The 54,321-nt window shown below is 43.1% G+C and carries 50 protein-coding genes and 6 tRNA genes; 5 read left to right on the forward strand and 51 right to left on the reverse strand.

Features of this window, described 5'->3' with window-relative positions; genetic code table 11:
- From tnpA to C6H66_RS15745, 3 genes are all read right to left on the reverse strand, one after another.
- Positions 1-112 (reverse strand): IS66 family insertion sequence element accessory protein TnpA (gene tnpA, locus C6H66_RS27710; RefSeq protein ID WP_422615617.1); only part of this gene is annotated, 112 nt, incomplete at its 3' end.
- 910 nt (positions 113-1,022) lie between these two features.
- A complete protein-coding gene (gene pssA / locus C6H66_RS15740; RefSeq protein WP_036776794.1) occupies positions 1,023-2,378 on the reverse strand; it encodes a CDP-diacylglycerol--serine O-phosphatidyltransferase in 1,356 nt (451 codons plus the stop codon).
- 163 nt (positions 2,379-2,541) lie between these two features.
- Positions 2,542-5,184 (reverse strand): bifunctional acetate--CoA ligase family protein/GNAT family N-acetyltransferase, encoded by a 2,643-nt coding sequence (locus C6H66_RS15745; RefSeq protein ID WP_105396074.1) that lies wholly within the window; start codon positions 5,182-5,184, stop codon positions 2,542-2,544.
- A 321-nt stretch (positions 5,185-5,505) separates the two neighbouring features.
- On the opposite strand from C6H66_RS15745, the gene C6H66_RS15750 reads away from it, so the two are divergent.
- Positions 5,506-6,522 carry a tRNA/rRNA methyltransferase gene (locus C6H66_RS15750; protein WP_105396075.1) on the forward strand — a complete coding sequence of 339 codons (1,017 nt, stop codon included), beginning with the start codon at positions 5,506-5,508 and terminating at the stop codon, positions 6,520-6,522.
- A 45-nt stretch (positions 6,523-6,567) separates the two neighbouring features.
- Here C6H66_RS15750 and emrB read toward each other — a convergent pair whose 3' ends face one another.
- From emrB to nrdH, 13 genes are all read right to left on the reverse strand, one after another.
- The gene (gene emrB / locus C6H66_RS15755; protein WP_046397033.1) at positions 6,568-8,109 is read right to left on the reverse strand and encodes a multidrug efflux MFS transporter permease subunit EmrB; all 1,542 of its coding nucleotides are present in this window, start codon (positions 8,107-8,109) and stop codon (positions 6,568-6,570) included.
- Positions 8,110-8,123: 14 nt separating this feature from the next.
- Positions 8,124-9,308: a multidrug efflux MFS transporter periplasmic adaptor subunit EmrA gene (gene emrA, locus C6H66_RS15760; RefSeq protein WP_105396076.1), complete on the reverse strand. Its 1,185-nt coding sequence runs from the start codon at positions 9,306-9,308 to the stop codon at positions 8,124-8,126.
- A gap of 234 nt (positions 9,309-9,542) precedes the next feature.
- Positions 9,543-10,070, reverse strand: a complete 528-nt coding sequence (gene mprA / locus C6H66_RS15765) for a transcriptional repressor MprA (protein WP_036776777.1) — start codon at positions 10,068-10,070, stop codon at positions 9,543-9,545.
- Positions 10,071-10,199: 129 nt separating this feature from the next.
- Positions 10,200-10,538: an L-valine transporter subunit YgaH gene (ygaH, locus tag C6H66_RS15770; protein ID WP_036813300.1), complete on the reverse strand. Its 339-nt coding sequence runs from the start codon at positions 10,536-10,538 to the stop codon at positions 10,200-10,202.
- Entirely contained in the window at positions 10,535-11,293 is a 759-nt protein-coding gene (locus C6H66_RS15775) for an AzlC family ABC transporter permease (protein ID WP_036813302.1), read from the reverse strand. The genes ygaH and C6H66_RS15775 overlap by 4 nt, the downstream gene beginning before the upstream one ends.
- A gap of 126 nt (positions 11,294-11,419) precedes the next feature.
- On the reverse strand, positions 11,420-12,610 hold the full coding sequence (locus tag C6H66_RS15780; RefSeq protein WP_105396077.1) for an MFS transporter: 1,191 nt from the start codon (positions 12,608-12,610) through the stop codon (positions 11,420-11,422).
- Between the two features lie 255 nt (positions 12,611-12,865).
- Positions 12,866-13,864, reverse strand: a complete 999-nt coding sequence (proX, locus tag C6H66_RS15785; RefSeq protein ID WP_105396078.1) for a glycine betaine/L-proline ABC transporter substrate-binding protein ProX — start codon at positions 13,862-13,864, stop codon at positions 12,866-12,868.
- 69 nt (positions 13,865-13,933) lie between these two features.
- Entirely contained in the window at positions 13,934-15,019 is a 1,086-nt protein-coding gene (proW, locus tag C6H66_RS15790) for a glycine betaine/L-proline ABC transporter permease ProW (protein WP_105396079.1), read from the reverse strand.
- Positions 15,012-16,211 carry a glycine betaine/L-proline ABC transporter ATP-binding protein ProV gene (gene proV, locus C6H66_RS15795; protein ID WP_105396080.1) on the reverse strand — a complete coding sequence of 400 codons (1,200 nt, stop codon included), beginning with the start codon at positions 16,209-16,211 and terminating at the stop codon, positions 15,012-15,014. The genes proW and proV overlap by 8 nt, the downstream gene beginning before the upstream one ends.
- 596 nt (positions 16,212-16,807) lie before the next feature.
- Entirely contained in the window at positions 16,808-17,767 is a 960-nt protein-coding gene (gene nrdF, locus C6H66_RS15800) for a class 1b ribonucleoside-diphosphate reductase subunit beta (protein WP_105396081.1), read from the reverse strand.
- Between the two features lie 20 nt (positions 17,768-17,787).
- Entirely contained in the window at positions 17,788-19,917 is a 2,130-nt protein-coding gene (gene nrdE, locus C6H66_RS15805; RefSeq protein WP_105396082.1) for a class 1b ribonucleoside-diphosphate reductase subunit alpha, read from the reverse strand.
- A gap of 13 nt (positions 19,918-19,930) precedes the next feature.
- A complete protein-coding gene (gene nrdI / locus C6H66_RS15810) occupies positions 19,931-20,335 on the reverse strand; it encodes a class Ib ribonucleoside-diphosphate reductase assembly flavoprotein NrdI (protein ID WP_040151579.1) in 405 nt (134 codons plus the stop codon).
- Positions 20,336-20,348: 13 nt separating this feature from the next.
- Positions 20,349-20,579, reverse strand: coding sequence for a glutaredoxin-like protein NrdH (gene nrdH, locus C6H66_RS15815; protein WP_036776755.1), 231 nt, complete (start codon positions 20,577-20,579; stop codon positions 20,349-20,351).
- Positions 20,580-20,910: 331 nt separating this feature from the next.
- Between nrdH and C6H66_RS15820 the strand changes: the two genes are divergently transcribed.
- Together C6H66_RS15820 and cspE are read left to right on the forward strand one after the other, a co-directional pair.
- Positions 20,911-21,372 (forward strand): methylated-DNA--[protein]-cysteine S-methyltransferase, encoded by a 462-nt coding sequence (locus C6H66_RS15820; RefSeq protein ID WP_036776753.1) that lies wholly within the window; start codon positions 20,911-20,913, stop codon positions 21,370-21,372.
- A 219-nt stretch (positions 21,373-21,591) separates the two neighbouring features.
- The gene (gene cspE / locus C6H66_RS15825; protein ID WP_021323071.1) at positions 21,592-21,801 is read left to right on the forward strand and encodes a transcription antiterminator/RNA stability regulator CspE; all 210 of its coding nucleotides are present in this window, start codon (positions 21,592-21,594) and stop codon (positions 21,799-21,801) included.
- Positions 21,802-21,877: 76 nt separating this feature from the next.
- Here cspE and crcB read toward each other — a convergent pair whose 3' ends face one another.
- The 24 genes from crcB to miaB all read right to left on the reverse strand — a co-directional run bounded on the left by crcB (position 21,878) and on the right by miaB (position 45,655).
- Positions 21,878-22,252 carry a fluoride efflux transporter CrcB gene (gene crcB / locus C6H66_RS15830; RefSeq protein WP_105396092.1) on the reverse strand — a complete coding sequence of 125 codons (375 nt, stop codon included), beginning with the start codon at positions 22,250-22,252 and terminating at the stop codon, positions 21,878-21,880.
- Between the two features lie 139 nt (positions 22,253-22,391).
- Positions 22,392-23,357, reverse strand: a complete 966-nt coding sequence (gene lipA / locus C6H66_RS15835; protein ID WP_036776751.1) for a lipoyl synthase — start codon at positions 23,355-23,357, stop codon at positions 22,392-22,394.
- Positions 23,358-23,467: 110 nt separating this feature from the next.
- A complete protein-coding gene (gene lipB, locus C6H66_RS15840) occupies positions 23,468-24,109 on the reverse strand; it encodes a lipoyl(octanoyl) transferase LipB (protein ID WP_036776748.1) in 642 nt (213 codons plus the stop codon).
- A 130-nt stretch (positions 24,110-24,239) separates the two neighbouring features.
- Complete coding sequence (ybeD, locus tag C6H66_RS15845) at positions 24,240-24,503, reverse strand: DUF493 family protein YbeD (RefSeq protein ID WP_011145617.1); 264 nt, start codon at positions 24,501-24,503, stop codon at positions 24,240-24,242.
- Between the two features lie 152 nt (positions 24,504-24,655).
- Positions 24,656-25,867 (reverse strand): D-alanyl-D-alanine carboxypeptidase DacA, encoded by a 1,212-nt coding sequence (gene dacA, locus C6H66_RS15850; protein ID WP_036776813.1) that lies wholly within the window; start codon positions 25,865-25,867, stop codon positions 24,656-24,658.
- A gap of 161 nt (positions 25,868-26,028) precedes the next feature.
- Complete coding sequence (gene rlpA / locus C6H66_RS15855; RefSeq protein ID WP_105396083.1) at positions 26,029-27,039, reverse strand: endolytic peptidoglycan transglycosylase RlpA; 1,011 nt, start codon at positions 27,037-27,039, stop codon at positions 26,029-26,031.
- Positions 27,040-27,052: 13 nt separating this feature from the next.
- Entirely contained in the window at positions 27,053-28,165 is a 1,113-nt protein-coding gene (gene mrdB, locus C6H66_RS15860; protein ID WP_036776743.1) for a peptidoglycan glycosyltransferase MrdB, read from the reverse strand.
- Between the two features lie 8 nt (positions 28,166-28,173).
- Positions 28,174-30,069, reverse strand: a complete 1,896-nt coding sequence (gene mrdA, locus C6H66_RS15865; protein ID WP_036813319.1) for a peptidoglycan DD-transpeptidase MrdA — start codon at positions 30,067-30,069, stop codon at positions 28,174-28,176.
- Between the two features lie 39 nt (positions 30,070-30,108).
- Positions 30,109-30,579, reverse strand: coding sequence for a 23S rRNA (pseudouridine(1915)-N(3))-methyltransferase RlmH (gene rlmH / locus C6H66_RS15870; protein WP_040151546.1), 471 nt, complete (start codon positions 30,577-30,579; stop codon positions 30,109-30,111).
- Between the two features lie 2 nt (positions 30,580-30,581).
- Entirely contained in the window at positions 30,582-30,908 is a 327-nt protein-coding gene (rsfS, locus tag C6H66_RS15875) for a ribosome silencing factor (protein ID WP_074525019.1), read from the reverse strand.
- A gap of 98 nt (positions 30,909-31,006) precedes the next feature.
- Positions 31,007-31,684, reverse strand: a complete 678-nt coding sequence (gene nadD, locus C6H66_RS15880; protein ID WP_105396084.1) for a nicotinate-nucleotide adenylyltransferase — start codon at positions 31,682-31,684, stop codon at positions 31,007-31,009.
- On the reverse strand, positions 31,668-32,708 hold the full coding sequence (gene holA / locus C6H66_RS15885) for a DNA polymerase III subunit delta (protein ID WP_046397278.1): 1,041 nt from the start codon (positions 32,706-32,708) through the stop codon (positions 31,668-31,670). The genes nadD and holA overlap by 17 nt, the downstream gene beginning before the upstream one ends.
- A complete protein-coding gene (gene lptE / locus C6H66_RS15890; protein WP_046397277.1) occupies positions 32,705-33,253 on the reverse strand; it encodes an LPS assembly lipoprotein LptE in 549 nt (182 codons plus the stop codon). Before lptE ends, holA begins: the two co-directional genes overlap by 4 nt.
- A gap of 13 nt (positions 33,254-33,266) precedes the next feature.
- Positions 33,267-35,849, reverse strand: a complete 2,583-nt coding sequence (gene leuS, locus C6H66_RS15895; RefSeq protein ID WP_105396085.1) for a leucine--tRNA ligase — start codon at positions 35,847-35,849, stop codon at positions 33,267-33,269.
- A 162-nt stretch (positions 35,850-36,011) separates the two neighbouring features.
- Positions 36,012-36,737: an amino acid ABC transporter ATP-binding protein gene (locus tag C6H66_RS15900; protein WP_036813335.1), complete on the reverse strand. Its 726-nt coding sequence runs from the start codon at positions 36,735-36,737 to the stop codon at positions 36,012-36,014.
- Entirely contained in the window at positions 36,737-37,411 is a 675-nt protein-coding gene (gene gltK, locus C6H66_RS15905) for a glutamate/aspartate ABC transporter permease GltK (RefSeq protein WP_036776721.1), read from the reverse strand. The genes C6H66_RS15900 and gltK overlap by 1 nt, the downstream gene beginning before the upstream one ends.
- The gene (locus C6H66_RS15910; protein ID WP_105396086.1) at positions 37,412-38,152 is read right to left on the reverse strand and encodes an amino acid ABC transporter permease; all 741 of its coding nucleotides are present in this window, start codon (positions 38,150-38,152) and stop codon (positions 37,412-37,414) included.
- Positions 38,153-38,285: 133 nt separating this feature from the next.
- On the reverse strand, positions 38,286-39,179 hold the full coding sequence (locus C6H66_RS15915) for an amino acid ABC transporter substrate-binding protein (protein ID WP_105396087.1): 894 nt from the start codon (positions 39,177-39,179) through the stop codon (positions 38,286-38,288).
- Between the two features lie 441 nt (positions 39,180-39,620).
- Positions 39,621-40,082 (reverse strand): carboxymuconolactone decarboxylase family protein, encoded by a 462-nt coding sequence (locus C6H66_RS15920; RefSeq protein ID WP_036776716.1) that lies wholly within the window; start codon positions 40,080-40,082, stop codon positions 39,621-39,623.
- A 122-nt stretch (positions 40,083-40,204) separates the two neighbouring features.
- Entirely contained in the window at positions 40,205-41,734 is a 1,530-nt protein-coding gene (lnt, locus tag C6H66_RS15925) for an apolipoprotein N-acyltransferase (RefSeq protein ID WP_105396088.1), read from the reverse strand.
- A gap of 7 nt (positions 41,735-41,741) precedes the next feature.
- Positions 41,742-42,623, reverse strand: coding sequence for a CNNM family magnesium/cobalt transport protein CorC (gene corC / locus C6H66_RS15930; RefSeq protein WP_036776710.1), 882 nt, complete (start codon positions 42,621-42,623; stop codon positions 41,742-41,744).
- A 72-nt stretch (positions 42,624-42,695) separates the two neighbouring features.
- A complete protein-coding gene (ybeY, locus tag C6H66_RS15935) occupies positions 42,696-43,163 on the reverse strand; it encodes an rRNA maturation RNase YbeY (protein ID WP_105396089.1) in 468 nt (155 codons plus the stop codon).
- Complete coding sequence (locus tag C6H66_RS15940) at positions 43,160-44,137, reverse strand: PhoH family protein (RefSeq protein WP_181147861.1); 978 nt, start codon at positions 44,135-44,137, stop codon at positions 43,160-43,162. The genes ybeY and C6H66_RS15940 overlap by 4 nt, the downstream gene beginning before the upstream one ends.
- 87 nt (positions 44,138-44,224) lie before the next feature.
- Positions 44,225-45,655, reverse strand: coding sequence for a tRNA (N6-isopentenyl adenosine(37)-C2)-methylthiotransferase MiaB (gene miaB, locus C6H66_RS15945; RefSeq protein WP_036813394.1), 1,431 nt, complete (start codon positions 45,653-45,655; stop codon positions 44,225-44,227).
- 198 nt (positions 45,656-45,853) lie between these two features.
- Here miaB and ubiF point away from each other — a divergent pair, with 198 nt between their 5' ends.
- Positions 45,854-47,035 carry a 3-demethoxyubiquinol 3-hydroxylase gene (ubiF, locus tag C6H66_RS15950; protein WP_181148379.1) on the forward strand — a complete coding sequence of 394 codons (1,182 nt, stop codon included), beginning with the start codon at positions 45,854-45,856 and terminating at the stop codon, positions 47,033-47,035.
- Between the two features lie 168 nt (positions 47,036-47,203).
- Here the strand turns inward: ubiF and C6H66_RS15955 are convergent.
- The 11 genes from C6H66_RS15955 to C6H66_RS16010 all read right to left on the reverse strand — a co-directional run bounded on the left by C6H66_RS15955 (position 47,204) and on the right by C6H66_RS16010 (position 54,033).
- Positions 47,204-47,278: transfer RNA gene (locus C6H66_RS15955), tRNA-Gln, on the reverse strand.
- A gap of 6 nt (positions 47,279-47,284) precedes the next feature.
- Positions 47,285-47,361, reverse strand: a tRNA-Met gene (locus tag C6H66_RS15960).
- Positions 47,362-47,416: 55 nt separating this feature from the next.
- A tRNA-Gln gene (locus C6H66_RS15965) sits at positions 47,417-47,491 on the reverse strand.
- A gap of 53 nt (positions 47,492-47,544) precedes the next feature.
- Positions 47,545-47,619: transfer RNA gene (locus C6H66_RS15970), tRNA-Gln, on the reverse strand.
- A gap of 28 nt (positions 47,620-47,647) precedes the next feature.
- Positions 47,648-47,732 (reverse strand) — tRNA-Leu (locus tag C6H66_RS15975).
- 5 nt (positions 47,733-47,737) lie between these two features.
- Positions 47,738-47,814 (reverse strand) — tRNA-Met (locus tag C6H66_RS15980).
- 150 nt (positions 47,815-47,964) lie between these two features.
- Positions 47,965-49,188: a DNA-binding transcriptional regulator NagC gene (nagC, locus tag C6H66_RS15990; RefSeq protein ID WP_046395532.1), complete on the reverse strand. Its 1,224-nt coding sequence runs from the start codon at positions 49,186-49,188 to the stop codon at positions 47,965-47,967.
- Between the two features lie 15 nt (positions 49,189-49,203).
- Positions 49,204-50,364, reverse strand: a complete 1,161-nt coding sequence (gene nagA / locus C6H66_RS15995) for an N-acetylglucosamine-6-phosphate deacetylase (protein WP_046395531.1) — start codon at positions 50,362-50,364, stop codon at positions 49,204-49,206.
- An 86-nt stretch (positions 50,365-50,450) separates the two neighbouring features.
- Positions 50,451-51,263 carry a glucosamine-6-phosphate deaminase gene (gene nagB / locus C6H66_RS16000; protein WP_046395530.1) on the reverse strand — a complete coding sequence of 271 codons (813 nt, stop codon included), beginning with the start codon at positions 51,261-51,263 and terminating at the stop codon, positions 50,451-50,453.
- Positions 51,264-51,539: 276 nt separating this feature from the next.
- Positions 51,540-53,054, reverse strand: a complete 1,515-nt coding sequence (nagE, locus tag C6H66_RS16005; protein WP_046395529.1) for an N-acetylglucosamine-specific PTS transporter subunit IIBC — start codon at positions 53,052-53,054, stop codon at positions 51,540-51,542.
- Between the two features lie 349 nt (positions 53,055-53,403).
- Positions 53,404-54,033 (reverse strand): glycosyltransferase, encoded by a 630-nt coding sequence (locus tag C6H66_RS16010; protein ID WP_181150221.1) that lies wholly within the window; start codon positions 54,031-54,033, stop codon positions 53,404-53,406.
- Between the two features lie 136 nt (positions 54,034-54,169).
- On the opposite strand from C6H66_RS16010, the gene C6H66_RS16015 reads away from it, so the two are divergent.
- The coding region (locus C6H66_RS16015; protein WP_146111059.1) for a transposase family protein at positions 54,170-54,321 on the forward strand (152 nt) is incomplete at its 3' end.

Raw genomic sequence — 54,321 nt, forward strand, 5'->3', positions numbered from 1 at the left:
AGGAAAAACTCAGCTGATGCTGTTCGCAATACTGTTTTCGGGTCAGGTTACTGTGGCGCCATTGGGCCACATGGTGTTGTTTTTGTTCCGGGGTATATCGGCTACGGCTCATGGTGTCAGTCTCCAGGTGAAGATAAGGAAGCAGTAGCGTGCAGGGGCCGGAGAGGAAGAACAAGGTGAGATGACCGGAGTATTACGTTGTTTCCCCCTGAATAGAATTTGCCTTGAGACAAAGTTTTTTTCATGCTTCTTAGATGATATAAGTTGTTGTTCTTCCCATAATCGTTGAGATTTTTTTGGGATTTTGTCTCATACGCCGTAAAAACTCTGCTTAAATAACCTGTAGTGAGTTAATGAGATTTTCCATGTTTCTGGTTAATGTCTTCAACATTCTGACGATGAGTATCCATAAGATCAAAGTCGAAGCATATAAGCAAGTAAAGTAATATTTCAGAAATATATTTATTAACTGAATGGTGATATTTAATTTTAGCTGTTCGTTATAGTCTTTTAGGAATAAATAACATCCCAAAATGGGATTGCATCGATGTTTTTTTATAAATATATCTGCTCCTCTGCATTTGTTGGTTGAAAGGCTATATTACTTGGGATCTAATATTTAATAGAAAGTAAAGCATCATTATGAAAAGCCATTTGTTTTTTGAGTTAGCATCGGATATTTAAGTGTTGAAAATAAATTTCATTATTTGAGTTTTATTTTTATCAGATATTGGGAATAAAGCTGAAAAGAGGGAGTGCTATGTTCTCTTAATTTGTTAAAAACCACTATCCTTATTGTATAATATATGAGGCTTTAAAATAGTATATGATTAATAAGGCATATGTGACCTGCTATATTAATATTTCTAAAGAAAACATTAGAGAATTATGATTCGATAAAATTTTGTTATAAATGAGAGTTGAAATTTATCAAATTAAAAATCGATGATAAAAAATCTCCCGAAATATATTCAATATCAGGAGATTTAATTTAGAAAAGATAATTCGCTTTATCGATTCAATTACAGAATACGACTAATCAGTCTGTCTACCCGGATACGGCGTAAACGGCGGATAAGTTTACGTACTTTGACTGGGTAAAGCTGGATGCTGTCCAATTCCTGATAATTACTGACAACCGTAGTATAAGTACGGATACAGTGCAGTTCTTCTGTACGTTGCTCCTGCATTTCTTTATGAGGATCGTGGATAAGAATAGCATTTTCTAAATCTAGTCCCCAGGCACGAGGATTGAGATTATTTCCTGTAATCAATTGCCATTGATTGTCCACCCACACACCTTTTAGGTGGTAGCTATTATCACCATCTTTCCATAACCTGATCGTCAGTTGATTGTTGTCAACATAACGCTGTAGTCTGCTGATGAAACGGCGCAGATTGATTTCATATAAATAGGGTAATGCGCCGATAATTTTAAATGGCTCTTCCGGTGGAATATAAAAATCGTTAGCAGTTTTATCGCCAACAATAATTTCCACGTGTTTACCTTTACGGAGTAGATTAACAATCCGCCGAACAATGATAGCTGGAAGATTAAAATACGGAGTACAAATAATCAGTTTTTGTTCTGTGCTGGCGATCAGATGGCTAATGGTTTTATTTAGTAGATTTTTCTTTCCCAGACCGGCAAGTGGAGTGACAGATAGTTCATCATTCGTTGCCTGATTATTGATTTTATAGGTCGTGTGTCGCAAAGAAAAACGTAATTGACGGATCAGGTTTTTAATTTCAGGAATACGAGGACGATCCTTACAATCCAGTTTCTGTACCGCTCCTGTAGCGATAATGTAATTATCAACAAAGTGTTTCATTGCTTCTGCAAGTTCTGCATTGTGAAGCAAATGGTAGCGATCATAACGATATTTATCATGTTGGTGGAGATAAACGTCATTAATGCTTGCTCCGCTATAAATCACAGTATCGTCAAAGATAAAACCTTTTAAGTGTAAAACACCCAGTGCTTCGCGGGTATTTACAGGCACACCTAGTACTGGAATTTTCACATCGGGATAAGCTTCTGCCATAGAACAATACCAATCGGCATTCGTTACCATTGCAGCGGCGCCAATTCGTCCACGTTGTGCCCGATGCCAGTCAACGAGCACTTTAATGTCCAAGTCCGGACGTTGTTGTTTAGCTGTATAAAGTGCATTCAGGATATCTCTCCCTGCATCATCATTTTCCAGATAGAGGGAGATGATATAAATATGTTTTTCAGCGTTAGCAATTTTTTCCAGCAGGGTGCTGCGGAACACTTCAGGTTGATAAAGTGTTTTAACATCAGCAACTGACTGAGGTAGCTTAGGCAGTTGTGCAAGGTGTTGTTGATGTTTAGCTTGTTTGAATTTAGACAACATCACAGTGCGTTTTTTCTCTTATGTTGGATGGCTAAAAGACTACTATGTAAAGCAATGAATCAAATGATCTGGCGATAATACCATTAGTCTGGCTAATTGTGAGCATGATTTAACGCTCTAATGCCTAATGATTCAAGTCTGTGCGATTCATCACGAAGTTGGTTTAAAGTTCGAGGGATAAGTTTACAATGCTATCCTCAAATTGAACATCTATGGTAAATCCCAGTTTTTTAGCTAGTTTTATCATAGTACGGTTTTCTGGCATGGTGATAGCATTTAGGCGGTTTATGCCATGTTCTCGCGTATAGTTAATCAGTTTTATCATAAGCTGATATCCAAGGGTAATCCCTTTTAAGTCAGAACGCACTAGCACAGCGAATTCTGCTTCGACATTATCAGGATCAGCTATGGCACGAGTAACCCCGATAATTTCCGGAGTCGTTTTAGGATGTCGTACGGCAACAAATGCCATTTCGCGGTCGTAATCAATCTGAGTCATATTTGCCAGATCATCATGTGTGAATTCACTGATTTCACTAAAGTAACGGTAATAGAGATCTTCTTTAGTAACCTGACCGATAAAATCTTTCAGCAACGGTTCATCTTCTGGCAGAATCGGTCGTAGTAGGCATTCTGCATCCCCTCTGAGTTTTATCGTTTCTTCTAGTTCGCTTGGATATGGACGGATAGCTAATCTGGTTCGTGGATCACCTTCTATCGAAGATAATTCCATTGAAACATCTAATAATGTGAATTCGTCTCCAGAAGCCAGTAACGGATGAATATCTAGTCGTACAATTTGCGGGCAATCAAGTGACAGATTAGATACCTGAACTAACAGTCGGCTGAGTGCTAGTATGTCTAATGATTGGGGAGCGCCCTTGAGCTTAATTTTTCTACTTTTAATCGCCTGAATAACCAGATATCGCGCTAATGCCATATTGAGTGGCGGCAACGCGACAGCTACTTGTGTTTCCTGCGACCACTCAATACCGCCTTCACCTAACATAATCAGTGGGCCAAATACCTCATCTTGTTCTACTGCAATACGTAGCTCTTGTGCGCCGGCACGGTTTGCCATGCTTTGAACTAACAGTCCTTGAATTCTTGCGTGTGGGAAATTTTGATTGACACGTTCGATAATCGCTTGAGCAGAAGCTTTGACCTCATTTGCATTCCGCAAATAGAGCATAACCCCCTGAACTTCTGATTTATGTGGGATATCTGGCGAGCGTAATTTCAGAGCGACAGGATAACCGATCTGTTGGGCAATATTGACTGCTTCATCACTGTTATAAGCAATCCATGTTGGCAATGTATTGAGGCCATAGGCTGCCAGAATAGGTTGAACTTCATGGGTATCTAGACGAGAGTTTCCTTGTTCCAGCGCTTGTTGTATGCATTGATGGGCACGTGCAGTATTAGCGGTGATGTTTGCTGGTAGAGCGGGTGTTTCTGTTAATTGTTTTTGATTGCGGCGATATTCCACCATGTGCATGAAAGCAGTAATTGCCCCTTCAGGGGTGCGATAAGTTGGAATACCTGCTTCACTGAATAGGCGGCGGGCTTCTTGAGAAGAGTATTCACCGCACCAATTGGTAAAAATAGTTAGCCATTTTCCCCTTGGGTGTTTACGGATTGTTTCAATGACTTTGGTGGCGGTTTGAATACCGGGGGCAATTGCGCTAGGAGAATGGATGAGCAACAGGGCATCATGGTCGTGGCTGTCTAGTAACGGTTTTAACGCAGCGATATAACGTTCCACCGTGGAGTCATCTCTTAAATCCAGCGGATTATGTAGGGAGATAGTTTCTGGTAATTGTGTTTTTAATGCCTTAGTTGTCTCTTCACCTAATATTGCGAGTTTACCGTTACGGCGGAATAACTCATCCAGCGCCATTGCGGTTGGAGCGGCACCATTGCTGACGATAAATAGTCGTTCCCCCCGTAAAGGCGACATATGGCTTAGGGTTTCTACAGCAGAAAACATTTCATGCGTATCTTGCACGCGTAATAATCCGGCTCGCTGAATTGCCGCATCATAAGCTGCATCCAGATTTTGTTGTTCACCAAGCAATTTCTGTGCTCGCTTGGTACGGCCGCTTTTGACCACCAAAATAGGTTTATTGCGGGAAGCACTTCTGGATGCTGAAAGAAAGCGACGAGCGTCATGGATATGTTCTACATAGAGCAAGATAGCACTGGTTTTACTATCACGAGCCAGAAAATCGAGCAGATGATCAATATCGATATCTACACTGTCACCTAACGCGATAAAGTAGGAAAATCCGACGCCCCGATGTTGCGCCCAGTCAAGAATCGTATTTGAGACTGCCGCAGATTGAGAAATAAAGGCTAATTTCCCTTTGAGAATTGGAATCGGAGAAAAGCTGGCGTTCAGCCCTTGCCAGGGGGCTAATAGTCCCAAACTGTTTGGTCCTAGTAGTCGGATGCTATAGCGCTGGCAACACTGTTTTAGTTCAGGAAATTGAGGCTTTGGTGAAGAAAGAATAATCACTGTCTTGCAACCCAATTGCCCCAGTTGTTCCAGGCATGGCAAATTGCGGTGGTGATGAGTACAGATAATGGCTAAATCTGGTGTGATTGGTAATTTATCTATTGAAGGGTAAGCGAAAACCCCTTGAACAGAACGACTATTGGGAGTTACCGGTAATATTGGCCCGGCAAAGCCTCCTGCGAGCAGGTTGCGCATCATAACTGAACCCGCTCGTTCTGGTTTTTCTGAGGCACCAATTACAGCAATGGATTTAGGGCGTAATAAAGCTTCAAGTCCGCGCTGGCTCATCAGGAGGCTCCTTATTTGTGGTTAATTGATAACTGTAGCTGATTTCGCAAATCATTGCTGTGACTTACGTTATCGGATGTGGTTGCTGGGAAGCAATTAAATTGCCAGCTTGTTCCAAAATGGTCCCAGGCTGTAGCTTGAATATCTTCGGTGGGTGTCTGTTTTAACAGGTAGCCTGACTGTGCTCTTCGTGGCAAGTACGGCATGCCTCGCCGAAGGCAGGAAAATTAAGGGCGCATTTTATTGGATTATGGTTGTCAGAGGTAGCTTAAGATGCGCACATCAGGTAATCTTCGCGCCATAAAGCAGTTGGAGAAACGAATGAACGATTCATACAGTGGTAAAAATGGCAAAGTCAAAGTGATGTATGTCCGCAGTGAGGGCGATCATGACAGCCGCAGCAATAATAAACGTCCGTCAGGCAAAGGGCGCGATCAAGGTCAGCGTCGTCGGGACGGTGAGCGCACATCCCGTTCTCCGCGTGTCAATGAGCGTGAAAGATCGCCTTGGAAAACAGTGTCACGCCCTGAGAGTGATTCTTTACCATCAGAGCATGGTGGTATCAGTGGGAAAAGCCAGATTGATCCTGAACAGCTTCGTCGTCAGCGCATGGAAGAAACCCGGATTTATGGTGAAAATGCTTGTCAGGCGATGTTTAAAAACCGTTCTGAAGCGATAGTGCGTGCCTGGTTTGTTGAGTCAGTGACACCGCGTTTCCGCAATGCGCTGAAATGGATGGCTGCTAACCGTAAAGCCTATCATGTTGTGGATGAAGCTGAACTGACAAAAGTGTCAGGTACTGAACATCATGGTGGTGTTTGTTTTCTGATTAAGAAACGTAACGGCTTGGATGCAGAGACTTATCTGAAAGATGCTCCAGTAAAAGATTGTGTTTTGGCTCTTGAAGATGTGGGTAATCCTCACAACCTTGGCGCTATTATGCGAAGCTGTGCGCATTTCGGTGTGCAAGGGGTGATTTTGCACGATGTGGCCTTGCTGGAGTCGGGGGCGGCTATCCGTACAGCAGAAGGTGGCGCTGAGCATATTAAAGGTATCGATGCTGATAGCTTGCTCGCCACATTGAATAAATTTCGTCAATCGGGTTACACCATTGTAACGACATCCAGCCATAAAGGTAGTACCGATTTAGCTAAAGCTGAATTACCGGAAAAAATGGTTCTGGTTCTTGGTCAGGAACGTGATGGTTTGAGTGACAGTGCTTGGAAACATGGTGATATGAGCTTGTTTGTTGGTGGCACGGGTTTAGTCGAAAGTCTGAACGTTTCTGTTGCAACTGGCATTATGCTGGCTGAATGGTGGCGACAGAATAAAGTTTGATAGGAAAAGCGGGGAATGTAATGTTCCCCGCTTTGCTATTAAGATTTAGTGCGCTCCGCCAATATTCTCTTTACTTCCTTGTGTGAATGGTGGTTTCGCAAACCACACGAGTACGATTAATATCAGGAATACGCTGGCGGAGAGCCAGAAAATTTCATTCGCTGAAATTATGAGCCCTTGATGGGTAATCTCTTTTGCCAGATAAGCGGGAATTTGTTGGTTACTCATTCCCGATTCCGATAATTGTTGATAAATCTGTTGAGTGTCGGGGCTATAAGGGTTGATGTGTTCGGTAAAATGGGAATGATGCATTGATTCCCGTTGGGTCCACATGGTTGTTGTTAGTGATGTTCCTACTGAACCTGCCAATGTTCGGATAAAATTCGATAGACTGGATGCGGATGCCACTCGCCCTGCCGGTAAGCCAGAAAGGGTAATGGTTGTGAGTGGCATAAAGAAACAGGCAATAGCAAACCCCTGGATAAACTGAGGCCATGCGACTGCGGCAAAATCCATGCCTGGTTCGAATGTATATGCACGCCAGTAATAGCAGATGGCATAAACAACAAAGCTGAACGTCACTATGTAGCGCATATCTGCTCTATTGCTGAATTTACCAATCAGTGGAGAAATGATGAGTGGCAACAATCCTACCGGTGCTGATGCAAGACCTGACCAGGTTGCTGTATAACCGAACACCTCCTGTAGTAACTGAGGTAATAACACAATTGTGCCGAAATAGAGCATATAAGCTAAGCTCAAACAGAAGCAGCCAATTGTAAAATTACGTTCTTTGAACAGTGATAGGTCGATAATCGGGTTATCGTCGGTCAATTCCCACACCACCAAAAATGCTAATGAGATGATTGCGATAACCGCCAAAATGATAATTTCTGTAGAATTAAACCAGTCTAGCTCTTTACCCTGATCTAGCATGATTTGTAAACAACCAACGCCGACAACCAACAACATCAGTCCTATTGTGTCGATAGGTTTGATCTCTGTTTGAGTTTCACGCCCTTTCAGCGTTTGCATAGCAATCAGAATAATCGCTATACCAACAGGAACGTTGATAAAGAAAATCCATCCCCAATGGTAGTTATCACTGATGTAACCACCCAGAATAGGTCCAAAAATCGGCGCGACAATAATCGTGAGTGACCATAACGCCAATGCCATATTTCCTTTGGCTGGTGGATAATTGTTCAGAAGTAGGCTTTGTGAAAGAGGGATAAGAGGACCTGCAACTAATCCTTGAATAACCCGAAAGAAGATTAGCATGTTAAGACTGTTGGAAATACCGCATAGCCAGGAAGCGATGGAGAATAGTGCGGTTGACCAGATGAATAATTTAACTTCGCCGATGCGTTTTGCCAGCCATCCAGTAATCGGGATGGATATCGCATTGGCAACGCCGAAAGAAGTAATTACCCAGATCCCTTGAGAATTTGATGATCCCAGATTACCTGAAATAGTGGGTATCGCTACGTTAGCAATGGTGGAATCTAACACTTGCATGAACGTTGCCAAGGATAACGCAATGGTCATCCATGCAAGTTTGGCACCTGTAAGCGGCTGTCTTGTCACCTTGGCCTCCGGTATTATTTTCCAGCATTACTATTAATAATGTCATTAACTATCTTATTGGCAGGAGACATATCTATTGCCAGAGCCGTGGTGTGATAAGCCGATTTCGTGCGTGTTCTATCAGACAGAACGGGTCCATCAGGATTTGTAGTATCTACTCTGACTTTAGTCGAGAGGCCGATGCGTAATGGGTATTTTTCTAATTGCCCAGGATCAAACTCAATGCGGATGGGTAAACGTTGTACAACCTTAATCCAATTGCCACTGGCGTTCTGAGCGGGTAATAAAGAGAAGGCGCTGCCGGTACCCATATCAAGGCCAGTAATTTTGCCGCTAAATACTTTGCTCCCACCATAGAAATCGCTGGTGATTTCCACGGGTTGACCAATGCGCATACCAGAAATTTGCGTCTCTTTGAAGTTAGCTTCGATCCACATATCGTTTGCCGAAACTATCGCCATTAGTGGAGTATTTTTATTAATTTGAGCACCAACTTGTACACTACGGCGTGAGACATAGCCATCGATTGGGCTGACTATTTTTGTGCGTTGTAGCGCCAGCCAGGCATTACGGACTTCTGTTGCAGCTTGTTCAACGGCAGGTTGTTTCTCTAGAGGCGTATTCAGAACAATTGCTTGATTAGCGTTATATTGTTCGATAGCCATATCCAGCGCGGCTCGGGCGCTGGCGACGGCTTCCTGTGCATGTTGCAACTCTTCTTTGCCAATGACTTTTTGAACGCTAAGTATTTCACGACGGCTAAGATCATTTCGAACTTTGGTTAATTCGGATCTGCGTAGAGCGATGTTAGCCTGATACTGTTTACTGTTAACTATCTGTTGATGTGTTTGGCGAACACTGTTGGCTAATGCTGTTTTTGCTTTTTCTAATGCTAATTCTGCATCACGGGGATCGAGTTGTACTAATACACTACCGCTTTTCACAAAGTCAGTATTATCAAAGTTAACGGTGATTACACTGCCAGCAACTTGCGACATGATTTGAACTTGATTACCTGTAACGTAGGCGTTATCTGTTTCTTGGTGGTGGCGTAAAATGAGAAACCAATAGAAAAAGTAGGCAACACCGAGCAGGGCGAAGACAAGGGTTAGTAACATTAAGGCACGACTGCGTTGCCTTTTTTTGCTACTGTTTGGATCTTGTGCCGCTTGTACTTCTATTTCCTCATTTGCGCTCATAGTAAATCCCCATGCTTGTTATTTATCTTCTAGTAATACTATTTTTTTCAGATCACCTTCCAGTAGCGCTATATCATCGCTACTGGAAAGGTGAACGACACAGGATCCAATGTTATCGAAGAATAATAGTTAGCTTTTTGCAGAAAAGATCATCTTAGCTAACAGGAAAATTTTTTCGAACAATTTGACCAAGAAAGTATTGTTTGATCAAAAATCGATCGATTAAACAACAAGCTATTTTTTGATACAATCGCCCATTGTATCAAGTCTGACCAGTAATTTTCTCATTAACTTTTCTAACTGTTTTTGTTCCTCCTGGTCAAGACATGACCAAAGTCTTCTCAGGCAATCATGTTGAGGTGGAAGCAAACTATTTAAAAATTTTGTACCTTGTTCTGTCAGATGAAGATGAAGGCAACGACGGTCGTTATGACTTTCCTTTCTTTCAATCCATTCCTGTTTCTCTAATTCATCAGCAATACGAGTGGCATTAGTACGGGAAGAACCCAATGCGGCACTTAATTCTGATGGCTGAATGCTGTGGCTTTCCTTAGTATCAAGGATCATCAGGGCCATGAACAAAGTTTCATTGATTCCTTGAGCTTTCAGCATGTTATTACGGTTTTCAAGCAATTTACTTTGGACGTGCATTGATAACCTAGTCAACAGGATCTCTTGATAAGGGATATCTTTATTTAATTTGGCTTGCTGTGCTGCACGAATATTCAGTAATTCTTCGGTAGGCGTAAACGAACTTTCCATTATTTAGATACCTTATTAGTTTCAACTGGTAAGATAACTTTTGTTATCAAACATCCAAATGGTATATTAAAAGATAAATTTAGCAATTGTAGTTATTTGTTATCATCATATTTCTTTTGATATTGATACCTAATTCATAAATATTTTGAATGTTAGTCCAAAAAGCAGTGCGCCGAATAACGTTGCGAGTATAATTTTCCTTGTTTTGTAAAAGATTAAGCAGATGGCCAGACAGCCGATGAGGGTCGGAAATAGTTTTTGACTCTCTCTCATCACATCAGGTACACCCGATACGATGAGTAAAGAACAAATGGATGCAATACCAATACTGTCAAGAATAATGCTTGTTTTTCCACCTTTCCTGCCGGCAGATTGGCGTGCTTTCCCAAACCGCAGTGGCAGATAGCGAAACGAAAAGTTAGCTAACCCAACAAATAGCCCAATAAGCAAAATCTTGCTGTCAATCATGGTGTTTCCTTTTGTTCACAAGAATCATCGCAACTATTTTGCGGTTGTAACAGTGCTGCGATACAGCCACCGACAATACCTGCCAGAATAGCAACTGGAATTGAGAAAAATGTAATTCCCAACAGTGCCCCGGTTAGCGCGGTTGCAACACAATAACTATTTTGCTTTCTGCAAGAAGCAAGAAGAAAACTGAGAAACAGTGCTGGCAACATGAAAATCATGGCAGCTTCTACGGCAGGGTAGGACTCCAAATAACCGTTACCAAGAAATGCCCCGGCTGCGGTACCTACGACCCAAGCCAGCCAGGAACAGATCGCAATAGCAACCATCCAGTTTTCACTCCAGCTCCGTTGGTTCTTAATAAGTTTTGCAGTAGCGGCGGCAAAAACTTCATCTGTCAGACCAAAAGCCCAGATAACGGTTTTTTTCTCCGTTAACTTATCTTTGATACGGTGCCTTAAAGATGGGCCATAAAGAACATGGCGAACATCCATTGCTATGATTGTTAGGGCAGAGATCCATAGTGATGTGCCTGCGCTTAATAAAGCTGTGATGACAAATTGACTTGCACCGGCGTAGATGATGCATGAAAAGAAGATGGCTTCTATTGGGTTGAAGCCAAGTTTTACAGCATTGAGACCAAAAGCAAAGGCTACGGGAATGTAACCGATGACAATAGGTAAACTGTCTATTATTCCTTCAGTAAAAGAAGATTTTTTACTGGTTAAGGGGGATGATGTATCAGAAACAGGCATAAAATCCATCTGGTTATATAAATGTTATGTAACATTAACAAAAGGAAATCAAATAGAAAATATCATCCTTAATAAATGTTTCATAAATGTTTTTATTTAAGCGTTTTTATGTCATAGCTTGTTTTTTTACGACGTCTTTGGTTCGTACTTTTTGCCGAAAAACCAAACGATTAGGTTGATTGTACAGATAGCCATGCCAGCGGCTGCGACGCCATACCAACCTGAGTGTTTGTAAGCATAGCCTGAAACCAGAGAGCCAAAGGCTCCACCGATAAAATAGATGGTCATGTAAGCGGCAGTGAGTCGGTTTCTGGCTTCCGGCATAATGCGGTATATCGTGCTTTGATTCGTAACGTGAACGCCTTGAATTGCGATATCAAGAAGCAAAATACCTATCATAAAGCCAATTAATGATTCTTTGGCTAAGCCGATCGGTATCCATGAAAGTAGTAATAGCACCAGAGAAATGGTGGTGGTCAGAGAGTCTTTTCCTTTATCAACGAGTTGCCCAGTTTTGGTTGCCATCAGTGCTCCGGCGGCGCCGACTAACCCAAATAAGCCGATTACGCCTTCGGAATAGTTAAAAGGAGGCGCTGAGAGCAGGAATGCCATTGATGTCCATAGCATGCTGAAATTGGCAAATGTCAGTGCTCCCAGTATAGAGCGTACTCTTAGAAGAGGGGTTGTAGTAACGAATTTTGCAATAGAGCGTAGTAATTGGAAATAATTGAGATCAGTTACTTGTTTATAACGGGGCAGGTAGCGCCATAATGTTAAAGAAAGGATCACCAATAAGACGCTGGCAATCCAAAAAACGGTTCGCCAGCCACCAAGAGTCGTCATTGTTCCTGATATGGTTCTTGCCAGTAATATTCCAAGCAGTAAACCGCTCATAATCGTACCGACAGCTTTCCCGCGCTGGTGGGGGAGGGCAAGTGTTGCGGCCAGAGGAACCAGTACTTGGGCGACTACCGAAAATAAGCCCGTCAGTGCCGTTCCTAATAGCATTTGCCAGATGTTTTGCGATGTAGCGGTAATCAATAATCCAACGGCGGCTAATATTGTCATGGAGACAATCAGGCCGCGTCGCTCAAATATATCACCTAGTGGTACAAGGAATATCAAGCCGACGGCATAGCTCAATTGAGCTGTGGTCACAATAAATCCCGCTTCATTGGCGGTCAGATTAAATTGTAGTGCGATAGTATCGAGCAGTGGTTGCGCATAGTAGTTGCTGGCGACAACCAGACCTGTGGCGATCGCCATCAGAGCTACTAAAGCAGGGCTTAATGATGTACGGGAAATATTTTCTTCCATAGATAGGTTTTCTTATATTTAAACAGCAGGTTAAGTGAGGGAGATAGATATTTAATTTATTAAAAACAGTAAGTAGTCACGTGATAAATTTTTCACATTGTAATGATTTTTTATTATCAGATTCAATGTTAAAACAGAGGGAATCGAGGGGTTAAACTTAAAAACACTAATTGAGTCGATAAGTTTGGTATAAAAGAAAATGAAAGTGAAAAATAGTGAATTGGTATAGACCAATTCACTGTGATATCCAGAATGTTAATTATTTTCGGCAGCCTTGGCGGCGGTTTCGATCCAACCATCAAACAATTTCTGATGAGCCTTAATCCAACCATTGGCGTGACGTTCAATCTCCGCTTGTGATGCTTCACCATTATGCATCCGCAAATTTTGGGCGTTGATATCAGCGAGGGGCATTTTCATGATAGAAAATAGTTTGGCGGCGGACGGGTTGACTTCTGCCCACTTTTTATTGGCGGCAATGTGCATAATACTTGGCGGGAAACCATAGTTAGCACCATTTGGCAGTTTCGTATCTATCCTTTCATCGTTAGGCATAGCGGAGAAAGGAACTTGCAGCCAGACAACATCTTTGCCCGGTTTCAGCACATCACTGACCCAATAAGGTGTCCATGTGTAATATAAGATGGGTTTGCCTTCTTTATAGCGGGTAATAGTATCTGCCATCATGGCCGCATAGTTCCCTTGATTATGCTCAACGCTATTGTTTAAACCATAAGCTTTAAGATGATGGTTAATGGCGATTTCACAGCCCCAACCGGGATTACAGCCAGTCAAATCGGCTTTGCCATTACCGTTAGTATCGAATAATTTGGCTATTTTCGGATCTTTCAGTTGGGCAATATTCGTGATGTTGTATTTTTCCGCTGTTTTTTTGTCGATTAAGTACCCCTGAGCGGCATTTTCTACATAGTTGCCAACACGGTAGAATTTTGCGTTGCCGCCTGTTACCTGATATTGGGTGTTGTGCAGAGGTTCCCAACTTACAGCCATAAAGGTTGCGTCACCGGAAGCGATAGAGGAATAGGCGACGTTGTAGTCTACTTCTTTGATGGGTTTGACATCATAGCCAAGTTTTTCCAATGCTTTACTGACGATCAACGTCTGGAATGTTTCTTCGCTAAGGGTGCTTTGTACGGGTTGTACGCTGATACCTTTACCTAGTAGTTCGACAGCGAATAATTGAGAGCTTATCAGTGATGACAGGGATATCGCCCAGATAACTATTTTGCGCATGGTTTTTTCTCCTGTTGCGGTCATCATGTGTTTACCAAATTCTTGTGGTTTGATCGGTGTTTTTGAAGGTTATGCTTTTTGGCTGAATAAACGGGTAATTAATCCAATAGGTCCGGTGGCATACCAGCGATTTACTCCTTTCGTTCGGTTATCGCGGCCAAGAGACTGTGTTAGGCGGTCAAGGAGAATCGCCAGAATAACAATCCCGACGCCGCCTACTGCGGCAAGTCCCATATCGAGACGGCCAATACCTCGCAAAACCATTTGGCCTAAACCACCAACTGCAATCATTGATGCAATAACAACCATTGATAGGGCTAGCATCAAGGTTTGGTTGACACCGGCCATAATGGTTGGCATAGCCAGTGGTAATTGAACTTTAAACAGCATCTGGCGAGGGCTGGCGCCAAAAGATTCGGCTGCTTCTATCAGATCTGTCGGAACTTGTTTGATGCCTAAAATTGTCAGACGGACAATCGGGGGGAGAGCAAAGATAATGGTGACGATAACTCCAGGCACGTTACCGATGCCAAACAGCATGACAATCGGAACCAGATAGACGAATGCCGGTGTGGTTTGCATGGCATCAAGCAGCGGTTGGATGATTTTTGCAGATCTCTTGCTGTGTGCCAGCCATATACCAAGTGGTAAGCCAACGATAGTGCAGAACAACAGAGATGTCAGAGCTAGCGATAGCGTAACCATCGCTTCAGACCATGCGCCTATTGCACCAATAATTACCAGAGAAATCAGCGCGGTAATACCCATGCTAATGCCTGATAACTGCCAGGCAATCAAGGCGAAAAATAGGATGGCAATAGGGGCCGGTATTGAAGTCAGACATTGTTCAAAGCCACTGAGAACAAAATCAATGGGGACGCGTATCCCCTGAAATGCAGGACGAAAATTTAGCACAATCCAATCAATGGCATGTGTTACCCATGAATCTAAGGGGATAAGTGGGTGTTGGAATGGGTCCATGATATTGAAATGTTCAGGCTGTACCGTAGTTGTGGGAGCATCCAGCCAGTCAGAACCTGTTGCATTGTCAGCACTGGTTCCGTTGCTCCAGGGATCTGTATTATCCACATTAGAGGAAGGGGTACCCTGTGTATTCTGTCCAGGCTGAGTTTGATGTTCGTTTTGATTACTCATTTGGTGTCTCCTTATCTAATGCCTGCAACAGCATCCCTTTGGAAATAACGCCGATGTATTTGTCGTTATTTCCAACAACCGGAACCGCACAAGGTGATTGTGCTACAACAGCAATCAGCTCATTGAGGGGCATATCTGCGGCAACGGCGGTCGGTTCCGCTAATATGGCGTGTTCGATAGGTTTTTTTTCCCGTAATGCTTTTTCCAATGAATTTGTGGAAACTATACCGGCGAATTTTTGTCCATGTTCGATCAAGTAACCATAGTTTCTGTTTTCGTCATCGAGGACTTTCAATGCAGAAAGAGGACCAAAACCGGGTGCAATATGAAGCAGAGAGTCTGGACGGCGGCGGGCAATGTCTTTAGCACTAAATACATGGCTGATATCTACGCCACGAAAGAAAGTTTTCACATAGTCATTTGCTGGATTATTCAGGATTTCATCAGGCGTGCCGACTTGTACAACAACACCGTCTTGCATAATGGCAATCCGATCGCCGATGCGCATTGCTTCATCTAAATCGTGAGAAATAAAGACGATAGTCCGTGGCTGATTGCCTTGCAGACTTAACAGTTCATCTTGCATTTCTGTACGAATTAATGGGTCGAGGGCAGAAAACGCTTCATCCATTAGCAAAATATCTGGGTTATTAGCTAATGCTCTGGCAAGCCCGACACGTTGGCGCATTCCGCCTGATAGCTCATCTGGATAGGATTGCGCATAATTTTCCAGGTTTACCTGTTTCAGTGCATCCAATGCTTTTTTATCGCGCTCTTGTTTGGCGATCCCGGCAAGTTCCATACCAAAGGCGCTGTTTTCCAGTACGTTTAGATGTGGCATCAGTGCAAATGATTGGAAAACCATACTGATTTTGTTACGGCGAATTTCTCTTAATGCTGTTTCTGGAATCTCAGAAATATCTTCACCGTCAATTAATACCTGGCCGCGAGTTGGTTTTATCAGGCGATTGAGAAGGCGTACCATTGTGGATTTGCCGGAGCCTGATAATCCCATGATGACAAATATTTCGCCTTCTTCAATGGCCAGATTGGCATTTTGTATGCCGACAGTCATACCTGTCTTTTCAAATATCTGATCTTTGCTTAAGCCTGAATTCGATAATTTGAAAGCATATTCTGGATGATCGCCAAATATCTTATAGAGGTTTTTAACTTCAAGTTTAATTGCCATGAAATAGTTACTTCCCTTTCGATGGTTATGTAATGGTGTTATGCATTATTCATCTCTGCATGATTCTTTGAATATATATACCCTAACACACTGAGAGAGCCTGACAACCCTATGTTAATAATAATTAATGTAAAAAATAGTAATATTAAATGACTTAAATTAGATGTATTTGTCGTAATTTCATTGTTATTGGCAAATTATTTCGTATAAATCAATGTGGATATTAAAAGGGTAATATTATTCTATGTTTCTGTTATTGATGCATTTTTTAATTTGATTGCCAAATAAATCATTCATCATATTGTGAATAGAATCGATTATTAGTTTATAATGTTGATTATATCTAATTGGAATGAAATTTAATTTATAATTAATTAGCTATATTAATGTTTTTTGTTGTTAAGGATGATAATAAGAGGCGTGGGTGGTAAAAAAAATATCCGTAGAAATGGTAACAATCATGAAAAAACGCCATAAAGATATAAGGATTTTATGGCGTTTTATCGTTTAAAAAAGAGGCTCAATAATCTGGCCATTAAAATATTAGAGTATTATGGTTATTTTGAATTATCCTATGTAAAATAAAATCATTCTCTTTAGAAATTCCAATCTTCATCCTCGGTATTAACTGCTTTACCGATAATATATGATGAACCTGAACCAGAAAAGAAATCATGGTTTTCATTGGCATTTGGTGATAATGCAGAGAGAATTGCAGGGCTGACATCTGTCATTTCTGGAGGAAATAAGGTTTCGTAGCCAAGGTTCATTAACGCTTTATTAGCATTATAATGCAAGAATTTTTTAACATCTTCACTCCAGCCAACAATATCATAAAGTTCTTCTGTATATTTAATTTCATTTTCGTATAATTCTAATAATAATGAAAAAGTGAATTCTTTAATTTCTTTTTGCTCTAATGTTGAATGTTTATTTAATGATTGTTGAAATTTATATCCAATATAATAACCATGAATGGCTTCATCTCGGATAATAAGTCGGATTAAATCGGCTGTATTTGTTAATATTCCTCGACTTGACCAATACATAGGTAAATAGAAGCCTGAATAGAATAAAAATGATTCTAGAAAAACACTGGCAACCTTTTTCTTTAATGGATGATGATAACTATAATGATTTAATATAATTTTAGCTTTATTCTGTAATGAAATATTCCCTTCACTCCAGCGATAAGCATCATCCACATCAGTTGTTAGGCATAATGTTGAAAAAATCGAACTATAAGAACGCGCGTGAACAGCTTCCATAAAGCTAATATTGGACATAACCGCTTCTTCGTGAGGTGTCAGAGCATCTTCCATTAACGCTGGAGCGCCAACGGTGTTCTGAATTGTGTCCAGTAGCGTCAGCCCGGTGAATACCCGAATAGTCAGCTCTTTTTCTTCTGTCGTCAGTGTATTCCATGAAGGAATATCATTGGATAATGGAATTTTTTCCGGTAACCAAAAATTAGTTGTCAGTCGGTTCCAAACTTCTAGATCTTTGTCATCTTCAATTCGGTTCCAGTTAATTGCGCGTATAGGATTACTAATCATAATAAATTTCCAGAATCATTTTACAGTGAGCATGAAACACAATCTTGTACTTCCGTGCCTTTCAGAGCAGTCTGTTTCAGACGGATGTAATAAAGTGTTTTAATTCCTTTACGCCAGGCATAAATTTGGGCTTTGTTAATATCACGTGTAGTGGCATCTTCTTTGAAGAAGAGTGTCAGTGATAATCCTTGATCGATGTGTTGAGTGGCTATAGCATAAGTATCAATAATTTTTTCCGGTCCTATTTCGTAAGCATCTTGGTAATATTCAAGATTATTATTCGTCATAAATGGCGCTGGGTAATATACCCGTCCTGTTTTACCATCTTTACGGATCTCAATACGGGATACAATCGGGTGAATGCTTGAGGTTGAATTGTTGATATATGAAATAGAACCTGTAGGAGCAATAGCTTGGAGGTTTTGATTGTAAATACCATGAGTCATAATTGAGGCTTTTAATGTAAGCCAGTCTTGTTGATTAGGAATGGTTATTCCTGCTTGTTTAAACAATTGAGAGACTTTTTTTGTCTGAGGTTGCCATGCCTTTTCTATATATTTATTGAAAAATTCACCACTGGCATAACGAGAATCTTTAAAGCCTTTAAAATAGCTATCGCGTTCAATAGCGATTTGATTGGAAGTACGTAGAGCGTGATAAGTTACGATATAGAAATAGATATTGGTGAAATCTATTCCCTCTTCAGAACCATAATGAATTTTTTCCCTTGCCAAATAGCCGTGAAGATTCATTTGCCCCAAACCAATAGCATGAGAATCCTGATTTCCTTTTTCGATAGAAGGAACTGAACGGATATGGCTCATATCTGATACCGAGGTTAAAGCGCGGACAGCCGTTTCAATAGAGAGGGCAAAATCAGGTGAATCCATTGTATGAGCTATATTCATTGATCCCAGATTACAACTAATATCTTTCCCAATATGGCGGTAACTTAAATCATCTTCATATTCGCTGGCGCTGTTAACCTGTAAAATTTCGGAACATAAATTACTCATATTAATCCGACCTTTAATTGGGTTAGCATTATTCACAGTGTCTTCATACATAATATAGGGATAGCCAGATTCGAATTGGATCTCAGCTAACGTCATGAAAAATTCGCGGGCATTTATTTTTGATTTCCGAATTTGTTGGTTATTCACCATTTCAACATATTTTTCTGTAATGCTAATTTCGGACATTGGAACACCATAAACCCGTTGAATATCATAAGGTGAGAATAGATACATATCTTCATTATGTTTAGCCAACTTAAAAGTAATATCAGGAATAACGACGCCAATAGAGAGTGTTTTGATACGAATTTTTTCGTCGGCATTTTCCCGTTTTGTATCCAAAAAACGGAGAATATCGGGGTGATGAGCATGAAGATAAACAGCGCCTGCACCCTGGCGTGCACCGAGTTGATTGGCATATGAGAATGCATCTTCCAGCATTTTCATCACTGGGATAACACCTGATGATTGGTTTTCAATCATTTTTATCGGGGCACCCGTTTCCCGTAGGTTACTGAGTAAACATGCGACACCACCGCCACGTTTTGAAAGCTGTAATGCTGAATTCACCGAACGTCCGATGGATTCCATATTGTCTTCAATGCGCAGCAGGAAACAGGAAACCAATTCTCCTCGCTGTTTCTTACCACAATTAAGAAAGGTTGGCGTTGCTGGTTGAAAACGGCCGCTGATCATCTCGTCCACCAGACGACAAGCCAGCATCTGATCGCCTTGGGCCAGGGTCAGTGCTACCATGCATACCCGATCTTCATAGCGTTCCAGATAGCGTTTATTATCGAAGGTTTTCAGAGTATAGCCGGTGTAATATTTGAATGCGCCCAGAAAGGTTTGAAAGCGGAATTTTTTGCTATAGGCTTGCTGAAAGAGCTTTTTAATAAAAGCAAAATCGTATTGCTCCAGCACGTTTGTTTCGTAATATCCTTCTTGTTGGAGGAAATCCAGCTTCTCTTTTAAGCTATTAAAAAATAGTGTGTTTGGATTTACATGCTGGCGAAAATAGTAATGAGTAGCCAGTTTGTCTTTATCAAATTGCATCTTTCCTTCACTATCGTACAGATTGAGCAAGGCATTTAAAGCATGATAATCCTGTTGTGCATTAATTTGAAAAGTCATAATTACCTATTCTCTAATGAATCAGTTGCCAGAATCTTTGAATACCTTGGCGTACCCGTTGTACATCTTCTTCAGTGCCCAACAGTTCAAAACGGTATAGGAGGGGGATTTGACATTTCTCTGAAATTATCCGTCCAGCTATGCCGTAAGCTTCGCCAAAGTTTGTATTCCCGGCCGCGATGACTCCCCGGATTAGTGCCCGGTTTTCGGCGATATTTAGAAATCGAATCACTTGTAGTGGAACGGCGCCTTTAGCACTACCACCGCCATAACTGGGTGTCAGTAAAATGTAAGGAGAAGTTACATTTAATAGGTTACCCGATTGATTGATCGGAATACGAAGGGCTGGTATCTCCAGTTTCTGAACAAATCTATGGCTATTACTGGACGAACTGGAGAAATAGATCAGCGGATTTATATTCATAATAAACCTACAAATTCTCAGTTAATGCGTTGATTTTATCTGGACGAAATCCTGACCAATGCTGTGTGTCCGTGACAACCACAGGAACTTGCTGATAGCCCATAGCACGGATAGTCGCTAAAGCCTGCGGGTTTTCGGTCAAATCGACAATCTGATAAGGAATGTTTCTTCGGCTTAGCGCTTGATAGGTTGCGTTGCATTGTACACAGTCTGGTTTGCTATAAATGGTAATGCTCATTAACGACTCCTTTGTCAGTTTGTGGGCATGCAATGGCAAAATTTGGTTCATGAGTAATAATTTTACTAAAGGCCAGAACTTGAGCTATACTATATATAGTGAAATTTTATTTCAACCATACTATATATGGTGTTAATTTTACATCGAGTGACTATCATTAAAATTACAATGTGAGTTATTCTCTGTTTGTTGGCCGGCTTTTCGCCTTTAGACAAGTTTAAGTTTTCTAGTCGGTGGTAAGGGAGCAACTGAATTCATCATTGCAATTTGTCGAAAAGACGATTTACTCTAATCCCTATAATGATTGATATTTTTTTCAATGGAGGTGGTTATGTATCATCACTATTTTGATACACCCAAAGGATTCCCTAAACCGTATATTCATATCACTGCGGATGATAAGGGGGTGACCAGTCTATATTTTGTTGATGAAAAAACAGCGCCCGAAGTAAAAAATGATATTACTAAGCAGTGCGTGAAAGAGTTACGGGGATATTTTGCCGGTAAGCGTACTGAGTTTTCTGTTCCACTCAACCCGGCAGGAACTGAATTCCAGCAGCGTGTATGGTTACAGCTATGTAAGATCCCATTTGGAGAAGTGTGGAGTTATAAGCAACTTTCATTAGCATTAGGTTCAGTTAATTATTGCCGCGCGGTAGGAATGGCTAATTCTCGTAATCCGATCTCATTAATTGTGCCTTGCCATCGTGTTATTGGACATGATGGTAAATTGGTGGGATATACCGGAGGCTTGAATATTAAAAGTTGGCTATTGGAACATGAAAAAGCCTAGTCATTTGTTTGTTAGGTAAATTGTGTGATAAAAGACCAGGGAGGGTTATAGATATTTATATATGTGTATTATTTAGTGGTAAAACTAAATTAAAGATAACATCTATCGTATTTTATTATGCTTTTCGTGATCTTGGTTGTAGACAATGAACCAACTTATTTGCTGTACTGTATGCGACACAGATTTTGTGTCTTAATTTTCACGTTAAAGGTAAGTTTGATGTCAAAAATTAAAGGTAACGTTAAGTGGTTTAATGAATCTAAAGGATTCGGGTTTATCACTCCAGAAGATGGTAGCAAAGACGTATTTGTGCATTTCTCTGCTATTCAGAGTAACGGATTTAAAACTTTGGCAGAAGGTCAAAAAGTAGAGTTTGAAATCACTGACGGCGCTAAAGGTCCATCTGCTGTAAACGTTGTCGCTATCTGATTTTAACTCCGTATTTCGAAAACCCGTTATTTCAACGGGTTTTTTTTGGCTTGTGCGATATGCAGGTAATTTTAATTTAAAGTTCACGCATCAATACGAAAGCTAACATGGTCATTAATAATGATCCAAAAAGATTAAGCAAAACTGTTCCCAGTGCCCATCCTAGTTTTCCATCCTGTAACAAATAAACCACTTCAACAGAAAAGGTGGAAAAGGTTGTTAAACCGCCACAAAAACCGGTGGTCAACATCAATTTCCAAGCCGGATCGAGATGGGTAGATTTATTAAAATAGGCTAACCCTAGTCCGATAATTAATGCACCGATACAGTTAACAGTAAGGGTGCCAATCGCGATATTAGAAGAAATATTATTAAGGCGGAGGCTGATAAACCAGCGTAATACGCTGCCTAAACCGCCTCCGATAAATACCGCCAGAATAATATTAGTCATAATATACCCGTCATCTTTCAAGCTGCCTCTTTGTTGGCTGCACTCGCTCACCCCGGTCACATAGTTTGCTATGCTGCCGGGGATTCACTCCCTTGCCGTCGCGATGCAGCTTGAAATCCATAGGGTATAAGAAACTGGGTTATTTGACCTCTTCACCTCTGGCTTGCAAGTCAGCATGATAAGAAGAACGAACAAATGGACCGCAGGCAGCATGGGTGAATCCCATAGCTAACGCTTCTTCTTTCATTTCATCAAATTCCTGTGGGCTGACGTAGCGCTGTACCGGTAAATGATGACGACTAGGCTGTAGATATTGGCCCAAGGTCAGCATGGTGACACCGTGGCGGCGCAGATCGCGCATAACATCAAGAATTTCTTCGTTGGTTTCTCCGAGACCGACCATCAGACCTGACTTGGTTGGAATATCAGGGTGGGCTTCTTTAAACTTTTCAAGTAATTTTAGTGACCACTCATAGTTTGCACCAGGGCGCACTTGACGGTAAACCCGGGGTACGTTTTCCAGGTTATGGTTAAAGACGTCGGGTGGTGTCGCTGTCAGTATTTCAAGTGCGCGATCCATACGTCCACGGAAATCAGGCACTAAGGTTTCAATTTTGATGGATGGATTTTTTTCACGAATAGCAGAGATGCAATCAGCAAAGTGTTGAGCGCCACCGTCACGTAGATCATCACGGTCAACGGAGGTGATGACAACGTAGCGCAGAGCCATATCTTTAATGGTTTGTGCCAGTTTTACCGGTTCGTTGGTGTCAGGCGCCATTGGGCGGCCGTGTGCAACATCACAGAAAGGGCAACGGCGGGTGCAAATTGCGCCAAGGATCATGAAGGTTGCTGTACCGTGATTGAAACATTCAGCCAGGTTAGGGCAGGACGCTTCTTCACAGACGGAATGCAGACCATTTTTGCGCATGGCGGATTTGATGCCCTGAATGCGGCTGGAATCCGCAGGAAGTTTGATTTTCATCCACTCAGGTTTACGCAAGATTTCTGTACGTTCGGTCATCACTGTTTTGACCGGGATCAGCGCCATTTTGTCTGCGTCGCGGTACTTAATGCCACGTTCCATCTGAATTGGTTTACTCATAATCGTGCTGGTTCCAGTGTTAAATTCATCAGGTTGAGATTTATCATTCAGTCTACTGTATGACAAACCATTAAAAAATTTTTGAAAAATGTTAAAAAATTATAGCATCTTTAATTGTTCAATTTAAATCCTAACTGCTGGCAAAATTTCTCCACCAGAATAGGCTGTACTTGCTCAACAGTAATTCCGGGAACTAACTCACTGAGTTGAATCATTTTCATGCCGGCATAGCCACAAGGATTAATACGCAAAAAGGGTTCTAAATCCATTGCGATATTGAGGGCTAACCCGTGGAAAGAACAACCTTTGCGTATCCGTAATCCAAGAGAGCAAATTTTGGCTTCATTGACGTAGACACCGGGGGCATCCGGGCGGGCATAGGCTTCCACACCAAAGTGAGCAAGGGTTTTAATGACAGTATCCTCTATCGCCGTAACCAATTGCCGTACACCAATTTTGGCGCGTTTGATGTCAATCATGACATACATAACCTGTTGACCAGGGCCATGATAGGTGACTTGTCCACCACGATCGGATTGAATAATCGGAATATCACCGAGGGATAGCAAATGTTCAGCTTTACCTGCTTGTCCTTGAGTAAAGACTTTTGGATGCTGTACCAGCCAAATTTCATCAGGTGTATTAATATCTCGCTGCTCAGTGAATAAGTGCATTGCATCAGAAATCGGCCCGTAGGGTTGTATTCCTAATTGACGTAAGAAAATCGTTTTATGTTGCAATTGAAACTTCATTTTATAGCTATAAGATTTGGTCAGTATAACCCTCGGAAGAGGTTCTCTCCAGTTTAGTGCGCTTGAAATAGTGGTATTTCTGATAGATAAAGAATCCCCTGTGAAATTATAGGGGATTTCTCTGCTTCTATTACAGCACGACCCGTACCAATTCAAGGTTACCTAACTCTTCATACAGCGTTTCTACCTGTTCAATATGGGTTGCATTGATGGTAATGGATACTGAGTGGTAGTTGCCTTTGCTGCTTGGTTTCACTTGTGGAGAGTAATCGCCCGGTGCATGGCGTTGAACTACTTCAACGACCTGATTGACTAGCTCAGGCTCCGCCAGGCCCATCACTTTGTAAGTGAATGAACAAGGGAACTCAAGTAGTTCATTTAATTTCGTTTTCATGGGCGCTCCTGTTTTTGCTTTCCGCGATCGTACGGTCAGTTTCTTCTGTAAAATTTGATACTTTCCCCCGCCTTAAAACGCGGGGGACTTACTGCGATTGGGCGGTAGCCCGATTCGCTTTGGTGGGGTTTATCGCTTAATTATCTCAAGAATTAGCCAAACCAATGATGAAATAGTAGCTTGATGTAATCGATAAAGCGGCTAAAGATGCCGCCTTCTTTTACTTCATTCATGACGACTAAAGGCCGCTGTTCAATAGTCTTACCATCAAGTTGAAAGTTGATAGTACCCACGACTTGATCTTTCGCCAGTGGTGCATGTAATTCACTATTATTCATGACATAGCTGGCTTTCAGATCTTTCAGACGGCCACGGGGAATAGTCAGATAAACATCTTTATCAACACCTAACTGAACCCTATCGTTATCGCCAAACCAGACTGGTTCAGAAGCGAACTCTTTGTTTGCTTGCAGAGGAGCAACAGTTTCGAAGAAACGAAAACCCCAGGTCAGTAGTTTCTTACTTTCTGTTTCTCGGCCTTTGTAAGTGTGGCCGCCTAATACCGCAGAAATCAGACGCATATCGCCTTCCGTTGCAGAAGCGACCAGGTTATAACCCGCTGCGCTAGTGTGACCGGTTTTGATACCATCGACATTCAAGCTTTTATCCCACAACAAGCCGTTACGGTTTGTTTGACGGATATTGTTGTAGGTAAACTCTTTTTCTTTATAGATGGCGTACTCTTCGGGAACATCACGGATCAGCGCTTGACCAATCAGCGCCATATCACGGGCAGAGCTATATTGGCCTTCTGCATCCAGACCATGAACGGTTTTGAAATTCGTATTCTTTAATCCGAGAGATTTCACATAACCATTCATTAAATTAACGAAAGACTCTTGGCTACCGGCAACATAATCTGCCATTGCAACACAGGCATCGTTACCGGATTGCAAGTTTATACCGCGGGATAACATGGAAACCGAGACCTGATCGCCTGGCTTGAGGAACATCAGGGAAGAACCTTTAAATACCGGATTACCTGTTGCCCATGCGTCAGTACCGACAGTGACCATATCATTTGGGTGGATTTTGCCTGATTTAATTGCTTGACCAATGACATAACTGGTCATCATTTTTGTCAGACTGGCAGGATCACGGTGTGCATCTGCATTCATTTCGGCTAGCACTTTGCCTGAATTGTAATCGATAAGGATATAAGCTTCCGCGTCGATCTGAGGCACGCCTGGGATCATCGTTTTCAGGTTGATATCATTTCCATCGGCAAAGGCAGAAGCACTTATTGCCAGCGCGACACCCAAGGTGGCGCTTTTTATAAAATGAAAAGTGGTTGTATATTTCATGGTCGGTTGGACAGCATCCGTGAGAAAAGGTTGATATCGAGTCACATCATAGCAAATGAAAAAAATACTGACATTGCCAAATTTTGACAAGACTCGGGTTTACATTTTTTTACTCCTCTTACTGATATCTGAATCAAAGTGAGATATCAGTAAGAGAACGATTAAGGGCTGACGATAAAAGAAGACTGTTGTATCTGGTCAGCCAGTTTTTGTTGTAAATCGGCAGCTTGCTGGCGATTGTTGAATGGCCCCAACTGTACACGATAAACGTTACTATGTTGAGTTACGCGTCCTTGAACATTAAAGCGTTGCGCCAGTGTTTGTTGCCACTCTTTTGCTCGTTGCTCACTGCTAACAGCGCCAACCTGAACCATAAAACCGTTCGCTGAGGCGGCTGTCGGTGCTGTTACTATCGAAGTACTGTTTGTAACAGGTTTAGGGGGTTGCAGCTTCATTGCGGGTAGTTGCTCGGTAGTTTCCGGTTGTGCCATCAATGATTGAGTTTGTTCCACCTGCTGATTTGTTAAAGGCTGGCTGCCGGTCTGATCAGGGACGTTCTCCATTGTTGGTGTTCCTAGTGGGCTGGTTGTCAGCGTGGGTCTACCCGGTAGAGCGTAACTCTGTTTAACTATCTGGCTGCCAATGGTACCGGGGCCAGATACAGAACCGTCTTGGGCCACCTCAATAAAATCAACCTTAACTTTGGTACTTTGAGTCAGGTTTAAACGTTCAGCAGAAGCCTTCGATAAATCGATAATTCGTCCAGGTTTATAAGGACCACGGTCATTGACTCTAACAATCATCATACGGCCATTGCTCAAGTTGGTCACACGGACATAACTTGGAATTGGCAGGGTAGGATGGGCGGCTGTCAGCGCATAAGGATTAAAACGCTCGCCAATTGCGGTCATTTTGCCGCTAGATTCCTCACCGTACCAACTTGCGTAGCCAGTTTCACTGAATTGAGACGGATTTTGCACAATATGATAAGTATGTCCGTTCATCTGATAATCATTATTGGCGCTAGGGTGATAAGGCTCGTAGCGAGGTTCTGCTCCCAGAACATCCTGCGTTGGTACTGCTGGTAACGGGGAAGGTTTTTGTTTGTCAGGAGTAGTACAGCCGGATAGCAGGGCTGCAATCATGCCAAGTATAAGCCAGTGTTGACGCATTGAAACCTCTTTTCTATAAACTTTTAGACAACAATTTTCGGTGTGTGTGAATCGACATGATAATGCCGAAGCCAGCCATTAAGACGATTAACGCTGAGCCGCCATAACTGACAAATGGCAAAGGAACGCCTACTACAGGCAGAATACCACTCACCATGCCGATATTGACGAAGATATAAACAAACAGGATTAACACTAGGCCGCCAACCATAACCCGGCCAAAAGTGTTCTGCGCCTTGGTTGCGATGACCAGTCCACGCAGAATTAATAACATATATAATGTTAATAACAGTAGTACGCCAATTAAACCAAGTTCTTCCGACAGTACGGCAAATATGAAATCTGTATGACGTTCCGGCAGAAATTCCAGTTGAGATTGTGTTCCTAATAGCCAGCCTTTACCTGATAAGCCACCGGAGCCAATCGCGATTTTTGATTGAATAATGTGGTAACCCTTACCTAGCGGATCGCTTTCTGGATCAAGCAGCATCATGACGCGATCGCGCTGATAACCATGCATCAGGAAGAACCACAAAATGGGGATAAAACAGGCTAACAGTAGAGCTGCAATACCGATCAATCGCCAACTCATGCCAGAAAGGAACAAGACAAACAGGCCAGAAGCCGCGATCAGAATTGAAGTCCCTAGGTCTGGTTGAGCGGCGACCAGTAGAGTAGGCAGAAAAATGAGCATCAGAGCAATGGTGGTATTTTTCAGCGAGGGCGGGCATAAATCGCGGTTCATAAAGCGTGCGATCATCAGTGGTACTGCGATTTTGGCGATCTCAGAAGGTTGGAAGCGGATGATGCCTAAATCCAGCCAGCGTTGTGCGCCTTTACTTATTTGCCCAAAAGCATCGACAAAAATCAGTAAAATGACACAAACAATATAGAGATGGGGTGCCCAGCTTTCATAAACTCTTGGCGGAATCTGCGCCATGATGAGCATGACAACCAGTCCGGCGCCAATTTGACCAACTTTGCGCTCCATCATACCCATATCTTGACCGCTGGCACTCCACATAACAAAAGCGCTGTATATCAGCAATGCCAAAATGCACAGGAGTAACGGTAGGTCGATATGTAATCTGGTCCAGAGAGGAACCCTTTTTTGGTTTTCTGTCATGGTGTTAATCAGTCACTTTCTGTTCCGGGGGGAGTCGGGACCGCATTCGGCAATGTTGTGTTGTTATCCCCTAATAGTACATGGTCGAGGATTTGGCGAACAAGGGTTCCTACTGCTGGACCTGCGCCACCATTCTCTAAAATAATGGAAAGAGCTACGGTCGGATTTTCATAAGGCGCGAAAGCAATCATCAGCTTATGATCCCGTAAATGCTCTGCAATTTTACTGGCATTGTAGGTTTCATAACTGTAGACCTGTGCTGTTCCCGATTTGGCCGCTGCTTTATAAGGCGTGCCGGTAAAACTCTTGTGGCCGGTACCGTTTGGCAAGTTGGCAACACCGTACATGCCACTTTTTGCCAATTCCCAATATCCTGAATGGATATCGCCAATCTGGATATTTTCTGTTTGTTGATAAGGGATCATCTCACCTTTCAGCTTCTTGCTTAGCAGCAGATGTGGTGTTTTTACATTACCATCGTTAATTAAAGTTATCAGCGCTTTCACCATTTGAATGGGGGTTGCTGTCCAATATCCTTGGCCGATGCCAACAGGAATGGTATCTCCTTGGTACCAAGGTTTTTTATATTTCCTTTGTTTCCATTCGCGAGTAGGCATGATACCGGTGCGTTCTTCGGCCAGGTCGATGCCAGTGTATTCGCCATAGCCAAACTTGGTCATCCATTCAGATAGACGATCAATTCCCATATCATAGGCAACTTGATAAAAGAAAGTATCCGCTGATTCTACAATGGCTCTATGCGGATTGAGACTACCATGTCCCCAACGTTTCCAGTCACGGTAGCGTTTTTCTGAACCCGGTAATTGCCACCAACCCGGATCAAAAATGGTGGTATTTTTATTGATCACGCCTGTGCTTAGTGCTGCAACAGTAATGAAAGGTTTCACTGTCGAAGCTGGAGGGTAGATCCCTTGAGTAGCACGATTAATAAGCGGTCTATCAGGGTTGTTTAATAATTCCTGGTAGTTCTTATTGGAGATGCCGTTTACGAATAGGTTTGGATCATAGCTTGGGTTAGATACCAGCGCCAGAATTTCCCCATTACGTGGATCACTGACAACGACCGCAGCACGGCTGGTTGTGAGGAGTTTCTCAATGTAGATCTGCAATTCGAGATCGATAGTGAGGTAAATATCTTGTCCGGCCTGCGGTGGTTGTTCATGTAATTGGCGTATTACCCGGCCTCGGTTATTCACTTCGACTTCTTCGTAACCTGTTTTGCCGTGTAAAACAGCTTCATAGTAGCGTTCAATACCCAGTTTGCCGATGTCATGGGTAGCGGCGTAATTAGGTAAAATACCTTCTTTATCCAATCGTTCTACATCTTTATCATTAATTTTAGCCACATAACCGATGATATGTGTCAGTGCTGAGCCATAAGGATAGAAGCGGCGTTGGTAGCCTTTTATTTCGAAACCAGGGAAACGGTATTGGTTAACGGCAAAGCGTGCGACTTGAATATGATCAAGTGATGTTTTCAATGGAATAGAGGTAAAGCGGCGCGAACGCTTACGCTCTTTTTCAAAGTTGGCAATGTCTTCGTCAGTCAGATCGATAACATTACGTAAATCATTTAGCGTTTGCTCAAGGTTTTCTACCTTTTCGGGGATGATTTCCAACTGGTAGATGGTTCGATTAAGCGCCAATGGGGTGCCGTTACGGTCATAGATGATACCGCGGCTTGGCGCAATTGGAACCAGTTTAATACGGTTTTCGTTTGAACGGGTTTGATAGTCTTCGTGGCGAGTAATTTGTAAATGGTAAAGATTGGCAATCAGGATACCAGTCAGTACCAGGATGATAATAAACGCCACCAATGCGCGGCGAGCGAATAGGGCTGATTCAGCCGTATAATCACGAAAAGGGGTACGTTTATTTTTCATCCCATTGCCAGAATTCGCTTTTATCCGTTGATAACCAAATTATTCCCGATGATAGGGATGATTGGTGGTAATGCTCCATGCCCGGTACAGGCTTTCCGCAACCAAAACCCGGACCAGAGGATGGGGTAAGGTCAGCGGTGACAGTGACCAGCTTTGTTCTGCGGCAGCTTTACATGCTGGAGCGAGACCTTCTGGCCCGCCTATCAATAAACTGACATCTCTACCATCTCGTTTCCAATGTTCAAGTTGTTGCGCCAGTTGAGGTGTTTCCCAACGGGAACCCGGAATATCCAGGGTAACAATACGGTTGCCTTTGCCAATAGCGGCCAGCATCTGTTCGCCTTCTTTTTCCAGAATGCGCTTAATATCTGCATTTTTGCCCCGTTTGCCAGCCGGAATTTCTACCAATTCAAATGGCATATCTTTGGGAAAACGGCGCAAATAATCGATAAAGCCGGCCTGTATCCAGTCCGGCATTTTTGTACCTACAGCGATTAATTGCAGCTTCAAACTCAGCTCCAGAGCTTTTCAAGTTCATACATGCGGCGGCTCTCTTCTTGCATGACATGTACGATAACTTCACCGAGGTCTACGACGATCCAGTCAGACACGCCTTGCCCTTCAACGCCAAGTGGGATCAGGCCGCTCGCACGACAGTCATCAACCAGATTGTCTGCGACAGACATCAGGTGGCGATTGGAGGTTCCGGTGCAGATAATCATGCAATCGGTAATACTGGATTTCCCTTGAACATCAAGGGAAACGATATCCTGTGCTTTGGAGTTTTCAAGCTTATCAATAACAAACTGTTGGAGTTCTTTACCTTGCAAAAGGCTCATCCTTATTTTTTATCACAATTGATTAAATAGTGCGGAATAATAGCATGCCAGGTCACTTAAGGGTAAGCCAACTAAGCGACTAATCGAGGCAGATTTCGCTATTGGCGATATAACCCCTGTGAGTCTATATACTTTTGCACTGAAAGGGGGAGTAAATCGTCACAACTTAACCCTTGTTGGTGGCGTTGACGGATGTCTGTTGCTGAGATAGGCAGCAGCGGTGTATCCGCCAGGTAGATATAACCGTTAGGTTGATTGCCAAGCTGGTTTGGATCGCGGATTTGATGTTCTGTAAACCATTGTCGCATTTCAGTTGTGGAAAACTGGGTCTGATAACCAGGACGAGCGCAAACCAGTAAATGGCAGAGATTCAGCAGTTCTTGCCAACGATGCCAAGTATGCAGTGATAATAGAGCATCTTGGCCGATTATGAATGCCAGTGGTTGTTTGTTGCCAAGTTCCTGACGGAATGACTCTAGCGTATCAATTGTGTAGGAGGGGATGGTGCGCTCCAGTTCACGCCTATCGACGGTAAACAGAGGGTTATCTTGTACAGCTAGTTGTACCATTTCAAGCCGCTGTTGTGCGGAGGCTTCTGGTTGTGGGCGGTGTGGCGGGACGTGATTTGGTAGTAAAATCACTTGTTTCAGACCAGTTTGATATGCCAGGGTTTCAACTGGTTGCAAATGCCCATAATGGATGGGATCGAATGTTCCACCAAATAATGCTTGAATAACGGGTTGTTTGGGGCAAGTAGAATTAGTGGTATGAGGCATTAAGAAAACTCTCAGGTAAGGTTTTTCCACATAACAGCATGGAAAGAGTTTCTAAATCTGACCAAATAGACTGGCCGTAATCCTGTTTGATTTGGCGTTCCATCTGTACAAGTAAATGAAGTGCTCGCTGCAAATCATGTTGAGTGAGACGTTGCAGCGCACTTGCCAGTAATGGGCGACGGTTTTGCCATACTCGATGCTGATCTAACAGCGTTTTCATTGGAGTTGTGGTACTTTGGCGTTTCAGCGTGAGTAGCAGCAGCAATTCTCTCTGTACGGTACGTAATAGAATAACAGCTTCGCAATCTTCTTGTTTTAACTGTTTCAGAATATGCCAGGTTCGTTTTGCTTTACCCGCTAATAACGCGTCTACCCAGTGATAAGGTGTAAAGTGAGCCGCATCATTCACTGCATTTTCAACACGATGTAAGGTCAGTTTACCATCTGGGTATAGCAGGGAGAGTCGCTCAAGGGCCTGAGCTAACGCCAATAAATTTCCTTCATAACAGTAACACAGTAGTTGATTGGCCTGTTCTTCCAGCGTCAATTTCATAGCTTTGGCCCGTTGTGCAACCCATTGTGGCAGACGGTGCTGTTCGGGGGGCTGACAACTGACATAAACACCGTTTTTTCCTAGTGCTTTGAACCAGTTACTGTTCTCCTGAGCCTTGGTCAATTTCAGACCACGTAGTATTAACAGTATATCTGGGTGAAGAAGCCCTGCCAGTTTTACCAGTTGTTCAGCCATTGCTGCGTTAGGGCCATTTTCCGGCAGAAGCAAAGTGAGTGTTTGACGGCTAGCAAATAGACTTAATGACTGACAGATACCGAATATCTCATCCCATTCGGTGTGATTATCCAGTGCATAGGTGAAGTGTTCAGTGAAAGCGTGTTTTTCAGCAGCCTTGCGGATGTGATCCTGGCTTTCCTGTAATAGCAGGGGTTCATTACCCCATATCAGATAACAGTTTCGCAGCCCCTCATTGAGCTGCGAAATCAGTTGTTCGGGATAGAGTTTGATCATTGTGCTTGCGCAGCTTGCTGTCCCGCCTGTTTTTCTCTGGCTTTCTGTTTTTCTGCGTTGTGAACAGTCAATAACTGGCGAACTAACCCGCGAGCGGCTTGTTCACGCATTTCCTGACTGATTATCTCGTTTTCAGCATCTTTCGCCAGAGCTTCTAATGGGTTGTCGAAAAAAGATCGGTCAACCCTGGATCGCAGCGGGTATATGCTGCCGTCTGGCATAATGACTTGTGCGTCAACGTACAGTGTCAATTGGCGCTCAGCAGCCTTACCATCTTGGAAAACAGAGACAGTATCTTTATTTTCAGAAGAGCCGATTAACTTCAAAATAGGAGTATCAGCACTGCCATCCTCAAGGATAGTGACGTTATTCAGACGAAGCTGTTGACGAACAGAACGGGCCAGTGGCCCATATGGGTCACTGCTTGTTAATTGCAGCTTTTTGAGTTCCGGTGGCACCTGAGTGGTGCCGCGCAGATGAAAACCGCAGCCAGCAGTGACCAGCACCGCCAACCCCAGCAACAACGTTAAAATACGATGTCGCACATTGCCTCCTTTATCAGCCGACGACCAGATTCAGCAGCTTGCCTGGTACATAAATGACTTTGCGAATAGTGACGCCTTCGAGATATTTCGCCACACCATACTCTTGTGCTGCCAGATCATGAACATATTCTTTAGTCGCATCGGCTGGCACAGTAACACGACCACGCACTTTACCGTTAACTTGAATGACGACTAGCTTGGTATCGTCAACCATTGCCTGTTCATCAGCTTGTGGCCAATCAGTCGTATCAATATCTCCTTCACCACCCAGAGCTTGCCACATTGTAAAGCAAGCATGAGGTGTTATTGGTGACAACATACGGACAACCGCCAACAGAGCCTCTTGCATCAGAGCGCGATCTTGCTCAGTTTCTTGTGGTGCGCGGGTCAGTTTATTCATTAATTCCATTACCGCAGCAATAGCAGTATTGAATGCCTGGCGGCGACCAACATCATCTGTGACTTTAGCGATGGTTTTGTGCAGATCACGGAATAGATCTTTTTGTTCCACTGTCAGGTTTGTGATATCCAGCGGTTGAGTTGCCCCTTTGCTGCTATGTTCATAAACTAGGCGCCACACACGTTTCAGGAAGCGATTTGCCCCTTCAACACTGGATTCTTGCCATTCTAACGTCAGCTCTGGTGGAGCCGCGAACATCATAAACAGGCGAACGGTATCAGCACCATATTTTTCTACCATCAATTGTGGATCAATACCGTTGTTTTTGGATTTAGACATTTTGCTCATGCCGGTATAAACCAGCTCATGGCCTTCTTTATCCGTCGCTTTAACGATACGTCCTTTATCATCACGCTCAACAATAGTATCAGCTGGGGAAACCCAGATTTTTTCACCATTTTTGCCGGTGTAATAAAAAGCATCGGCGAGAACCATGCCCTGACATAACAGGCGTTTAGCGGGTTCATTGGAATTGACCAAGCCAGCGTCACGCATCAGTTTGTGGAAGAAACGGAAATACATCAGATGCATGATGGCATGTTCGATACCACCGATGTATTGGTCAACTGGCAGCCAATAGTTAGCTGCCGCTGGATCGAGCAAGCCTTTGTCATAATCTGGACAGGTATAGCGAGCGTAGTACCAGGAAGATTCCATAAAGGTATCGAAGGTATCTGTTTCACGTAGTGCCGGCTGTCCGTTGATGGTGGTTTTTGCCCATTCAAGATCAGCTTTAATTGGGCTGGTGATGCCATCCATTTTGACATCTTCCGGCAGAATAACAGGCAGTTGATCTGCTGGAACCGGAACAACCGTGCCATCTTCCAGCGTTGCCATTGGAATAGGAGCGCCCCAGTAACGTTGACGGGAAACCCCCCAGTCACGCAGGCGATAGTTGACTTTACGCTTACCTACGCCCATTTCCACCAGTTTATCAGCAATGGCATTAAAACCGGTTTCGTGATTCAGACCGCTAAATTCGCCGGAATTAAACAGAACATTCTTATCTGTTACCGGGGCTTCATGAACATTTGGTTCATTACCTTCACTGTCCAGAATAACGGCTTTCATTGGCAGGTTATATTTTGTCGCAAATTCCCAATCGCGTTGATCGTGGCCGGGAACTGCCATGACAGCACCGGTGCCGTATTCCATCAGGACAAAGTTTGCAACCCAGATTGCCACTTTCTCTTTGGTCAATGGATGAATAGCAAACATACCGGTTGCCATGCCTTTCTTCTCCATTGTTGCCATATCTGCTTCTGCAACTTTGGTATTACGGCACTCATCAATGAAAGCAACCAGTTCAGGGTTATTTTCTGCTGCTTGTTTTGCCAGAGGATGGCCTGCGGCAACCGCAACATAAGTGGCGCCGAGGAACGTATCAGGACGGGTAGTATAGACGGTCAGCTTCTCCTGACTATCAGCCACATCAAAAGTGATTTCTACCCCTTCGGAGCGACCAATCCAGTTGCGCTGCATGGTTTTGACCTGTTCAGGCCACTCTTCCAGCGTATCCAGATCATTTAACAACTCTTCGGCATAATCAGTGATCTTGATAAACCACTGAGGAATTTCTTTACGTTCAACTTTAGTGTCACAACGCCAACAACAGCCATCGACCACTTGTTCATTAGCTAGAACGGTCAGATCGTGAGGACACCAGTTAACTGCGGAGGTCTTTTTATAAACCAGACCCTTTTCATACAATTTAGTGAAGAACCACTGTTCCCAACGGTAATATTCCGGGGTACAGGTTGTGACTTCACGATCCCAGTCGTAACCGAAGCCCAGTGTTTTCAACTGACCTTTCATATATTCGATGTTGGCATAGGTCCACGGAGCCGGAGCGGTATTGTTTTTGACTGCGGCGCCTTCCGCAGGCAGGCCAAACGCATCCCAACCGATAGGTTGCAGGACATTTTTACCCAGCATACGCTGGTAGCGGGAGATAACATCGCCGATAGTGTAGTTGCGTACATGGCCCATGTGTAGTCGGCCAGAAGGGTAAGGTAGCATGGACAGGCAGTAATATTTTTCTTTGCTGTTATCTTCTGTCACTTTAAAAGTTTGCTTCTCTTGCCAATGAAGCTGAACTTGCGGCTCTATATCTTCTGGACGGTATTGTTCTTGCATGGCACCGATAATCCTATGGTGAGTAAAAAGCTACGCTGGTAGCAATCATTTAGTTGGTAAAATATGAGATCGGCATAGCATATCTGATTTGATATATAAGAAACAGTGGTTCTGAGGGAAAATCCGATGGCGACGGGTGTCACCACCGGAGATGAAATGAGGCTAGTGAAGAATTTTAGCGAGAAATTCTTTGGCGCGATCTGATTTTGGATTCGCAAAGAAATCTTCTTTCTTGCTATCTTCAACAATTTTGCCTTCATCCATAAAGATAACTCGGCTGGCTACTTTACGGGCGAAGCCCATTTCGTGAGTAACAACCATCATGGTCATCCCTTCGTCTGCCAGTTTAACCATGACATCAAGCACTTCATTGATCATTTCAGGGTCGAGTGCGGAGGTGGGTTCGTCAAATAGCATGGCAATCGGGTCCATACAAAGGGCACGGGCGATTGCTACACGTTGCTGCTGACCACCGGAAAGTTGCGATGGGAATTTATTCGCCTGACTGGCAAGCCCGACGCGTTCAAGTAATTTCAATCCTTTTTCTTCTGCTGTTTTTTTATCACGATTGAGCACTTTAATCTGTGCCAGAGTTAAATTCTCAATGATGGAGAGATGGGGGAACAGCTCAAAATGCTGGAACACCATGCCGACTTTAGAACGTAGTTGTGCCAGATTGGTGTTTTTGTCATTGACTTTAATGTCATTAACCAGAATTTCACCCTGTTGGATGGATTCCAGACCATTAACCGTTTTTATCAGGGTGGATTTGCCTGAGCCAGATGGGCCACAGACTACAACGACTTCACCTTTTTTAACTTCAGTTGAGCAGTCGGAGAGAACCTGAAATTGGCCATACCACTTGGATACATTTTTCAGGGAGATCATCAAACAGTCCTTTTCTTCAAATAGTTAACCAGCATAGATGCGGCAATACTAATAATAAAATAAACCAAACCAGCAAATAGGATCATTTCGACCTGAGTGCCATCACGCTCACCGATATTTGCCGCAGTACGGAAAAAGTCCGCGAGACTGAGCACATACACCAATGAGGTGTCTTGAAACAGTACGATCCCCTGTGTCAATAACAGCGGAGTCATCGCACGGAATGCTTGAGGCAGGATAACCAGCCTCATACTTTGCATTGGCGTCATACCTAATGCCAGTGCTGCCGAAGATTGCCCGCGGGAGATACTCTGAATTCCTGCCCGGATAATTTCTGAATAGTAAGCTGCTTCGAAAAAGGCGAATGCAACCATAGCTGAAATTAAACGAATATCTGTTTTCGGAGAAATCCCCAGAACATTCTGTACTAGGCTAGGCACAATTAGGTAGAACCATAACAGTACCATAACTAGTGGTACAGAGCGGAACAGATTGACATATAAAGTGGCAAACCAGCTCAGTACTTTTATCGAAGAGAGCCGCATAACGGCCAGCACAGTTCCCCAGAGAATACCGACAACAACAGCAATAATCGTTATTTTTGCTGTAATAACTAAGCCTTGTAGCAGAAACGGAATACTGGGGATAATCGAACTCCAGTCAAACTCGTACATTTATTGACCTCCAATATTACCCGGTAAACGTACCTTTTTCTCAAGCAAGTGCATGGCGAGCATAATCACCAGATTGATTCCGACATAGGCCAACGTAATGGCGGTAAATGTTTCATAAGCATGTGCTGAGTAATCAAGTAACTTACCTGCCTGTGCTGCCATATCTACCAGACCAATAGTGGAGGCGATGGCGGAGTTTTTTACCAGATTCATCATTTCTGACGTCATGGGTGGAATGATCACTCGATAGGCGTTGGGTAATAGGACATAGCGATAAGTTTGTGGCAAGGTTAGCCCCATTGCCAGCCCTGCCGATTTTTGCCCGCGTGGTAGTGATTGTATGGCGGCACGAACCTGCTCACACACACGTGCCGCGGTGAAAAGACCTAAACAGACAGTGGATGAGAGAAAAAATTGAATATTAGGGTCCAGTTCAGTTTTAAACCACAGACTAATTTTTTCTGGCAATAGTTCAGGTACAACCAGATACCAGATAAAAAATTGAACTATCAGCGGTACGTTACGAAAAAGCTCAACATAACAGGTCCCTATCCCAGATAATATTTTATTGGGAACAGTGCGCAAGATGCCGAACAGCGAGCCGACAATGAAAGCGAGAATCCAAGCGCAGATAGACAAGGCAATCGTCACCTGAAATCCAGCTATCAACCAGCCTAGATAAGTTGTATTGCCGAAAGGGGCAGCTTGCAAAAAGATGCCCCAGTTCCAATCGATTGACATAATAATACTCCCTGTGAGGGGGTAGCTTGATCCCCTGAAAGCGATTGATTGGCTGAGAAAAAAAAAGCGAGGTAGGGAACGGCCACCTCGCACCCTGTGATGCCAATCAAATAGTCATTTTTTAATTATATTTCTAGTCAAGCGCCTTATCATTTGGCGATTTAAATAGTGCTTTCATTTCATCAGACAAAGAGAAGTTCAGGTTCAGATTCTTGGGAGGAATCGGGTGTTTGAACCAGCGCTCAAATGATTTCTCTGCCTCTCCTGAGGTTTGCGCCTGAACAATGGTCTCATCGATCAACTTCTTGAATTGAAGATCGTCTTTGCGCGATATACAACCATAAGCTTCTCTAGACTGAGGTGTACCAACAATTTCCCATTGATCAGGTTTTTTCGCTTTAGCGCGTTCACCTGCTAGCAGGGCATCGTCCACCATAAAGGCGATTGCACGGCCGGATTCCAGAGTACGGAATGAGTCACCATGATCTTTTGCACTGATGATGCGCATTTTCATGTTTTTTTCATCGTTGAGTTTATTCAGCAATATTTCAGAAGTCGTACCTGCTGAGACAACGACATTTTTGCCTGCTAAGTCAGGGAAATCTTTTATACCGGAACCTTTTTTAGTCAACAAACGTGTATTAACAATAAAGATAGAGTTTGAGAAAGTGACTTGTTTTTGGCGTTCAAGGTTATTGGAAGTGGAACCGCATTCGAAATCGTAAGTGCCATTTTGTAGCAATGGGATGCGATTTTGAGAAGTTATGGGTATCAATTTTACTTGCAGATTTGGCATGTCCAGTTTCTTTTTCACCGCTTCAACAATCAGATTAGAATAATCCTGAGAGTAGCCGACGACTTTTTGCTGATTATCGTAGTAAGCAAAAGGTACGGAAGACTCACGATGTCCCACAATGATCACGCCATCATCTTTGATCTTTTTCAGTGTTCCCGTTAATTCTTCGGCCTGAACAGCCCCCGCTATGCCAAGTAACATCATGGTTAATACTAGGTTACGCATACGCATATACAACTCCTTTAATGTGGCTATCGTTTGCGATGTTGTGTTTGCAAAAGTCTCTCTGTGATTTGTTTTTAATCGAGGATCATTTGCTGTCATATGTATATATAGTGTTAAAAAATAGTACAAAAGGGTTAGTCAATGAAAATGAATTGTTTCTATTTCGGGAGCTGTCTCGCACTATAAATGAACAATGTTGTTTATCTTGCACAATAAAGGTGCGTGATTATCATTTTTTTAGTGCATTTTCCCATTTTTGGTTATTGAAACAGCTATTTCCCTTTCTATTCATAGATATAGCAGCAATTAGCGTGCCAAAATAGTAAAGGGGGGTAAAATTAGCACCAATAAGTTGTTTAAGTAGGTTATTTGCATAACATAGAGTGATATCAGTTGTTGAGGGTTAGCATAGTTAATTATCGCTAGTAATTAACTATGCTGAATTTCTTAAGATAGGTCAGTGGCCGAATTGGGCAATGTATATTTCATACCAATTGCCAGACGATTCCACAGGTTGATAAGGCCGATTAACAACGTTAAATCGACAATCTCTTTTTCATCAAATTCTGCTAATAACGGGGTGTAATGTTCATCTTCTGCCCCAGTTTCGGCAACCCGAGATAAAGCCTCTGTCCAGCCTAATGCCGCACGTTCCCGTGATGTAAAAATAGTTGCCTCTTTCCAGGCACTCAGGAGATAGAGTTTTTGTTCGCTATTTCCTGCCTTGCGGGCAGCTTTGGAATGCATATTAAGACAAAAGGCACAGCCATTGATTTGGGAAACTCTGACTTTGATGAGTTCGATGAGTGCCTTACCGAGAGTGGATTGGTAAGTTAATTCATCGACTTTTACGACGGCATTATAAAGCTCTGGTGAAATTTCTGATGGTTGCAGACGTTTTGCTTGCATAACTTGTTACTCCTTTGTTTTTCTATCAATTGGATGGAAAATGGATTAAAAGTCAATCTGTTTCTGCATAGTGCAAAGGAATAGTGCAAGGGAGCAATTTCGCTCCCTTTTGGCTATATGGATTAAGATTTACGGCGGTTATATGTTAAGGCAAATAGAGCAAACAATACGGCAATTATCCATACCGGCCAGTTACCCCAGCGAGCATAGGGTGTTATTCCGGTTGCGGGCGTCACTTTAGCTGCCAGAACATTACGGGTAAATTGTGGGAGTGCTGCCTGCACTTCTCCGTCCGGGCTGATAACGGCTGTAATGCCGTTATTAGTACTACGTAATAATGGGCGTCCTAATTCGAGGGAACGCATGCGTGCCATTTGGAAATGTTGCCAAGGGCCAATTGAACCACCAAACCAAGCATCATTGGAAACAGTGAGTAAAAATTCGGTATCCGGTTTGAAATTCGCACGAACCTGTTCGCCCAGTATAATTTCATAACAAATAGCGGTGGTCAAATTATATCCTGCAACAGAAAGCTGTGGTTGAATGTAGTTGCCACGGCTGAATGAAGACATGGGTAAGTTGAAGAATGGCGCCAGAGGACGGAGTAGAGACTCCAGAGGAACAAATTCGCCGAATGGTACCAGATGGTATTTATCGTAGCGAATAGCTGCCGGATATTGATAAGGTATTTTATCGCCGAGGACAATCACGCTGTTATAGATCTTATCGCTGTCGCCAACGGCTCTTTCATCGACAATACCGGTAATAAGGCTGGTGTGTTGATTGCGTAACAGCTCATCTAATTTTGCTAGAAAGTGGCGTTGATAACTTTCCAATGAAGGAATAGCGGACTCCGGCCAGATGATTATCGGTATTTTGCCGATATATGGCAGGCTATTGTCCATGTAGATGTCCATAGTTTCGTTGAGCATATTGGGTGCCCATTTCAGGGATTGTGGAATATTTCCCTGAACCAGCGCGACATCAACAGCTTTTTCAGGCAGTAGGTTGTACCACTGATAATGGCGTATTGGCCACGGTAATAGCAAAATGGCGACAGCGATAACACCAGCGACTATTTTCCGATGTACGATGGCCAGAACGAATAACCCGCTGAGAGCCATTAACAAGAAAGTGATGGCCTCAACACCCAAAATTGGTGCAATGGCTTTCATTGGACCATCTAATTGGCTGTAGCCGAATTGTAGCCAGGGAAAACCGGTTAGAATCCAGCCGCGCAGGAATTCGGTAAGTTGCCATAATGCAGGTGCTGCCACAGCCAGCCTTACCCCGTTCGTTTTTGCGAAGAAGCGGTTGAGTAAGCCAGCGAATAAAGCAGGATAGAGCGAGAGATAGGCGGCAAGTAATATGACCAGCAGAATATTGGCCGCGGTCGGCATGCCACCGAAATTGGCAATGCTGACATACACCCAGTTTGTACCACTGCCAAACAGGCCGAATCCCCAACAAAAAGCAATAAATGCCGCTTGTCGGGGTGTTCTGTTCAAAGTCAGAAGTTGTAGTCCAAACAGGGAGATAATAGCGGCAGGCCAGAAGTCAAAAGGCGAAAAAGCCAGTGTTCCACTGGCTCCGAAAAACAGTGCCAGCAGGGCGCGCAGCCGCTGGCAATTTAATAATGAAGCTTTGTTCATTCAGATTTTATTCTTCTTCAAGGTTAGGTATTGGCGCATCGTCCGGTATCGTAACGTAAACTTGAATAATTCTTCGGCTATCGGCCATAGCGACTTTAAAGAGATAACCGTTGATATCAACAGATTCTCCTCTGGCTGGCAAATGACCGAATGCTTGCATAACCAGACCGCCAATAGTATCCACTTCTTCATCACTGAATTGGGTGCTAAAGGCTTCATTAAAGTCTTCAATCTGAGTTAGCGCTCGTACCGTATAGGTATGACGGCTCAAGGCACGAATATCGACATCTTCTTCTTCATCGTATTCGTCTTCAATTTCACCGACGATCAGTTCAAGAATATCTTCGATAGTGACCAGGCCCGATACACCACCAAACTCATCAATGACGATTGCCATATGATAACGTTGAGAACGGAACTCTTTCAGCATGCGGTCAACCCGTTTACTTTCAGGTACAACGACAGCCTGACGCAGAACCTTATCTATGCTGAATGGCGGCGCATCGGTACGCATAAATGGCAATAGGTCTTTTGCCATTAAAATTCCTTCAATGTGATCTTTGTCTTCACTGATCACAGGGAAGCGAGAATGAGCCGAATCGATAATTACATCCAGACATTCGTCCAGGGTTTGATTACGTTTTAAGGTAACGATTTGAGAACGGGGGATCATGATATCCCGGACACGCTGATCGGAAATATCCATTACCCCTTCGAGCATATCGCGGGTATCAGGATCAATCAGATCGTTTTGTTCAGAGTCACGGATCAGTTCCACCAGTTCATCACGGCTTTTTGGCTCACCGTGAAAAAGTTGGTTAAGAAGAAGAGTGAAAAACCCTTTCTTAGGGCCAGGGTTATCGTTACTTGAAGGATGGTCGTCGCTCATGGCGTTTTAATGAAAATTTCCCATTAAATAAGTTATTGTCGGTATTTTTTAGCATAAAAATGGTACGAATGGTTACTTTTTTTCTGCAAGGTAGGGGTCAGCATAACCTAACGCTTGCATAATTTGTGTTTCCAAAGATTCCATTTCTTCTGCTTCATCATCTTCGATATGGTCATAACCCAGCAAGTGTAGGCAGCCGTGCACAACCATATGCGCCCAATGTTCTTCTACTGTTTTTTGTTGTTCCTCCGCTTCTTTTTCAACAACCTGACGACAGATAATGAGATCGCCAAGCAGGGGTAAATCAACCTCTGGTGGTGCTTCAAATGGGAAAGATAACACATTTGTTGGCTTATCTTTACCACGGTAGGTCAGATTTAAATCGTGGCTTTCTGCCTCATCAACAATGCGGATAGTGACTTCACTTTCAGGTTGAAATTGAGGTAAAACCCCATCCAGCCAGCGCTGGAACAGGGTTTCTTCAGGAAGACCTTGTAAATGCTCACAGGCAATTTGTAAATCAAGTATGACTGAACTCATTGTGCTTCCTGCTTGCGTTGTTCACTGAGTGTCTGTTTGCGTTTTTGCTCGGTTGCTTCCCACTCTTCATAGGCAATGACAACTTTGGCAACCACTGGGTGACGGACAACATCATCACTGTGGAAAAAGTTGAAACTCAGCTCGCCGACGCCTGATAGAACTTCAATGGCATGGCGTAGGCCGGATTTCTGCCCACGAGGCAGGTCGATCTGCGTAACGTCGCCGGTAACAACCGCTTTTGAGTTGAAGCCGATACGGGTCAGAAACATCTTCATCTGCTCGATGGTCGTGTTCTGGCTCTCATCCAGAATAATAAAAGCGTCGTTTAGGGTTCGTCCACGCATATAAGCTAATGGAGCAACTTCAATAACGTTACGCTCGATCAGCTTTTCAACTTTTTCAAAACCTAGCATTTCAAACAAGGCGTCGTAGAGTGGGCGCAGGTACGGATCAACTTTTTGGCTCAGGTCGCCAGGTAGAAAACCCAATTTTTCGCCCGCTTCTACTGCCGGACGGGTTAGCAGGATACGGCGGATTTCTTGTCGTTCCAGTGCATCAACCGCAGCAGCAACGGCCAGGTAAGTTTTTCCCGTACCGGCAGGACCAATCCCAAACGTAATATCATGGCTAAGAATATTAGCAATATATTGTGCCTGATTGGGCGTGCGTGGTTTCACCATGCCGCGTTTGGTGCGAATATTAACAGCTTTACCGTATTCGGGTATGCTCTCGGCGGTTTGCTCCAGAACCCGGCTCTCGGTAATTGCCAGATGGATCTGTTCTGGTTTGATGTCAGGGATCACCCCACGGACAGGGGAAGTTTCCGCATATAAATGGCGTAGGATATTAGTGGCTGCGCTAACGCACAGCGGTTTACCCATCAGTTTAAAGCGGTTATCGCGACGGCTGATTTCAATACCTAACCGGCGTTCAAGCTGCTTCAAATTGTCATCAAACGGACCACACAGGCTCATTAGGCGCTGATTATCGGCTGGTTCGAGGAAAATTTCCTGAGTTGCTATTTGTGAATGAATTTGTTGAATCACTGATTATCTCTATATTTAGGGCTGATAAGTGCCGACCCCGATTTCATCTTCTTTACGGGTACGGGCTATAACGGACTCAGGTGATTCGTGTGTACGAAGATCCATTTGATCTTCGGTACGGATAACTTTACCGCGTAGTGAGTTGGCGTAGACATCAACAATTTCAACATCAACGAATTTGCCAATCATATCAGGCTGGCCTTCAAAGTTGACAACCCGATTGTTTTCAGTACGGCCAGAAAGTTCCATCACATTCTTACGGGAAGTTCCTTCAACCAGAATACGTTGTACACTGCCCAACATAGCACGGCTGTAGCTCATTGCTTGTTGGTTGATACGTTGTTGTAACAGGTAAAGACGCTGTTTCTTCTCTTCTTCGCTGACATCATCAGGCAGATCGGCTGCTGGCGTTCCCGGACGAGCAGAATAGATGAAGCTGTAGCTCATATCGAAATTGACATCAGCGATCAGTTTCATGGTTTTCTCGAAGTCATCTTGGGTTTCACCTGGGAATCCGATAATGAAGTCAGAGCTTATCAAGATATCAGGACGTGCTTTACGCAGTTTGCGGATAATGCTTTTATACTCAAGGGCTGTGTGGGCGCGTTTCATCAACGTTAGAATACGGTCCGAGCCACTTTGCACCGGTAGATGCAGGAAACTAACCAATTCCGGCGTGTCTTCGTAAACAGCAATAATATCGTCTGTAAACTCAATTGGGTGGCTGGTCGTAAAGCGAATACGGTCAATACCATCTATAGCCGCTACCAAACGAATTAACTCAGCGAAAGAGCAGATATCACCATCATAAGTGGCGCCACGATAAGCGTTCACGTTCTGACCGAGAAGGTTGACTTCACGTACGCCTTGCGCGGCAAGTTGCGCGATTTCAAACAGAACATCATCACATGGGCGGCTAACTTCTTCTCCGCGGGTATAAGGGACGACACAGAAAGTACAGTATTTGTTGCAGCCTTCCATAATAGAAACAAAAGCAGACGGACCTTCAGCACGTGGTTCAGGAAGACGGTCAAATTTCTCGATTTCCGGGAAGCTGATATCAACAACCGGGCTGCGGGTGCCTTTCACCTGGTTGATCATCTCAGGTAAACGGTGCAATGTTTGCGGCCCGAAAATAATATCTACACATTGAGCGCGTTGACGGATGAAATCCCCTTCCTGAGAGGCGACACAGCCACCGACTCCAATGATGATATCTGGATTAGTATCTTTTAGGTTTTTCCAGCGGCCTAATTGATGGAAAACCTTTTCCTGTGCTTTTTCGCGGATTGAACAGGTATTTAATAGCAAAATGTCTGCTTCTTCGGCGACATCGGTTAACTGATAACCGTGAGTACTTTCCAGCAGGTCGGCCATTTTAGATGAATCATATTCATTCATCTGACAGCCCCAAGTTTTAATATACAGTTTTTTTATCGTCGACATTTTCTTGTGCATCCGAGCTTTCTACCGCGCTGAAACGGGTTATTACACGGCAAAAGCAATTGTGTATTAGGCATAAAGTTGTCGGGTATTGTAGTCATTTGCAGGAGCAGTGACCAGACTGTTAAACAGGATATTCTCTACCGGAGAATTAAAAATTCGGTACACTGTACTAATCAATGGGTTAATAGCATGACTGAGATGAATAATTCACAACAGATTTTTGATGTAGTGGTGGTTGGTGCTGGCATGATCGGCGCTGCAACAGCATTGGGGCTGGCACAGGAGGGTTGGACAGTTGCTTTATTGGATCATCAACCACCACAATCTTATGATGCACAGAGTCATCCTGATGTACGTGTATCAGCAATCAGTTGTGCTTCTGTCGATTTGTTCAAACAACTTGGCGCATGGGATACGGTATTGCAGATGCGTAGTGCGCCGTATCGTACATTAGAGACCTGGGAACAGAATGATTCTAATTTGGTGTTTGATGCACAAAGCCTAGGGTTGCCTGAGTTGGGCTATATGGTTGAAAACCATATCTTGCAACTGGCTTTGTGGCAACAGTTTGAAAAATATCCCAATTTGACTTTGCTATGCCCGGCAGTATTGCAATCAATGCAGTGGCAGAAAGTGGGGTGGTTAGTGACTCTGGCTGACGGAACAGAAATGACGGCTCGCTTAATTGTCGGGGCTGATGGTGCTCGTTCTCAGGTTCGGCAAATGGCGGGAATTGGCAGCCGTGGCTGGCAGTACAGACAGTCTTGTATGTTGATCACGGTAAAAACAGAACAGCCACAACAGGATATTACCTGGCAGCAGTTTTTTCCTTCTGGCCCGAGAGCGTTTCTTCCACTGTTTGATCAATGGGCTTCGCTGGTGTGGTACGACAAACCGGCACGCATACGACAATTACAGGCAATGTCGATGGCTCAACTTGAGCAGGAAATTTTTCAGGCATTTCCTGTGCGGTTAGGTAAAGTGACTCCCGTTGCCGCCGGTTCATTTCCTTTGGCTCGTCATCATGCTAACAGTTATGTACGTGAAGGATTAGTATTGTTGGGTGATGCAGCTCATACCATTAATCCTCTGGCCGGGCAGGGAGTAAATCTTGGTTATCGGGATGTGAATACTCTGCTTGATGTTTTGGTGAAGGCGAAAGAATTAACAGAGCAGTGGGATTCATTGGAAGTGTTGATGCGTTATCAGCGTCGTAGAATGCCGGATAACCTGATGATGCAAGCTGGAATGGATCTATTTTACACCGTGTTCAGTAATGAGCAGCCAGGGCTGAAAGTTGTTCGTAATCTGGCGCTAATGGCAGCTCAACGGGCTGGTGTAATGAAAAAAACGGTGCTTAAGTATGCGTTAGGATTGTAACCGTATAGATTGGTAGTGAAGATCACAAGCACGTCGTAAATTTGTTTATGGCGTGGATAATTTACTTTTCTTCTATATATGCAATAAATATATGCACTTACGAGCGGAGAAAAGCAGAAGGGACTTGGAAAGCGAAAACCCGCTTGTTGTAAGCGGGCTTCCTGAATATGGCTGGGGTACCAGGATTCGAACCTGGGAATGCCGGAATCAGAATCCGGTGCCTTACCGCTTGGCGATACCCCAATAAAATGGTGGCTACGACGGGAATCGAACCTGTGACCCCAGCATTATGAGTGCTGTGCTCTAACCAGCTGAGCTACGTAGCCTTATTTTTGATGCGAGAAATTTACTACAAAATATCAGTGAGCGACATCCAGTTAATGGCTGGGGTACCAGGATTCGAACCTGGGGATGCCAGGATCAAAACCTGGTGCCTTACCGCTTGGCGATACCCCAACTGAAAGTATTCACATGCACAACATGTTGTCAGAATTGTGTTATCAGGATTATGGCTGGGGTACCAGGATTCGAACCTGGGAATGCCAGGATCAAAACCTGGTGCCTTACCGCTTGGCGATACCCCATCTGAATAACGACAACTCGATGAATGAATGGTGCGGGAGGCGAGACTTGAACTCGCACACCTTGCGGCGCCAGAACCTAAATCTGGTGCGTCTACCAATTTCGCCACTCCCGCAAAGATGGTGGCTACGACGGGAATCGAACCTGTGACCCCAGCATTATGAGTGCTGTGCTCTAACCAGCTGAGCTACGTAGCCATCTTTTTGCATTACCTTCATCGGCGTTGCGGGGCGCATTATGCGTATATCAGCTAAATGCGTCAACTGCTTTTTTCTCGAAATCTGCTTAAAGTCGCTTGTTTGATTGGCATATAAGCATTTTGCTGTCAAAAGCAACAAAAAATAACATTACCCTTCGAGTAAGTGTTGTAACAGAACACCATTAAGCATAGCACGTTTAGTCAGAGCGAAGGCGCCAATAGCAGAACAGTGGACTAATTCAGAAACCACGATTGGCAGATCTTGACGAAATTCTTTCAAAACCTGAGAGTTGATACAACTTTGAATAGCGGGTAAGAGCACTTTTTGAGCTTCAGTAATTTCTCCCGCCAGAACAACCTTCTGTGGGTTAAATAAATTAATCGCGATAGAGATGGCTTTGCCGAGGTAATGGCCGACATTTTTTATCACTTCAGAAGCTAATGGATCATTTTGATTAGCGGCTTGGCAGATAGCTCTGATATTGCAATTATTCAATGTTAGCTGGCTTGGGAAACCTTGCTTTAATTGATGCTGAACTCGCGCTTCTATCGCTGAGTTAGCGGCGATAGTTTCCAGGCAGCCAAAATTGCCGCAGTGACAGCGTTCACCGAGTGGATCAATTTGAATATGGCCAATTTCACCTAAGTTTCCTCTATTATTGAGAAGTATCTGGTTATTGATAATCACCCCGGCGCCGGTGCCTCGATGGATACGTACCAATATTGAATCTTCACAATCACGGGTGGCGCCGAAATAGTGTTCAGCCAATGCCAAACTGCGAATATCATGACCAACAAAACAGGTAATGTTGAAATGCTTTTTCAAATTATCGACCAGAGTCCAGTGAGTCACTTTAATATGAGGCATATATCGGACGATGCCGGTATCTGGGTCAACTAATCCGGGGAGGATAACTGAAATGGCGATGAGTTCGCGTATCCTTCGTTGATTTTGTTGAATAAAGTTTTCTATTGCGTTGATGAGCCGGTCTTCAACTTTTTGCTGAGTTGCTTCAGGCAGTGGATAATGTTCTTCAACCAAGGCCCAGCCACTCATATCATAAAGGGCAAGAGTAGCATCATGGCGACCAAGGCGGACACCGATAGTATGGAAGTGACGATTTTCAGTAACGATGGAAATGGCGCGGCGGCCTCCGGTAGAGGCTTGTTGATCGACTTCTTTAATCAAGCCCCGTTCGAGTAGCTGACGAGTAATTTTAGTCACACTGGCCGGCGCAAGTTGACTTTGTTCAGCAATTTGAATGCGAGAGATTGGCCCTTGTTGATCAATCAGCCGATATACCACGGCTCCGTTAAGTTGCTTTACAAGGTCAATATTACCAATTTGTTTTTGTGTGTTGTTATAACTCATCAGCTATTTAGTCCGTCAAAGTTCAGTTTCTTTTCCGTTAACGATGGTCTTGCAGATTTTAAAGTCGTGACTGAAAACAACGAGGTTAGCGATTTTACCGGTTTCAACGGCGCCAAGATATTTATCAACGCCAATTGCGCGAGCAGGGTAGAGAGTTGCCATCCTCAGTGCTTCATCTAGTGCAATACCAACATGTTCAACGCTATTTTTAACGGCATCTATCATAGTGAGAGAAGAGCCACTTAGAACGCCGTTTTGATCAACACATAATCCGTTGCGATAGTATATGGTCTTACCTGCGAAGGTGAAATGCTCCATTTTACAGGAGGCAGGATCGAGTCCGGCTGGGGCCGTCGCATCTGTTACTAAAATTAACTTATCGTTTTTCAAACGCTTGGTATTACGAATATTTGGCCATGAAACGTGCAAACCATCAGCGATGATTCCAGCATAAATTTCAGGTGTATCAAAGATAGCGCCAATCAAACCGGGTTGGCGGCCTGAAATAGCCGGCATGGCATTATAAAGATGGGTTGAGATAGTAATTCCGTTTTGGAATCCCTGTCGGGCTTCTTCATAACTGGCATTTGAATGGCCGGCAGAAACAACAATACCGGCCTCTACCAACTGCTGAATATATTTTTGTTCGACCATTTCCGGTGCGAGGGTCAACTTAGTGATGACATCAGCGTTATCGCACAGGAAATTTATCATTTCAGATGTAGGCTTACGGATAAGCTCTGGATTATGAGTGCCTTTCTTTACCGGATTGAGATAAGGACCTTCCAGATGCAGGCCCAAAGCCTGATGCTGATGATGCTTAAGATAAGTGCGCATGACTTCAACAGAGGCCATCATCAATTCGTCTGTGCTGGTAATCAGAGTTGGTAAGTAACTGGTACAGCCGGAGCGTTCATTGGTTCTTTGCATGATATCCAGTGTTTTTTCTGAAATATTTTCCAACTGATCGTTGAACTGAACACCACCACAGCCGTTAACTTGCAGATCAATAAAACCGGGGGAAAGAATTGCGCCATTTAGATCACGTTTTTCAATCTGTTCGGGTAACGCTAGTGTTAGGCAAATGCGTTTAATTAAGCCGTCTGCAATGATAACGGCATGCTCATCTAGTCTGTTGTGACCGGTATATATAATGCAGTTGGTTAAAGCATACATCTTAGCCTCCTATGGGATCGGGAGATGATGATTGAAGATAATAACGGTAATCAGCCTGCGAGAGAGGCGTCAGGCTGTGTAGATTTTTAATTTTTGCTGGCGAATTCGCCGATAATATCTGTTTCCAGTTGGTGGAAATATTTGACTGTTTTTACCTTCAATTCCATTGTTGCCGGTTCGTCACAAACAATGATGGATTTAGGATGCATTTGCAGACAGCTTATCGTCCACATATGGTTGACATTGCCTTCAATTGCCGCCTGAATGGCTTGAGCCTTATTGAGACCTGTTGCAAGGATCATAATTTCTTCTGCATCCATTAGCGTGCCTACGCCGACGGTCAGGGCGTATTTAGGCACCTGATTAATATCATTATCGAAGAAGCGGGAGTTAGCTGTGCGGGTTTCTACGGTAAGTGTTTTAATGCGTGTACGGGAAGTCAGAGATGATGCCGGTTCATTGAAGGCAATATGACCGTCGTTACCGACACCTCCCATAAATAGATGTATTTGACCGTAAGATTTAATTTTGTCTTCATAACGTTGACATTCCGCTTCGACATCAGAGGCATTACCATTGAGCAGATTGATGTTTTCTTTTGGAATATCAATGTGATCAAAGAAATTCTGGTGCATAAATCTATGGTAGCTTTGTGGATGATTCTCGGCGATACCGACATATTCGTCCATATTGAATGTCACAATATGTTTAAAACTGACTTTCCCTGCTTTATGCAGAACAATTAACTCTTTATAAGTTGCCAGTGGTGTACTGCCGGTTGGCAACCCCAAAATAAAAGGGTGCTCGGCGGTGGGGTTAAATGCATTGATTTTGCTAACGATATAGTGTGCGGACCATTTACCAACGTCACTTGCATTCGTTAGGGGGATCAGCCTCATAAGTGCCTCTTAAAACAAGAAATTATAGCGGTTGGATAAATTAACTGATTAACTAATCTTCTTATCGTGCGAATACTAAATCATTTGTATGAGCAGAGATATGCTGTACCTCAAAGATATTTTTTATCTTAAAATAAGATGTAAAGAATAGCCAGGGAATTAATAGAAAAAGTTATGAATTTTACGGTTTTTGTCACTTATTAAGTCATCTTATTTCGCAAGGAAAATAAAAGGGAACGAGAGATGAGTTCCCTTTTAAATTCAAGGTGTTTTTAGCTATGACCTTTTGTGTGGTCTATCTGAATGTAGTTGAGTGCGTATCTGCCCGGCAATGCTTTCTGCCTGGGGACCTAATACAACTTGAACGCTCTGTTTACCTATTTTCAGGACGCCTTTTGCACCTAATTGTTTTAACCGGTGTTCATCCAATTGAGTGTTGTCTCCAACGGTTAAGCGAAGGCGGGTAATGCAGGCGTCTACCGTATGAATATTTTGTGCGCCACCAAGAGCGGTAATGTAATGTTGGATTGTTTCGTTATCTTGGGCGGCAGAGATCGCTTGAGTTGTCTCTCCAATTTCACGGCCTGGGGTACGTAAGTTGAAAATACGAATCATGAGGGTGAAACAAACAAAATACAGCACAAAGAACAAGGCGATTAATGGGATTAACAACCACGGCTTGGTTGCCAGACCCCAGCTCAATACAAGGTCAATTAATCCGGCGGAGAATCCAAAACCATGCAGAATACCCAATGAATTGACGATAACCATGCTAACACCAGCCAATATTGCATGCAGAACATATAAAGCTGGCGCCAGGAATAAGAATGAGAATTCTATTGGTTCAGTTATACCGGTTAAGAATGCTGTCAACGCAACGGATAATAACATCCCGCCAATCTGAGGACGACGTTCCTTTGGCGCTGCTAAATACATTGCCAGCGCCGCGCCGGGCAAACCGCCCATGAAGATGGGATAAGCCCAGGCCATGTAAACTCCGGCATGTGGATCACCGGCAAAGAAACGGTTCAGGTCGCCGCGGCTCATATCGGTGGCGATTTGGGTAATGGTTGAGCCATCAATGCCTGGAACCGCTGCGCCAATGGTCAGAGAACGGACAACATCCGGCGCCAGGCAGATATTATGTACAGAGCTGGCTAAATCATAAGTAATTTTCAGACAGTCACCCAGACTAAACCAGAAAACAGAGTGCAGAATATAGTGCAAACCAAATGGAATGAGAGAGCGGTTAAGTACACCATAAGTAAACCATCCGACCATGCCGCTCTTTGATACTAACAGGCTGAAAGAATCAATACCGTGCTGGACATACGGCCAGACATAGCCACATATCCATGCAATGAACAGACAAATAATGCCTGTCATGATAGGGACTAATCGCTTGCCTGCGAAGAAAGCAAGAAACTCTGGCAAGCGTGTATCTGAAAAACGGTTATAACAATGACCGGCGACAATACCCGCGATAATACCGGCGAAAAAAGACATATTGATAGTCGAGTCTATGACTGACGTGGCTTTAGTGAGTACTAAAAAGCCAACTACACCTGCCAGTGCGGCAGCGCCAGCATTATCTTTTGCTAAGCCCACTGCGATACCTAATGCAAATAACAGTGGGAGGTTTTCGAAAATACCACCGCCAGCGCTGGCGATGAAAGGAATATTAAATACGTCGGGTTGGCCGAAACGTAGCAAAAGCGCGGCTACGGGAAGTGTAGCAATGGGAAGCATCAATGCTTTTCCCAATCGCTGCAAGTAGTTGAATATACCCATAATGCTTACCTTTAGTTGTAGGATGTTTTATTGAAAAAATAGCTCGCTATGAACAACAGCAATACAACTTATTTTTAGTTGAAAAATAATAAAAAGCTACACATAAATGAGTAATTGTGATCACTGTAGCGATATTGTTTAAAATTGCATAAATTAAGTCATGTGTAGTAAACGGATGCAGATTTTCAATTGAATTAACATAGTGATTTATTTGATTTTTAGCTATCGAAATAGATTGAGTGACATAAAACTTGATAATGAAAAACGGATAAATTAATAAGAGTCTTAGGAATGGGCATCTGTATGTGCCCATTGATTTAGTGGATAGTCTAAGTGTTATGATTAGACATTAAGAGACAGAGTTTTGGTTTGATATATAACTTATTGAGATTTCTTCCCATGCTTTTTCCATACTATCTTCGAAGTATGCTTTTGAAATTAAAGAGCTTATGTATTGTAACTGTTGACTAGTGGTAAATAGATTTTTTTCGTATATTGATATTATCTTCTCAGTAAGAGAATCTATATTATATGTAAATTTATACTCTGAAGAAAAATAAGAAGCTGCTTCAATTAAATTTAAATTGGGTAAGATTGTGAATACACCATTTAATGCCGCCTCTAATGGTGTAATGCCAAGAGTTTCATAGCGTGATGTGCATACAAAAATAGATTTGTTTTTTATGCTATTGAAAACGCTGAATAACTCTTTTTGGGATAACTTATGTGATATAAAAAACTGTGACTGATATCTGGGGGGAACCATAGATATCAATTTATTCCTTCTGGTATTTTTGCTCTCTTCATCACCTGCAATGAAAACTTTAACGGGAATACCTTTACCCAGTAAATCAACTGCTGAATTGATTAATAGTTCTATATTTTTAAAATAATCTAATCTGGCTGCCGCAGTAAACAATAATAATTCATTTTTATTAATTTTAATAAAATTATTAATATATTTATTTTCTATGTTCAATTCAGTATTTTCTTCAAAGAAAATAGGTGGGCTAACAGGGCAAGATCACGAATGTTTTTTAGCCAAAAATAAAATAGGTTGCTTCAAATAAAGCACTGTGATCTTATACTCTCTTTTGAGAGTGAAAACCTATATCATGTGCCTTGAGAACTTTACCCTTCATTTTTCGGCAATCCAAGACCCTCGCCAGAGTGCGAAAGTCACCTATCCTTTATTTGACATCCTGTTTTCGTCACTGTGTGCCGTGATTGCGGGCGCAGAAGGCTGGAGTGATATTCAGGAGTATAC

The sequence above is a fragment of the Photorhabdus hindustanensis genome (genome assembly GCF_002968995.1).
In the GTDB taxonomy this organism is placed as follows: domain Bacteria; phylum Pseudomonadota; class Gammaproteobacteria; order Enterobacterales; family Enterobacteriaceae; genus Photorhabdus; species Photorhabdus akhurstii.

Bases quoted from the DNA above. Each gene is read 5' to 3' on its own strand.
- C6H66_RS15820 (WP_036776753.1), top strand. From the start codon at position 20,911: ATGTATCATCACTATTTTGATACACCCAAAGGATTCCCTAAACCGTAT.
- corC (WP_036776710.1), bottom strand. From the start codon at position 42,623: ATGAGCGACGACCATCCTTCAAGTAACGATAACCCTGGCCCTAAGAAA.
- nagC (WP_046395532.1), bottom strand. From the start codon at position 49,188: ATGAGTTATAACAACACACAAAAACAAATTGGTAATATTGACCTTGTA.
- C6H66_RS15780 (WP_105396077.1), bottom strand. From the start codon at position 12,610: ATGGAAGAAAATATTTCCCGTACATCATTAAGCCCTGCTTTAGTAGCT.
- crcB (WP_105396092.1), bottom strand. From the start codon at position 22,252: ATGACTAATATTATTCTGGCGGTATTTATCGGAGGCGGTTTAGGCAGC.
- leuS (WP_105396085.1), bottom strand. From the start codon at position 35,849: ATGCAAGAACAATACCGTCCAGAAGATATAGAGCCGCAAGTTCAGCTT.
- ybeD (WP_011145617.1), bottom strand. From the start codon at position 24,503: ATGAAAACGAAATTAAATGAACTACTTGAGTTCCCTTGTTCATTCACT.
- pssA (WP_036776794.1), bottom strand. From the start codon at position 2,378: ATGTTGTCTAAATTCAAACAAGCTAAACATCAACAACACCTTGCACAA.
- proX (WP_105396078.1), bottom strand. From the start codon at position 13,864: ATGCGCAAAATAGTTATCTGGGCGATATCCCTGTCATCACTGATAAGC.
- lipB (WP_036776748.1), bottom strand. From the start codon at position 24,109: ATGAAGTTTCAATTGCAACATAAAACGATTTTCTTACGTCAATTAGGA.
- lipA (WP_036776751.1), bottom strand. From the start codon at position 23,357: ATGAGTAAACCAATTCAGATGGAACGTGGCATTAAGTACCGCGACGCA.
- nadD (WP_105396084.1), bottom strand. From the start codon at position 31,684: ATGCCTCATACCACTAATTCTACTTGCCCCAAACAACCCGTTATTCAA.
- lnt (WP_105396088.1), bottom strand. From the start codon at position 41,734: ATGAACAAAGCTTCATTATTAAATTGCCAGCGGCTGCGCGCCCTGCTG.
- ybeY (WP_105396089.1), bottom strand. From the start codon at position 43,163: ATGAGTTCAGTCATACTTGATTTACAAATTGCCTGTGAGCATTTACAA.
- C6H66_RS15775 (WP_036813302.1), bottom strand. From the start codon at position 11,293: ATGCCTGTTTCTGATACATCATCCCCCTTAACCAGTAAAAAATCTTCT.
- C6H66_RS15940 (WP_181147861.1), bottom strand. From the start codon at position 44,137: ATGAGCCTGTGTGGTCCGTTTGATGACAATTTGAAGCAGCTTGAACGC.
- C6H66_RS15750 (WP_105396075.1), top strand. From the start codon at position 5,506: ATGAACGATTCATACAGTGGTAAAAATGGCAAAGTCAAAGTGATGTAT.
- rsfS (WP_074525019.1), bottom strand. From the start codon at position 30,908: ATGAGCCTTTTGCAAGGTAAAGAACTCCAACAGTTTGTTATTGATAAG.
- C6H66_RS15900 (WP_036813335.1), bottom strand. From the start codon at position 36,737: ATGATCTCCCTGAAAAATGTATCCAAGTGGTATGGCCAATTTCAGGTT.
- ygaH (WP_036813300.1), bottom strand. From the start codon at position 10,538: ATGATTGACAGCAAGATTTTGCTTATTGGGCTATTTGTTGGGTTAGCT.
- nagB (WP_046395530.1), bottom strand. From the start codon at position 51,263: ATGAGGCTGATCCCCCTAACGAATGCAAGTGACGTTGGTAAATGGTCC.
- nrdF (WP_105396081.1), bottom strand. From the start codon at position 17,767: ATGATTAGTAATCCTATACGCGCAATTAACTGGAACCGAATTGAAGAT.
- proW (WP_105396079.1), bottom strand. From the start codon at position 15,019: ATGAGTAATCAAAACGAACATCAAACTCAGCCTGGACAGAATACACAG.
- C6H66_RS15915 (WP_105396087.1), bottom strand. From the start codon at position 39,179: ATGCGTATGCGTAACCTAGTATTAACCATGATGTTACTTGGCATAGCG.
- emrA (WP_105396076.1), bottom strand. From the start codon at position 9,308: ATGAGCGCAAATGAGGAAATAGAAGTACAAGCGGCACAAGATCCAAAC.
- mrdB (WP_036776743.1), bottom strand. From the start codon at position 28,165: ATGACAGAAAACCAAAAAAGGGTTCCTCTCTGGACCAGATTACATATC.
- gltK (WP_036776721.1), bottom strand. From the start codon at position 37,411: ATGTACGAGTTTGACTGGAGTTCGATTATCCCCAGTATTCCGTTTCTG.
- nagE (WP_046395529.1), bottom strand. From the start codon at position 53,054: ATGGGTATATTCAACTACTTGCAGCGATTGGGAAAAGCATTGATGCTT.
- nrdE (WP_105396082.1), bottom strand. From the start codon at position 19,917: ATGACTTTTCAAATTAATGCACAACAGGATTATCATGCTTTAAATGCC.
- C6H66_RS15745 (WP_105396074.1), bottom strand. From the start codon at position 5,184: ATGAGCCAGCGCGGACTTGAAGCTTTATTACGCCCTAAATCCATTGCT.
- C6H66_RS15910 (WP_105396086.1), bottom strand. From the start codon at position 38,152: ATGTCAATCGATTGGAACTGGGGCATCTTTTTGCAAGCTGCCCCTTTC.
- C6H66_RS15920 (WP_036776716.1), bottom strand. From the start codon at position 40,082: ATGCAAGCAAAACGTCTGCAACCATCAGAAATTTCACCAGAGCTTTAT.
- rlpA (WP_105396083.1), bottom strand. From the start codon at position 27,039: ATGCGTCAACACTGGCTTATACTTGGCATGATTGCAGCCCTGCTATCC.
- mprA (WP_036776777.1), bottom strand. From the start codon at position 10,070: ATGGAAAGTTCGTTTACGCCTACCGAAGAATTACTGAATATTCGTGCA.
- nrdH (WP_036776755.1), bottom strand. From the start codon at position 20,579: ATGAGCATTACCATTTATAGCAAACCAGACTGTGTACAATGCAACGCA.
- proV (WP_105396080.1), bottom strand. From the start codon at position 16,211: ATGGCAATTAAACTTGAAGTTAAAAACCTCTATAAGATATTTGGCGAT.
- nagA (WP_046395531.1), bottom strand. From the start codon at position 50,364: ATGTATGCTTTAACCAACTGCATTATATATACCGGTCACAACAGACTA.
- ubiF (WP_181148379.1), top strand. From the start codon at position 45,854: ATGAATAATTCACAACAGATTTTTGATGTAGTGGTGGTTGGTGCTGGC.
- dacA (WP_036776813.1), bottom strand. From the start codon at position 25,867: ATGAAATATACAACCACTTTTCATTTTATAAAAAGCGCCACCTTGGGT.
- miaB (WP_036813394.1), bottom strand. From the start codon at position 45,655: ATGTCGACGATAAAAAAACTGTATATTAAAACTTGGGGCTGTCAGATG.
- mrdA (WP_036813319.1), bottom strand. From the start codon at position 30,069: ATGAAAAATAAACGTACCCCTTTTCGTGATTATACGGCTGAATCAGCC.
- holA (WP_046397278.1), bottom strand. From the start codon at position 32,708: ATGATCAAACTCTATCCCGAACAACTGATTTCGCAGCTCAATGAGGGG.
- cspE (WP_021323071.1), top strand. From the start codon at position 21,592: ATGTCAAAAATTAAAGGTAACGTTAAGTGGTTTAATGAATCTAAAGGA.